This window comes from Pseudomonas sp. P7548, assembly GCF_013386585.1.
Classification (GTDB): Bacteria; Pseudomonadota; Gammaproteobacteria; order Pseudomonadales; family Pseudomonadaceae; genus Aquipseudomonas.
This window is the reverse complement of record NZ_JACARO010000002.1, coordinates 1-57671: the sequence shown is the minus strand read 5'-3', so window position 1 is coordinate 57671 and position 57671 is coordinate 1. Positions and strand designations below refer to the sequence as shown.

Here is a 57671-nt window from a genome sequence, read left to right as displayed (position 1 = left end):
GCCGGCTCGCTGCGGGGGTTCAAAGCGTCATGGTCGGATTGGGGCGTTCTGGATTTCGAAGCGATGTTGCAGCGCGCGCAGCGGGAGTTTCCCGGGCAGCCGATTGATGTGGTCGCGCACAGCTTTGGCGGGTGTGCCGCGGGGCTGGGTGCCTCAGGGGCGGCAATTCGACGGATCGTGACGGTGGGCGCACAGTTCGCCTACTGGCGTGATTACCAGGCGAACGGACGCTGGAAAATGTTCGGCAAATGGCATGTGGTGATGCCACTGGTAACGGCCGTGTGCGGGTACTTTCCCGGCAAGCGCATGGGTTGGCTGGAAGACACGCCAGCCGGCGTGGTACGGGACTGGAGCACGCCAACGGCCACCTATGAAACGCGGCCCAGTGGGCGCGCCCTGGCAGACTTGCCCTTCGCCCGGGTGAAGGCACAGGTACTGGCGATCAGCATCACCGACGACCCGTTCGGAACAGTGGCGGCTGTCGACCGCTTGCTGGGGTATTTCAAGAACAGCGAACGCACTCACTTGCGCATCGCCCCGCAGGATATTGGCGAAAAAGAGGTCGGGCATTTCGCGTTTTTCCGAAGCCAATATCAGGACCGTTTATGGCCAATCGCACTGGCGTGGCTGCAACAGGGCGAGTTGGCGCACGGCACGCCCGGGCACAGGGTGACGGAACGCGCCTAGAAGCCCTTGGGATTTACGCCAACCTGCGCTTCAATACGCCACCCAGATACACACCTCAGGACGTTGAGCCCATGGCTTCGCCGAACAAGCAGCAAAAACGCGCCCACCGGGCAAAGGCCAAGGCCAAGCAGAACCGCACCCAACGCGCCGTCGCGACCAAGCCGGACGCCTTTGCCGGCGATGACAGCCGCATTGACCTTGAGTCAGTGGATTTGACCGAGTTGTTCGTAGAGATGCGCACCGCCGGCGAGACCAGCCAGCAGGCACTGTGTGCCGCATTCCTGTCCCACCCGTTGCTGGCCGTGGTGTTGGAGCAGGAAGGCGAAGAGGAAGCCACCGATTTCATTCTGGCGGCGTTGATCGAGTACCGGCAGTGGGTCACCGACACCGAGGATGAAGCCGCAGCGCTGGCGTGGATTGAGTCGCCGCAGTTCCAGGCGGACTACGTCGCAGCCTCCCAGGCCCTGACACAACCCTAACCCTGTAGGAGCCGGCTTGCCGGCGATAGGGCCCTTGAGGACGCCATCGCCGGCAAGCCGGCTCCTACAGTGAGGTGTCAATTAAGTACCGCAGCACCCACGCGCTGGGCCTTTCGACGGCTCGACACAATCAACCCAGCCAGCACCACCAGCAAGCTCAAGATTCCGGTCGCGATGATCTCGATCCGATGCGCTTCCTGGAACAGCATGATGGTCAGCGTGCCCACGATGAACACCATCACCGCGTAGGTCAGGCCTGGGAACAGCCACATCTTGAAGACAATCTTCTCACCCGCCGCCGTACGCTTCTGGCGCATGCGCAGTTGCGAGACCGCGATCACCAGGTACACCAGCAGCGCAATGGCGCCGGAGCTGGCCAGCAGGAATTCGAACACCGCCGCAGGCGCCACGTAGTTAGCGAATACCGCCAGGAACGCTGCACCGGTCGATAGCAGAACCGCCCAGTAAGGCGTGCCGCTCTTGTTGGTGCGCTTGGCCACGGCCGGGGCGTCACCGCGACGGCCCAGGGAGAACAGCATGCGCGATGCGGTATACAGCGCCGAGTTGAGGCAGCTGGTCACGGCAACCAAGACCACCAAGTCGACAATCAACTTGGCATTTGGGATGCCCATGCGTTCCAGCACGGTCTGGTAGGAGCCAACGGCTGCCAGGGTCGGATCGTTCCATGGCACCAGGGACACCACGATGAAGATCGACAGCAAGTAGAACAAACCGATCCGCCAGATCACTGAGTTGGTGGCCTTGGTGATTTGCTGGCCCGGGTTCTTCGACTCTGCGGCCGCGATGGTCACGATCTCGGTGCCCATGAACGAGAACATGGTGGTCAGGATCGCGGCCAATACCGCGCCCATGCCGTTTGGCATGAAGCCTTGGGTGTCGAACAGGTGCGAAACGCCGCTGACCTGGCTGGTGGGCAAGAAGCCGAAAATCGCGGCCAGACCCAGGATCACGAAGCCGACAATCGCCACCACCTTGATCAACGCGAACCAGAACTCGAACTCGCCGTAGTTCTTCACGCTGAACAGGTTGGTGGCCGTCAGCAACAAGGTAATGACCAGGGTAAACACCCAGATGGCCACGTCAGGGAACCAGGCATGCAGGATGGTTGCGGCGGCGTTGGCTTCCAGGGGAATCACCAACACCCAGAACCACCAGTACAGCCAGCCGATGGTGAAACCGGCCCAGTGACCGATCGCGCGGTCGGCATAAGTAGAGAACGAGCCGGTGTCGGGAGACGCCACGGCCATTTCGGCCAGCATGCGCATCACCAGCACCACCAGCGTGCCCGCTGCGGCATAAGCCAGCAGTACGGCGGGGCCGGCGGCAGCAATCGCGTGGCCAGAGCCGACAAACAAACCGGCACCAATAACGCCGGCAATCGACAGCATGGTGACGTGGCGCGGTTTGAGCCCCTGTTCGAGGTCATTGGAGCTTTGCGTACTACTCATTGACACACCTTTGCGAGGAATTGCGAAAACGGTCCGCCCGGCCTGCAGTCTTTCTCGTGAAAAGAATCCAACAGGGCGTTCTTTATTTTTTACGCAAGATTTGCGCCAAAATGTTACAGAGCCGCAATTGACGCGGGCTGCAGCGCACTTCAACAGCAATCGCAAGTCCTTGAGAACAATGGCATTCCGCTATAGCGTTACCGTGCGACCCACTTTAAAGACGAACGAGCGCACCAAAAACACACACAAAAAGTGCGTGACGCCCCATAAAAGGGCTGATATGCACCGTTTGCCCGGTTAACCCTTCCAACCCCCGTCCAAAGCTGGCACCATCGCGCCCTTTTTTACGCGAAACCTGTGGTTTTCCGGGTTCAAACGGCTGTTTGGTTGTTGATGGCGCGACACGCTGCTGTGCCGATGCGACACCCTGCCGCAGACCACCCGTTTACCGTCCGCAGCGCTGTTGGCTGTCATCCAAACCCTATGCTAGCTTGGCGCCTCGCCAGGAAGGCGGCCCAACAGCGAAGAACGCAACGAACACATTGAGGACCCCACATGGCTGAGGCCACGCCCGCGCTTGAAATCCGCAACTTGCATAAACGCTATGGTGAGCTGGAGGTACTCAAAGGTATCTCGCTGACCGCTCGCGACGGCGACGTGATCTCGATCCTGGGTTCCTCCGGTTCCGGCAAGTCCACCTTCCTGCGCTGCATCAACCTGCTGGAAAACCCGCACCAGGGCCAGATCCTGGTGGCCGGCGAAGAACTCAAGCTCAAGGCCGCCAAGAACGGCGAACTGCACGCCGCCGACGGCAAGCAGATCAACCGCCTGCGCAGCGAAATCGGTTTTGTGTTTCAAAACTTTAACCTGTGGCCGCACATGAGCATCCTCGACAACATCATCGAGGCCCCGCGTCGCGTGCTCGGCCAGAGCAAGGCCGAAGCCATCGAAGTGGCTGAAGCCTTGCTGGCCAAGGTCGGCATCGCCGACAAGCGCCACGCCTACCCCGCGCAATTGTCCGGCGGCCAGCAACAACGGGCGGCCATCGCGCGCACCCTGGCGATGCAGCCCAAGGTCATCCTGTTTGACGAGCCCACTTCCGCCCTTGACCCGGAAATGGTCCAGGAAGTACTTAATGTGATCCGCGCGCTGGCCGAAGAAGGCCGCACCATGCTGCTGGTCACCCACGAGATGGGCTTCGCCCGCCAGGTTTCCAGTGAGGTGGTGTTCCTGCACCAGGGCCTGGTCGAAGAGCAAGGATCGCCACAGCAGGTGTTTGAAAACCCGCTTTCGGCGCGCTGCAAACAATTCATGTCCAGCAACCGCTAACGGAGCAACATGCATGCAGAACTATAAAAAATTCCTTCTGGCCGCGGCCGTCTCGATGGCGTTCAGCGCCACGGCCATGGCAGAAACCTTGAAAATGGGGATCGAAGCGGCCTACCCGCCGTTCAACAATAAGGACGCCAGCGGCAACGTCGTCGGCTTCGACAAAGACATCGGCGACGCCCTGTGCGCCAAGATGAAAGTCGAGAAGTGCGAAGTGTATGTGTCCGACTGGGACGGCATCATCCCGGCCCTGAATGCCAAGAAGTTCGACTTCCTGGTGTCCTCGCTGTCCATCACCGATGAACGCAAGCAGGCCGTCGACTTCACCGACCCGTACTACTCCAACAAGCTGCAGTTCATCGCGCCCAAGGCCACCGCAGACTTCAAGACCGACGCCGCTTACCTGAAGGGCAAGACCATCGGCGCCCAACGCGCGACGCTGGCCGGCACCTACCTGGAAGACAAGCTGCCGGACACCACCGCCAAGCTGTATGACACCCAGGAAAACGCCTACCTCGACCTGACGTCCGGCCGCCTCGACGGCATCCTCGCCGACAAGTACGTGCAGTACGAATGGCTCAAGAGCAAAGACGGTTCGGCCTATGAGTTCAAAGGCGACCCGGTGGTAGAGAGCGACAAGATCGGTATCGCCGTACGCAAGGGCGACCCGCTGCGCGAGCGCCTGAACAAAGCCCTGGCAGAGATCAAGGCAGACGGCACCTACAAGAAGATCAACGACAAGTACTTCCCGTTCAGCATCGAATGACCTGAGCGACTTGCCCGACGCGCTCACCTGAGCGCGTCGGCTTCTAGCAATGCCTTGCGATATGAAAACACCATGAATTTCGACCTCTACGGATTCGGCCCGGCGCTTGCCGCTGGCGCGCTGATGACCGTCAAACTGGCGCTCACGGCCCTGTGCCTGGGGCTGGTGCTGGGCCTTGCCGGCGCCTTGGCCAAGACTTCCCCGTACAAGCCACTGCAATGGCTGGGCGGTGCCTATTCGACGATCGTTCGCGGCATTCCCGAATTGCTGTGGGTGCTGCTGATCTACTTCGGCACCGTCAACCTGATGCGCGCCCTCGGTGAATTCTTCGGCAACCCCGACCTTTCCCTCAGTGCCTTTGCCGCCGGGGTCATCGCCCTGGGCCTGTGCTTTGGCGCCTACGCCACCGAAGTCTTCCGTGGCGCAATCCTCGCCATTCCCAAGGGCCACCGCGAAGCGGGTGTGGCGCTGGGGCTGTCGAAGCTGCGGATTTTCACCCGGTTGATCATGCCGCAGATGTGGCGCATCGCCCTGCCGGGCCTGGGCAACCTGTTCATGATCCTGATGAAGGACACCGCGCTGGTCTCGGTGATCGGCCTTGAAGAAATCATGCGTCATGCGCAGATCGGCGTGACCGTCACCAAGCAACCGTTCACCTTCTTCATGGTGGCGGCCTTCATGTACCTGGGCCTTACCGTGCTGGCCATGACCGGCATGCACTTCCTGGAAAAACGCGCCGCCCGCGGCTTTGCAAGGAGCACCCAATGAGCGGTGACTACAGCTGGCTGTCGCATTTTGACCTGGGCCTGAACTGGGCCGTGATCATCAAATGGCTGCCCAAACTCGCCCAAGGCGCAACCCTGACCCTGGAGTTGGTGGCCATTGCCGTGATCGCCGGCCTGTTGCTGGCGATTCCGTTGGGCATCGCCCGCTCTTCGCGCCGCTGGTACGTGAGCGCCCTGCCCTACGCCTACATTTTCTTCTTCCGTGGCACGCCGCTGCTGGTGCAGTTGTTCCTGGTCTACTACGGCCTGGCGCAGTTCGACACGGTGCGCAAAAGCTTCATGTGGCCCTACCTGCGCGATCCGTTCTGGTGTGCCACCGCCACCATGACCCTGCACACCGCCGCGTATATCGCCGAGATCCTGCGGGGCGCCATCCAGGCCATTCCGCCGGGTGAGATCGAAGCGGCGCGCGCCCTGGGCATGTCCAAGCCCAAGACGCTGTTCTACATCATCCTGCCTCGCGCCTCGCGCATCGGCCTGCCGGCCTACAGCAACGAAGTGATCCTGATGCTCAAGGCCAGTGCCCTGGCCAGTACCGTGACGCTGCTGGAACTGACCGGCATGGCGCGAACCATCATTGCCCGCACGTACTTGCCGGTGGAGATCTTCTTCGCCGCCGGCCTGTTCTACCTGTTGATGGCCTACATCCTGGTGCGTGGCTTCAAACTGCTGGAACGCTGGCTGCGCGTCGATGCTAGCCAAGGACGCTGAGGCACGCTTCCAGGCACTGGACGCGTTCCTGATCGAGCACCAAGGGCTGTGGCGACCACGGCCCTTCACGCACCAGCACTTGCCCTGGGAAACCGAGCACCCCGAACTCGCCAGGTGGCTGCGCCAACGCTCGTTGGACGACGCCGAAACCAGTCACAACCAACCCCATGACCTGCCCGCGCCGGCACCTTTTCCACAGCTGGCCGCCACAGCCCGCCAGCTCAGTGCTGTGGATAAGTTATCGACGCAGCCCTTGGCGCCTGCTCATCGTCGCTTGAACGTCGATGTGCCCGGGCGCAAGTGGCAACAGATCGAAGCCTTCGGCGCCGCCCTGACCTTCACCGACACACCACAGCACTGGCTGGACTGGTGCGCCGGCAAAGGCCACCTCGGCCGTCGCCTGTTGCAACCCGGCCAGCGACTGACCTGCCTGGAATACGACCCAGCGCTGATTGCCGCAGGCCAGGCCCTGAGTGATCACCATCACTTGCCCGTGACCCACACCCTGCAAGACGTCATGGCGAACGTGGCGATAAGCCCCGAGCACACCCCCGTCGCCCTGCATGCCTGCGGCGATTTGCACGTGCGCCTGTTGCAGTTGGCCAGCGCCGCGGGCTGCAAACAACTGGCAGTGGCGCCCTGCTGCTACAACCGCATCGGTGACGAGCGCTATCAAGCGCTGTCCGCTGTGGGACGTGCTTCGGCCTTGCAGCTGTCAGTGGATGACCTGGGCCTGCCGTTGAGCGAAACCGTTACGGCGGGCGCACGGGTGCGCCAGCAACGCGACGTGTCGATGGCCCGGCGCCTGGGGTTCGACCATCTGCAACGCCAGTTGCGCGGGTGTGACGACTACCTGCCCACCCCCTCCCTGCCCGCCAGTTGGCTGGGCAAGCCGTTTGCCGAGTACTGCCAGGCCCTGGCAACCCTCAAAGGGTTATCCACAGGCGAGCAAGATTGGGACGCGCTGGAAGCCCACGGCTGGCAGCGCTTGGCGCAGGTGCGCAACCTGGAACTGGTGCGTGGGCTGTTTCGGCGCCCACTGGAGATGTGGCTGGTGCTGGACCGGGCACTTTTCCTGAAGGAAGCAGGCTACATGGTTGAAATAGGCACCTTCTGCGAACCGGCCCTGACCCCGCGTAACCTGATGGTGCTGGCCGAGCGCGATTAAGGGGCAAACTCTTCGTGTTACGCCCTGTGGATAACTCTGTTGATGAATTCTTTACGGAGGCTGTAGCCATCAGCGCTACAGCCCAAAAGGCCTGCTGGTCATTTTTTGTTCATAAAATAAAATGCACACAAAACAGGCAGTTGCAGCGTGTTGAGAACGGCTCCACAAAATGGCTGTTTCGTGACAGGCCCAACCAACCGATTGTGCATAAGCATCGCGCGTTAAGCGTATAAACCGCGCTTCAGGCGGTTTTTTTAGGCGCCTTCAACAGCCGGCACAGGTCGTTGATATCGTCACACGCCAGGCTGATCGTTGGGCTGTCCAACGGGTCGGTGCCAAAGGCCAGCGCTTCGCTGATCGCTGCGTCGTGATGCACTTCCATCGGGGCACTGCCCAAGCGCTGCTTGAAGGCTTCGAGCATGTCCAGGCTGAAGGCATTGTCCTCATCCAGTTGGTTGATCACGTAATGAACACGCGGCGCCTTAGGGTGCGCCAGGTACGGCGCGAGCAATACCTCCATCTGGTCGAGGGTGCCCAGGGAAGCGGCATCCGCCTGCGCCACGACCACCACCACATCGGCGATGCTCAGCGCTTGATGGAAATACACGTTATTGCCGGCCTGCGTATCGATGATCAACGTTTGCCGCTCGTTCAGGCCAAGGTCCGCCACGTGCCGCGCCAGCCAACCGGTTTCCTGCTTGAGCCAGCGGTGCAGGTTTTCCTGTTGTTGCTCGGTGGTGTCACCAAAGGCAATCATCTGGCAGCCGGCGAAACCGGCTTGTTGAAGTGGGCGCCACTGGCCGTGTTGCAGGCTGGTGCGCCCGATCCCCGGCAACGCTGCGCTCACCCCGAAGTGATGGCGCAAGGCGTTTTGCGGGTCCAGGTCCAGCGCGACCACCGATTCGCCCTGGCGCTGCAAGCCGCTGCTCAACGCCGCCGCCAGGGTGCTGCGACCCACGCCGCCATTGATCGACACCAACGCTACGACTTTCGGGCGCTGCGCCATCACCTGCACCGGCGGGGCGTGTTCATTGGCACTGGGAGGGGGAAAGGGGGTGCCGTCATCGACGGGAATGCTGCCAAAGAAATGCAGGCGCGCATTCAATCCTTGGGGATCTCGGGCGACATCCTTGCCTAGCAGACAGAAAATTCGATCAGTAAGGCTCATGGCCTGAACTCCACACGGCGCATCTTAAAGACGTGAGGGGTCGGCAAGAAAGGCGAGGGCTTACCGCAGGTCTTTTTGTGTGCGTCTCTGTGCAAGCATTCTGTTACAGCCCCATCAAAGTGTCATTATTTTGGTGGTATAGCTGCCTATTTTTTAGACAGGCGGCAATTCGTCAAATTACTGACCGACAGTGATCGGATCGTACGGCGTTTGCAGGTCCCGCTCGGGAATCTCCCAAATCAACAGCTTGGGCGGCGTCTGTTTGAACGCCGGGCTGTCGAAATAGGCTTTGGCCGCCCCGGAAAACTCACCGCCGTCTTTGCTGAAATTACCCACCGGTGCATTCAGGGCTTTTTGCAGGAAGCCGACGAAGTTGGAATTGCGCGAGAACGACGTGCCGATCAGCGCCACATTCGGCAGGCCCGCGTCGCCAAACAGGTCGTCGGCATTGCTGGTGGTACCGCCCGTTTCATGGGCGCTGCTCGCCGCGACCGACTCCCCTGGCGGTTGCAACTTCGGCGGCAGCCAATCCAGGCCGGCCAGGCGCACCAGGTCACCGGGACGCACCGCGAGCGGCGCCTGGGTGATGTCGAACGCCTGCTCCGGCGTGGCCTGGATGCCGCGCTGCTGGATGCGCTGCGCCAGGGCCTTCGCACCGGCGTTGGAGCCGATCTCGCTCCAGTGGGTGTCGGTGCGCAGATACGCCTCGGCGCCCAAGGGTTTCAGGGTGTCGGTCAGGTCCAGCGCGGAAACGCCAGCGGCCTGCAACACACCGGTCCAACTCTGAATCCGGCTGTCGAGCACAGCTGGGCGGTACAGACCACAACGCTCGGCGGCAGCAATGCGGCTCTTGTCTGGCACCACCACCACTTGCAGGTCGATGCCTCTGTTGCCCAGCTGCTTGTGCAGGTCGATCACCGCCTGAGCCTTGGTCTGCGCGTTGGCCTCGGCGTGACGGTTGATGCGCAGTTCATCGCTGATAAACAGCCAGCCCGGGCAGCCCTGCCGCACACGCGGCCCGGTGTCGCCAAACGCCAGCCAACTGCCGCCGCGCTCAAGGTTAGCGGCCTGGATCGCCATCGGCGCCTTGGCCAGCTCCTTGGCAAAGCGGTGGGTCACGTCGCCGTGCAGCAGCATGTCGCTGTCGACCTTGGCCGGCAGGAAACTGATCGGCCCTTTGACCATCAGCCAGGCACAGGACAACAGCCCCGCCGCCAGGAAAGGCACCAGCACCCAGGCCGCCAGCGGGCTGGTACGAACGGCCACTTCACTCGGTGGCGTCGGCGCGGTAGGAGCAGGCATGGTCGGGCGTCCTTAGAACTGAAAGTACAGAAACGGTACGGCGTCGCGGCTGGCAATCAGCGCGAACGACAACACAAACCCGGCCACCGGCCACAACGAGGCCGCCACCACAAACCACGGCTGCGTGCCAAAGCGCTGCTCGCAGCGCACCTGCCAGATCGGCGCGATGATGCACACCAGGCCCAACAACGCGGCCATGCCATGGGCCGGACGCATGGCCACGGCCATCGCATCACCCAGGCCCATGCCGTGCAGGCCGAACTGGCCGGCATACATCGTCAGCGCCGAGTGGAAGTCCGGCGCGCGGAATAGGGTCCAGGCCAGGCACACAAACAGCAGCGTGAGGATGTGCGACAGCACCGGCGGAATGCTCGGCAGGCTCGACCGCGACCACGCACGGTCAACACACAGCGCCACGCCGTGAGCCGAACCCCACAGCAGGTAGTTCCAGCTGTCGCCGCCGTGCCACAACCCGGCAATCGCCATGGTCAGGAACAGGTTGCGATAGGTGCGCCACACGCCGTCACGGTTACCGCCCAGGGCGATGTACAGGTAGTCGCGCAACCAGCTGGACAACGACAGGTGCCAGCGCCGCCAGAAGTCCTGGATGCTGCTGGCCAGGTACGGCCGGTTGAAGTTTTCCGGGAAGTGAAAGCCCAGCATCAGGCCCAGCCCAATGGCCATGGCGCTGTAGCCGGCGAAGTCGAAGAACAGTTGCAGCGAATAGGCCAGGCAACCGATCCAGGCGTCCACCAGGCTGGGGTTTTCCAGGTGAAACGCGATGTCGACCAGGGGCGACAAGGTGTCGGCCACCAGCACTTTCATGCCCATGCCGATCATGAAGCGCCGCGCGCCCAGGGAAAAATTCGGCCAGTTGAAATAACGCTGGTTCAGCTCACGGCGAACCCAGTCGTAACGGATGATCGGGCCCGCAATCGAGTGCCCGAACATCGAAATGTAGGTGGCGTAATTGATGAAGCTACGCTCCACCGGCACCGTATGACGGTGCACGTCCACCAGGTAGGAAATGGCCTGCAGCACGATGAACGACAAGCCGGCCGGCAAGGCCACGCGCTGCCAATCAAGCGGCATGTAGCCGTACCAGGTGATCACCTCGCTCACGGTGCCCGCGACGATGTTGGCGTACTTGTACCAACACAGCACCGCCGTGTTGAACACGATCAACGCGATCAACAGGCGCACCCGGCCTTTGCCGTCCTCACGGGAGCGGTCCACCAGCAAGCCGCCGACCCACGCCACCACGGTCAACACCATGTGCAGGAACAGGAACAACGGGCTCAACCAGCCGTAGAACAACCAGCTGCCGATCAACAGGATGACGTTGCGCCAGCTCGGACGAGCCAGGGCATAGATCAACAGGAAGGCCGGCAGGAACAGCGTGAGGAATTCGAGTGAGGCAAAGACCATGGTGGGTTCGGGCCCGATCAGTTAGCGAGCGTGTCAGGCGCGAACAACAACCTGGTACCGGCAGCGGATGGCAATGCCAGCACGCTGTAGCGCTCGCCGGCCTTGAGGGTGAACGTCAATGGCTGGCCGGTTGGCGTACCCGCGCACTTGAGCTGCACCGACAGTTCCACCGGGTTGATCATGCGACGTTGCACCGAACCTTCGGCGGCTTTCTTGAACAGTTCGGCCTTTTGCGCCACGGCTTCCAGGCTGGCGTCGGCGCACGCGGCGTCGGCGTTGACGAAGGCCAGCGAGGCCTTCAACGCGTTGAAATCGTCCGGTTGCTCGTGGATCACCAACTGGCGAATACCGCCTTTGGCATCGGCCACTGCGATCACCGTGGCGAATTCGCCCGGGGCCACGGTGACCGCCAGATCAGCGGTTTTGCCGCCCTGGCTCAACACACCCTTGATCGGCGCAGTGCCCCCCGATACTGGCAGGTAGTCGGAAACGAGCTTGTCGCCGCCCAGCACCAGGCTGGCCTTGGACCCGTCGGCCACCAGCTTCAACTCGCTGCTGGTGCCGTTGGCAAAGCGCAGGAACGCCGAGTCTTTTTCCGGCCCGGTCGGGTACAGCGGGATGTCAGCGCTGTAGGCGCTGACGCTGGCGAGCAAGGTCGCCAGGCCCAGGGAAATGCGCTTCATCACTTGGCTCCCTTCACAGCGTCAGCCGGCAATGCCGACAGCGCGCCGCCGATGGCCTTGGCCCACTTCTGGTAGCCGTCGATGGTGAAGTGCTGGCCGTCGGTGGTGATCCACTCGCCCGGCTTGGAGAAGGTCAGCGAGTCGATGTAGGTGCACGGCGCGACGTTGGTGGCCAGGAACGACGACATCAGCTTGGTGCGCGCGTCATCCTTCTTGTACATAGTGCCGACCTTGCCCCAGGCCGGGCCGACCCACACGCACTTGGTGCCGGTTTCGCTGATGGCCTTGGTCAGGGAGGTCACGCTTTTCCACGCCCAGACTTTCGGGAACTGCGGGTCCGGGTAGGACGCCATGGTGTCGCCAATGATGATCACGACGAGGTCGGGCTTGTCCTTGGCGATCAGGTCCTTGACCGGCGTGGTGCTCATGGCGTTCTTGCCGAACACCTGTGGCTTGGCGCCCGGCAGGTTCTCGGCGCCGCAATCGACTTTCTTCGGCACGATCCAATCGGCCGCACCGGCACCGCAGGCGCCGATGGTGTGGACCTTGGCGCCTTGCGCCGTCAGGTTGGCTTGCAGCGGGTCCAGCAGGTGATCGGGAAAGCTCAAGTGGCTTTCGCCCAGTACCAGCAGGGTCAGGCCGGCAATCGCGGAAACAGGCATGGATGACTCCTATCAATCAATTCGAATACGGGGAACGGTAAGGGCTGACCGGCAGCGGCATAGGTCCACTCAGGTCTTCAAACAGGTAGCGCAGGTACGCGTTGCCGACGTACTGGCGATAATCCTGGGCGTTGTCGACACCGACTTCGCCACCCAGGTAAAAGCGCGAGCTGAGGCGGTATTCGGCAGCCGCGTTGAGGCTGTAGCCGATGCCGGTCTTGCTGCTGCTGTCGTATTTCTGGGTGGGCGCATTGGCTTGCAAGCGACTGTCCGTCGGGAAGTAATCGGCGCCATCTTGCGCGATATGCTGCACGCCCACCGAACTTTTCAACTCGTAGCTGAAACGGTCGAAGCTCTGTGCCCAGCGAACCGGCACGGCCAGGGAGAAGAAACGTTGCGGGCTGAAGTAGCCGCCCTGCCCGTAGGTGTAGAAACCCTGGTTGTCCTTGAAACCCATGGCCATGCCGCTGACGCCCAGTGTGAGGGTGTCGGTCGGCGTGTTGCGCAGGTACCAGTAGACGCCGCTGCCCAATTCCATACGGGTGTTGTCTTCAACGTTGTTGCCCAGCAACTGGTGCAACGACGCATAGCCGTAGGCGCCCACTTCCTGGTCGTCGTAGCTCAGCTCGGCACGTCCGCCGTTGGCGGTAACGCCGCCCCACTTCTTCTCGTGGACCTGGCCATCAGCGTCAGTAATCCTGGCAGTCGAACCGGCAAACGAGGTCACGCTGTCGGTCACCGGGCGCCGCGAAACGTTGACGCCATAGCGCAGGTTACCGCCTTCGGTGAACGGTCGATTCACACTCACGCCACCCACCACGGTGTTGTAGGTAAAGCCCAACGGGCTCACACCGATATCAGCCTTGACGCCTTGAGCCGGGTCTTCAACGGCAACAGCCAGGCCGACGCCGTTTTCTCGCTTGGCTTTGTCCTCGCCGGCACCCGCGCCAAAACGCGCAGCCGAAATGGCTTTGACCGCACCCGAACTCAAGCTCACCGGCGTAGCACGCAACGCCACGTTCAAGTCACCCACCGGCATGCGCGCTTCGAACGGCGTGTCCACTTCGGTGATTTTGCTCAAGCCACTTTCACCGTTGTTACTGCGCACGCTCAGGCCCTGCACCAGGTAGCCGCTGCGATCCCGCAACAGGCCATCGAGGGCACGGCGCGCCGGGCTTAACGTCGGGTTATCCAGCGCGGCAATACGCGTCGGCGGAACAAACGGGTCGCTCAATTTGTTCGACGCTACAAAACCATTGGCAGGGACCGCAGCCCCCGGCACAGCCACCGGCGCCGGTACCGTACTGGCCGGCGCATCGATGGGCGGCGGCACGGCGCCGCGATCGACGGCCAGGTCAGTGATCTGCCGACGCTGGCCCGGCAAGCCGACGAAGGGGTTGTAGGCCACGCCCTGGGCATCAGCCAGTGCCGAGCGCGCCTGGACGCGTTGGGCGCTCTCGATGGCCAGGGCGCGGCGCAGCAACTCGGCCGCCTCGGCATTACGGCCCAGCCCCTGATAGATCTGCCCGGCAGCGGTCAGCGTTTCGGCACTGGTCGGGTCCAGGCGCAGGGCCTTGTCGGTGGCCGATTCGGCCAGGCTGCGATTACCGCCCTTCAAGGCAATACCCGCAAGGCCCAGTTGCAGGCGAGCGTTGTTGGGGTTCTGCTGCACCAGCGGCTCGTACAGCGCCATGGCTTTCTTGCCATCGCCGCCATCGGCGTACATGCGCGCCAGCACACTGATCGCCGAGGTGTCGTGAGGACGCTGCACCAGCGCCGGCGAGAGCATGTCGTAGGCCGCCACCAGGTCATTTTTTTCGCGCAGCGCATCGGCTTGCTTGACGCGGTACTGGAAGATCAGGTCTTCGTAGCGCTGGCGCCCGGCGTCGGTCAGCGGCTGGCCCTGCAGGTCGCGCAGGATGTCGCCCGCTTCGGTGTAGTGGTTGGCCTTGAGCAGCACACCCGCGTAGAGCAACTTCTGGTCTGGCGTCGGGTTCGAGGTCTTTTCCAGCACGCCTTGCATGATCTGCAAGCCTTCCTCCGGCGCGCCCACTTCGACGTAAGCCGATGCCAGCACCGCCAGGCGCTCGGGCTTCTTGCCGGCCAGGGAAGCGCTGCGCCCGAGCAGCGCCAACGCTTCGGGGCGTTGGCCACGGCGGGCGCTCTCGATCGCGATCTCAGTCTGTTTATGCAGGGCGATGTCACTCGCCAGCTCATTCATGTCCGGCGTGCGCTGGGCGGCAGGAATGCGCGACAGGGTCGCGTCCGCCGCTTTCCACTCATCCAGTTCAACCGAGAGCAAGGTGCTGGTGTACAGCGCATCCGGCTGGTTGGGCTGGCTTTTGAGCAGGCCATCGATCAGGGCACGGGCGTTGCGGATTTGCCCGTCGCGCAGGTACACGCGCGCCAGGGCGAAACGTGTCCAGGGGTTTTCCGGGTCGGCGTCGAGGGCTTGCTGGTAAGCCGCCTGCGCGGCTTTCAAGTCGCCGCGCTGATCGGCCACCTTGCCCATCTGGGTGGCGCGCAGGGCCTTGATCTTCGCACTCGAAGAGAACTTGCCACGGTCGGCCGCGGACAGCGAGTCGATCAGCTTCAAGGCCTCATCGGGCCGGCCGGATTGCGACAACACACCGATCAGGCCACTCAGGGCATCCGGGTCGTTGGGGTTGCGCGCCAGCACTTTGCGGTAGCTGGCTTCGGAGGCATCGAGCTGGTTGTCTTGCGCCTGGAAACCGGCCAGGGCCATGGTGGCGTCGGTCTTGCTGGGGTTCAGGCGTTCGGCCTGGGCGGCGAGGTCACGGGCCTGGCTGCTGCGGCCGGCGCTCTGTGCGTCACGGGCCTGGTTCAGCAGGCTCCAGTAGCGCACGTCATTCAAGGCTTTTTGCCAGGCAGCACCGCCGGGCAGGCGCGTGGCTTGGCCGAGGTAGTTCTCCGCCTCGCTGAAACGCTGCTGCTGTTGGCGCACCACGCCCATGCCGCCGAGGGCATCCACATCATTGGATTTTTCAGCCAGGCGCGCTGCCAGCAACGGTTCGGCGGTTTTCAGGTCGCCTTCGTCGAGGGCCTTGAACGCCTTGACCAGCTTGGGATCACGCTGCCAGCCGCCATCGCCCTTGCCTTGGGCAATGCCTTTGTTCATCAGGGCACGGATCTCAGTATCGTCCGGGTGCTTAGCCAGGAACTGCTGGAACAACGGCACCTGATCACGGTTGGGTGCGCCGAGCCAGACCAGCGCAAAACGCCAGCCTTCATCGGCGGCGCCGCCCACGTCGTTGTCGGTCGACAGGCGCTCCATCGCACGAATACCTTCGACGCGCGAAGACGGGTTACGCGCCAGGTGCCGCGCCAGGAACAACGCGGCGATCGAATCATTCGGGCGTTCACGTGTGACGCGTTGCAGGCCGGCGATACCTTCAGCCGTGCCTTTGGGCGTAAACGCCAAGGCGTTGTAGTACTCACGCGCGATCAAGCCCTGAGGCTGGCGCCCCTGGAAAATCTGGCGGTACAGCGCCACCGCCTGCTCGCGCTCTTCCACCGGTTCACCCAGTTCACGGGCCTGCTCCAGCAGCTTGGCGTTGGCGGGAATGTTGACGGTAATGTCTTGTTCAAGCTGCAAGGCCTGGCGCGGCAGTGGCGAAATTGCACGCAGGCGGGCCAGGTATTTCTGTGCCTCTTCCGGGTGCTGCTGTTGCACCTGGATCAGGCCGATACCGTACAGCGCGTCCGGCTGCTCGGGGCTCAGGCTGAGCAGTTTCTGCCAGCTTTCCAGGGCGCGCTCGGGGTTCTTCTTCGACTGCCAGTAGTTGCCCTGCTCGATCAGCAAGGCTTGTGGGTCGCTGGTTGCAGCCAGGCTGGCGCTAGACGCCAGGGTGGCCAGAATCGCAAGGGCTAGCGTGTGGCGGCGCATGCGCCCTCCCAGAATAATTTGACCGTACCGTCTTGTTCGAAACGGTACTTTTGATCGGCAAAACCTTTGCCGAACAGGCTAAGCATGTAGTCGTAATAAACCGGCTGCGCGGTATCGGGTGCGGAGGGTGCCATGGCCTTGCCCAGCACGTCGTCGAGCTTCTGCTTTTGCAGTTGCGCCAGGGCCGTCTCGCCGCGTGCCTGGAAGAACACCATGGCCGACGCCGAGAACCCCAGCGGCGAGTAGCCATTGTTCTTCTCGACTTCACCGGTAAGCACATGGACCTTCTCCGGCGGCAGGCCATTAGCCGACGCCGCCGTCGCCCGCGACAGCCCGCCCAAGGCCTTGAGCATCGGCGCGGCGAGTGGGTCGCTCTTGGCGCTCATTCCGGCCCACAGGTAGGCGCGGATGGCATCGTAGCTGCCCAAGTCGTCGGAGTACGGATCGACCACAAACACGCCGGCAGTGGCGCTGGTGGCGCGGTAGCCCACCCAGTTGGCGGCAAAGCCATGGGGGTTGCTGTGCGGGTCGGCCAGCATCTTCGCGTTGCTGTCGGCGACTTCATTCCAGCCGCCGTTCGGGCGCTCTTTATTGAAGCGACGCAATTGCGCCAACACTTGATAGCTGGGGTTGAAGCGCCACAAACCACCCGGATAGGCATAGCCCACCGGCCCCGGCAACAGCATCTTGCCCAGGCCCGGTACACGCACGATCAGGGTTTTTTCCACATTGGCCAACACCAACTGCGCATCGGCGCGGTATTGCGGCACGTTCCAGATACGCGCCGCTTCGAGCAGCGAATAGGCGATCCACAGGTCGGCATCGCTGGCGGAGTTGGCGTCGATCACGCCCCACTCGCCGTCCTTGTTCTTACCCCACAGCCAAGCGAACAGGTTGTGGCTGATGTCATTGCCGGCCATGTTGGACTTGGTCCAGGTCCACAGCTTGTCGAACCGCGCCCGGTCGTTGCCCACCAGGGCAAAGAACATGGCGTAGGACTGGCCTTCGGAATTGCTCTCGCTGGGGTTCAGGGACGAGTTCAGCACCCGCCCGTCTTCCTGCACAAAGCGCGTGGCGTAGTTCTGCCACAGCGGCCATTGCGCGTCACACGTCTGGGCCTGGGCAGCCCCCGCACACATCGCGGCGCCCACCACAACCCAAGCGGCTGGACGCATCATGCCAACCGCCGTTTTGCACGGGCACGCAGGGACAGGTAAATCAGGCAGGAGACAATCGCCAGGCCGAGGAAGGTGAACAAAAGCATCCACCCCAGGTTCTGCGACAGTTGCCATTGCACCGACTTGAACAGGCCCAGTTTGCCGACGTAGTACTGCTGGTCAGCCACCAATGAGTCGACCTGCGTGCCTTGCACCACCGCCAGGCTGCCCTGGATGGTGTCTTTGTATTGGTCGCCGCCAATCAGTACGGCGGTCGCAGCTTGCAAGCCTGCGGGCTTGGTGCTGGAGATCAGCACCACGCTGCGCCCGGCCTTGAGCGGCGATTCGAAACCGGCAAACCAGGTGCTGGTGCTCAAGCTGTTGAAGCTGATGGCCGCGTTGGCCGCGTGCTTGTTGGCTTCGGCATCCGGGCTGATCCAGGTACTGACGTAGCGCGGCAGGTCGGACAGCTTGAAGTGCTGTTGCGGGCCGTCGGCGGTCGCCGGCAGGTATTGCTGCCACTGCTTGAACAACGGCTGGTCGGCACCGGTGGCGATGACCAGCAGGTCTTTATCGGCAACGCTTTGCACGTCCTTGGCTTGCACCACTTTGACGGCTGTCGCCGGATAACCGGTGGACTCGCCGAAGCGGCCCAGGATGGTCAGGTACGCGCTCAGCTCGTCGGTGCCAAAGGTGTCAGGCAGCACCACGGCCGATTCGGACAGGTCCGCCAGGCGGGTGAACGGGAAACCTGCGTCATTGAACACACCCAGGTTAGGCATGGCGATGAAGTGCTGGTAGCCGCTGATGTCCAGGCTCGAATCCGGATCGATCGCGCCGCGCATGTTGTCGACGATGATGTCCCGGCATTCGCCTTCCTTGATGTAGTCGTACATAAAGCGCAGTTGCAGCTTGGACATCGGCGACGCGGAGCTGATCGGCAGCAGCACAGTGGCTTCGCGCGGCAGCGTGTTGTCCTTTTGCATCATGCTCAACAGGGTCTTGCCATCCGCCAGGTTGGTGATCGACGGCAGCGGCATGGACTTCATGAACTGGTCATCCAGGCCCACCAGCAGCGACGAATTGGTCGACACCTGCTGCGGCGTGTAGCGGTATTTGAGGTGCAGCGGCACACCTTCTTCACGCCAGTTGAACAGGTCAGGCGGCAGGCGGAAATCCACGTTGATGGCGCCCGGGTTGTAGCCCGAGACACTGAGTTTTTTCAACTCGACCAGTTCACCCAGACGCACCGGGCGATCACTGGGCACCCAGTTCGGTGCGTCATAAGGACGGCGCGGTGCCAGGCTTTCGAGTTTGTCGATCACCACGCTGTTGCCAGCGAGCACCGGGCTGCCCAACGCCACAGCGGTCGCTGCGCGCTTGAGTTCGGCGCCGTCGCGGCCCGACACGATCAGCAATTTGCCCTGAGGGTCATTAGGGTTGGCGATCAGGTTGAGGGTCGGCCCGGTGGCTTGCGCCACTTTCACGCCATTGACATCGACGGCGTTGGGGCTGAGCACCAGCACAATGGCATTGCCCTTGGCCGGAATCGTGCCGTAGGCCGTAGGGAACGTAGCGCCACGGTAGCTGGCCATTGCGCCGAACCACGAAGACAGCGTGGCCGCCGCTTCCAGGGTGGCGTTATCCGGCGCGGTGGCGAACACGAACGGCAGGTTGACCTGGCGGGCATCGCGCTTGTCGAAGAACGGCAGCGGCAACACCGACAGATCATCTTTCAACTGGATCGACGAAACCTGCACTTTCAGTTCGCTGGTGTTGCTGATTTTCGCCCACAGGCTGCTGTGCAGCGGGTCTTCACAGGACATGCTGTAGTGACCGATGAACTGCAACCGCAGGCGGTTGAACTCGGTGATCAGGTGCGGCGGAATCTGTACCACGGCCTGTTGCGCCGTGCCGGCACCCTCTTTGGGCAACGGCAGGCTGGCGGCGACTTCGTCGTTGACCAGCACGTTGATCTGCGAGAGGTCCGCCAGCAACGCCGGCGAATAGCTGTAGTTGAGCAACAGTTGGGCGCCTGTCACCACCTGGTCGGCGCGGATGTCGAAGTTGACGCTGTCGGACGACTCTACACCCTGCAAGTTCATGGTGTCGCGACGGCCCAATTGCTTGAGCGTAAGGCTGTAGCCGTTCTCGGCACCTTGCGCGGCAACGGGGGCAATCGCTGCTTTGTCGGCCGCCTGCAGCAGCGGGCTCAGGCCCAGCAGCGAAGCGATCATCAACGCGCGTGCGGCACGCGAAGGGGCGCGCGCGAAAAGAGGTGTGAAGGTCATGGCTTGTCCATCAGCGTATCAAGCGGTTGTGAGGGCGTGCGGCGCAGGGCCATACGTAATTCATGCAGGGTGGCGCGGCACAACGTGAACAGACCACCGATGCCGATACCGCCGACTTCGCGCAAGGCGGCCAGCGGCGTATCGGGTTGGCCGGCACCCCAGCTGGCGGCCCAGGTGTCGGCACGTGAGAACGTCAGGCGCACCAGTTCGCTTTGCTCGCGCAGGCTCAATGACTCGAACTGCGCACCAATCTGGGTACCTTTGCTGAACGCCACCCGTGCCTGAAACAGGTTGTCCTGACCGTTGCGCGCCAACACCAACTGCACCCGTTCGCCTTGGACAATGGAGTGGCCATCATCGAGGATCAGGCCGAAGCCGTTCTGAGAGAAGTCCTGGGTGATCCCGTGAAGCACGCGACCGTCGGAACAGATCACACTCACTGGCAGCTTCGCACTCACACGCGGCTCGGAACGCACTTGGCGCGTCTCGGAGGCCACGGCCACGGCGGCGCTGGTGATGATCAGGTTGTAGAGGGTCCAGGTCATGTTGATGGCGACGGTGACGGCGGTGTTTTCCGCGCCGTACACCAGTTGATGCACACCAAAGCCCAGGCCCACCAGGTTCACCACCAGCAACACCAGGTAGGGGCGCGCCAGTTTCCAGTCGAAGAACTGCTTGTCGATGATGCCGCCCTTGTCGGTAACGTTGAAGCCACCGGCCTTGGGGTTGACCAGCGCCACCAGCACCGGCGGCAGGATGTACCAGGCCAGTACCGTCTCGTACACCTCGTTCCAGAACGAGTGGCGGAAACGCCCCTGGATCCGTGAGTTGGTCAGGCTGGAATGCACCAAGTGCGGCAACACGTAGGCCACGATCATCAGGGCCGAGGCGTGGAAGATCTCGGCACCGAACACCAGGTAAGCCAGCGGCGCGGTGAGAAACACCAGGCGCGGCAACCCATAGAAGAAGTGCAGCATGGCGTTGGCGTAGCAGATGCGCTGGCCCCACTTCAGGCCTTTGCCCAGCAGCGGGTTGTCGGTACGGAAAATCTGCGCCATGCCCCGCGCCCAGCGAATCCGCTGGTTGATGTGGCGCGACAGGCTTTCGGTGGCCAGGCCCGCGGCTTGCGGGATGGCCAAGTAAGCAGTGTTGTAGCCCAGGCGGTTGAGCTTGAGCGCCGTGTGGGCATCTTCGGTTACGGTCTCGACGGCCACGCCGCCGATTTCCAGCAGGGGCTTACGGCGGATCACCGCGCAGGAGCCGCAGAAGAAGGTGGCGTTCCACAGGTCGTTGCCGTCCTGCACCAGGCCGTAAAACAGCTCGCCTTCGTTGGGTACGGCGCGGAAGGTGTCGAGGTTCTTCTCGAACGGGTCCGGCGAGAAGAAGAAGTGTGGCGTTTGCAGCATCGCCAGCTTCGGGTCTTTCAGGAACCAGCCCAGGCTGACTTGCAGGAAGGAGCGCGTCGGCACGTGGTCGGCGTCGAACAGGGCGACGTATTCGCCGTCGGTGACCTTCAAGGCTTCGTTGAGGTTACCGGCCTTGGCGTGGAAGTTGTTGTCGCGGCGGATGTAGTTGACGCCGATCTTGCGGCAGAAGTCGCGGAAGTCGTCGCGACGGCCGTCGTCCAGCACGTGGACGCGCAGCTTGTCTTTTGGCCAGTCCATCGCCTGGGCGGCGAAGATGGTCAGTTTGACGATGCTCAGGGCTTCGTTATAGGTGGGGATGAACACGTCGACCGTCGGCCATTCTTCCGGCTCGGTCTTGAGCCACACGGGCTGGCGGCGCAGGGGCCAGGCGGTTTGCACGTAGCCGAAGATCAGCACGACCATGGCGTAGAACTCGGCCGCCACCAGGCCGTAGCCGAAGAACATGTCGACCCAGGTTTCAAACCCGAGGGTGGAGGTGAGTCGCCAGAAGATGTAGCGCAGCGACGCCACCAGCGACAGCACCACCAGCGCCAGGATCGCCAGGCGCCCCGGGATCTTGCGCAATACCAGCACCGCCAGGAAGCACACGCCGGCAAACAGGAACTGGCTGTAGAGGTCCAGCGGTGCAGCGATGATGCTCATCAACAGCAGGGCGCCGAGCACGCCACTGGTGACAACCAGTACCGTACGCAGCGCCGCCGGCCAGCGATTGAAGCGCGCAATGGCGCCATTTAGGCGCTGTTCAGCGCGCCCTTCGACGAAGGGCGTGGAGGACGTAGTGTCGGTCATGGAAGGTCCGAGTCGATGCGTTCGAGCAAGGCGCGGCACAGGGCGTGGACGTCCTGGCAGCCGATACTGTTGACGGTAGGGTCGAGGGGGTCACGCCCGTAGGCCTGGGCTTCGCTGAAGGAAGGATCGCGGTGCACGGTACCCAGCAGGGCATCGCCCAGGCGCGTCTTGAACACCTCGACCATGTCCAGGCTGAAGCGGTGCGCGGCGTCCAACTGGTTGATCACGTAGCAGCGTTGTGGCGGTGTTTCGCGCGCCAGGGCCGGTGCGAGCAGGCTGTCTACCTGCGCCAGGGTGCTGAACGACGCCACGTCGGGCTGTACGGCCACCAACACGAGATCCGCCACCGACAGGGCCTGGCTCAGGTACACCGAATTGCCGGCCGGGACGTCGATGATCACCGTGTCCTGGCCGTTCAGCTTGAGGCTGTCCAGACGTTTGTTCAGCCACTCGGCATCCTGGCCGAGCCAGCGGTTCAGGCTCTGCTGTTGGGTGTGGTCGGTGCTGCCGAATGCCACCAGGCGGCAGCCGGCAAAACCACGCTCGGGCAGCGCTTCCCAACCTTCATTGAGCAGGCTGGTGGCGCCGACGCCCGGCATGTCCAGGCCCAGGCACAAGTGATGACGCAGGGCATCTTGCGGGTCCAGGTCCAGGGCGAGTGCCGGGCGACCCTGGCGCTGCAAGCCGCTGGCAATCGCTGCCGCCAGCGTGCTGCGACCAACGCCGCCTTTGATCGAGACCACCACCACGACGGTCGGGCTGGAAAGCTCCGAATACACCTCGCCGTCCCGGCCCTCCACCACTTCGGGCGGGTGCAGGTGGTCGGCTTCGCCGTGGTTCAGTTCTTCGAGCAAACGCAGCAAGGGAGCGGAAGGCGCCTCCATGACCGGGGGCACTTCTATCACCGGGGGCGTTTCAACGACTACCGGGCTTTCCAGGACCTCTACATCGTCCTCGAGGTACTCGTGGACAACGTTGATCTCGCGGTAACCATTCGGGTTGGCACCCAGCTTGTTGAATAGTTTTGAAATGTCATCTGCCCGACTCACTCACTGCCCCTCCCCACCCGGTTTGCGCTTTAAAGGCGATAAAAAGGTCAGCGATGTGCTGACCTTGAATTCTTCTAGTTATGTGGTGTGGGGCGCATTCTGTGATATCACATTGATGGTGTCAGTATTTTGATGCTTTTAGTTCAATTTAATCCGACGAACGGCATGTCGCCATTTTTATGACAGTTTGACGGCGAAAAATGCATTCACTTAGAGAACATGAAGTTGCGCTACTTTTCCGCAAACATTGCTGCCCAGGCGGACAAGAACGGCGCATAACTGACACACCCATCAACAAATATTCGGTTGCCCTACACTGTCTCGAAAATTTGCCTACATGAAACCGCGATTAAACCGACGGTTTATATCGCGCAACAGAATACGGAAACCTCACCCGGATTCAAGGGAAAACCGGCTGAGCGGTCGACCCAAAATCCTCGGCAAAGCCACGGCCCGTGTATCTCTGTGTATGCAGGCTTACCCCCTATACACAACGAAGCAAAACCCGCGCCGCCTGACACAGGCCAGATACCTCCCCGGCTTTCAATAAGCCCACACCCTTATTGAACCCGGAGGATACCCACCATGAACTGGAACACCTTGATCGCCGTCAGCCTGCTGGCTTTTGCCGTAAACGCACATGCCGACATGAAGCCAAAGCCCGATATCCAGCGCGTACTGTCCACCACCGAAGACACCCGCGCAGGCTGCGGCGTGGTGGATGCACGGATGACCTACCTGGACTCGAAAGGCCAGACCCAGGTGCTGGCCTACAAGAAATTCACGGATAACTGCGGGGACGGGAACTGAGGCATGCACCAACCGGGCACAGCGGTGCCCGTTTTTAGCGCGACGGTGAGTCAGCCGCGAATGCGGTGCTCGGTAAACGCATAGTCTTCTTGGCAGTCCCCACTCGGGCTCGCCGACACACTCACGTAATGCACCGTGTCCGGGTCCACCAGCTTATAGGTGTACAGATCCGGCGTGCGCACACCGTCGGTGCGCACCTCATTCTTGCCATTGGCCGCCGACCAACTGCCCTGCTCCGTCTGGATCACCTGCGTCTGCTGCGCATCGCGGAAGAAAGTAATGGTGAAACGCCCGTCGGACCGCAGGTTGTTGGTCCACGAGAGGAACTGGCATTTGTCGGTCTGCGTGCGCAGGCCTTTCCACGTGCCCACCAGGGTGGGGTCGTTGGCAGGCTTATTAGACGAGCAGCCGCTGAGGGCGGCGGTTAGCAGGAGGAGAGACAGGCATAGCGTCCGTTTCACGTGGGGCGTCCTTTTGATTTGGATGGGTTGCGCGCTGGCGCTGAAGGCTCTGAGGCGCGGTAGGCATCCTAACCTTGCCTGTAGGAAAAAGGAGCGCGAGGGAGAAAAGCGTGGGTTTTGTAAAAATAGTCAGAATTCAGGGGTTTACAGAAGCCTGCCAATCGCTATAATCGTCGCCCTAACACGCCGGTATAGCTCAGTTGGTAGAGCAACTGACTTGTAATCAGTAGGTCCCGGGTTCGACTCCTGGTGCCGGCACCATATAAGACGAAGCCCCTGCAGAAATGCAGGGGCTTTGTTGTTTCTGGGGTTTGGGTGAGCGTCCACAAAACGTCCACGCCTTGTTTTCCCTATCGTGCAGCCCACCCTCTCTTTTCTCCCTTCGCTGTTGCCTCACCCAATCCAGGCGTTCAAAGCCGCCGAAGACGCGATAAATTCACGCCCCACTACGCCGGGCGACTTTCTATTTATTGGCACTCGCTCTCACGAAGAACACGTGAATGAACTGACGACCACTCACGGTCACGCATTTTATGGCGCTACACGCTTGGATTATTGGCAGGAGTTGGCAGGGCCGTGCTTGACGATGTGGTGAAGGTATTGGAGTCGCCTGACATCGCCCTGTAATAGGCTGTTGATGCAGTGACTGAGCCGGCGCCATCGCGGGCAAGCCCGGCTCCCACAGAAAAGCGCCCCAGCCTGTGAAGGCTGGGGCGCTCTTTTGGTGTCAGGCAAACCGCCCACCTCGCCTGCGCAGGTAAACCATCTGCGCCGTCACCCCAACCACCAGCGCCAACGCAATCCCCCCCTGCGCCCCTATCAACACCGGCGACTGCAGATCCGTCACAAACGGATGCCCATCCGGCACTCTGCGCAACGTCTCCGAAACGGTCGGCACCATGAGGAAAAACGCGGTCAGGCTCAGGAAGATCGTTTCCAGATACGCCCGCGCCTTACCCAACCAGCTGACATATCCCACGCCATACCCCGCCAGCAGCAGCGCAATCGTGATGACGCCAATCGCGTTGCTGACCGGTTGCTTCGCGACCAAAAACACCGTGAAACCACCGATCAGCATGGATGCCAGGTAGAGCACACCCGGTGTCGAACGGGGGACGATGCGGCCGTGGCGGATGAACATGTAGGCGGCCAGTGGAATGGCCGGCAGGCTGCCGAGGGTGTGTAGCCAGCCGAGGGCGGAGATTCCGAACATGGTGGGGTTCTCGTTTAATTGGACGATAGGCATAAACGGCTGATGTGTGGCGGTTGCGTTCTGCTTGGCCCAGCGCGCTATGATCTTGGGCTCAGCTTAGTGAAAGCGTGGTGGAACCGACATGACGAATCCCCTCGAAAATTTGATCATTCATCCGGAAATGCAGTTGGAGGGGCTGGCCAAGGGGGATTTGCTGTCCCAGGTGCTGGCGCAGATTCGTCTGACGGGCGATCGGGTGTATTCCACTGCGCTGGTGGAGGCGCAGTGCCTTGAGCTGGATGAGAAGAGCGCGCACATCGGTGTGCTTCAGCAAGGTCGGTTGCTTCTAGAGGGCGCTGGTCAGCCCACCACGATGCTTGAGCAGGGCGACATCATTCTGCTGCCCCATGACCCCACGGGCATCACGATCACGGCGGTCGACGGGCCGGCGACGCTGGTGATCTGTCGGTTCTGGTTCGACGCGAGCAGTTTCCAGGCGATGCTGTTCGCCCTGCCCCGGCTGATCCTTCTTCGTCACGCCGACGCCGCGCCGTGGTCGGAAGGGATTTTGCATTTCATGTTGCTCGAAGCCCATGACACGCAGCCGGGCGGTGCGTTGATGATTTCGCGCCTGATCGATCTGGTGGTGATCCGCATTTTGCGCACCTGGGTGCATCAGGGCGCCGCGTCGGGATGGCTGGGTGGGTTGTCGGATGCGCGTATCGCCCGGGCGCTGAGGGCCATTCATGCGACACCGGGGCAGCAGTGGCGCATTGATGCGCTGGCTGAACTGGCAGGTATGTCGCGCTCCAATTTCTGTGAGCGCTTCAGTTCATTGATCGGGCGTTCGCCGTTGCGCTATCAGAATGAGTGGCGGCTGACCCTGGCGAAGACCCTGTTGTCGCAGCACGACAGTCGAATCGGCGAGGTGGGTTTCGCGGTGGGCTATGAGTCGGAAGCGGCTTTCAGTCGGGCCTACAAAGCCTTCTTTGGCCGCTCGCCACGGGAGGACAACGCCCGGCCGAACCAGGCCGGGCGTGTGGATCAGTGACCGGCGCTTTGCCCGCCGTCCACGTGGAGGATCTCGCCGGTAACAAACGCTGCGTTCTCCAGGTAGAGGATGGCCTGGGCGATATCACTCACTTCACCCATATGCCCCACCGGATGCAATTGCCCCAGCGCGGCGTGGGTTTCCTCGCCATGCATAGGCGTCTTGATGATGCCCGGGCTTACGGCATTCACGCGGATGCCGCGCTTGGCGTATTCAATCGCCAGTGATTTGGTTGCCGAGTTCAACCCGCCTTTGGTGAGGTTGGCGAGTACCGAAGGCACGCCGTCGATGGCGTGGTCGGCAAGGCTGGTGGTGACGTTGACCACATGGCCGGTGCGGTTCTTTTCCATCTCAGCGATGGCGAGCTGGGTGATATAGAAGAAGCCGTTGAGGTTCACCGCGAGGACGTTGGCGTAGTCCTCCGGGGTGTAGGCGGTAAACGGTTTGGCGATGAAGATGCCGGCGTTGTTGATCAGGCTGTCGATACGCCCGAAGGTGGCCAGGGCTTCGCGGACCACGCGCTGGGCGGTGGCGGGGTCAGCGATATCGCCGGCCACGGTAAGAATGTTCGGGTCGGTGGACGGCTGGATCGAACGCGAGGTGGCGACCACGCGGTAATCGAGGGCGCGGTAGGCCTGGACCACTGCGGCGCCGATGCCTTGGGAGGCGCCGGTAATGATGACGACTTTGCTCATGATGCTTCTCCAGAAGAGGCTTGGGATTTGCGGTATTCGGTGGTGGTGATGCCGGCGTAGCCCCAGTTATCGGTGTCGACTTCTTCGATGACGATGTGGGTCAGGTCCGGGCGTTTGTGCAGGACGCGTTCGAGGGTTTCGGTGAACTCGGCGATGACCTGGGCTTTTTGCTCCGGGGTGACGCCATCACGGGTAATGCGCAGGCTGACAAAGGGCATGGCAGAGGCTCCAGTGGCCGGGCATCGGGATGATGGGCCGGCAGTGGGGCCAATTTAGGCTTGCGCCATTGAGGGATAAAGGTGGCGCGGAGTACTTCATTAGTGATGCGGTGTAACAAGTGTTCACGCCAGTTCCACAAGATTTCACACCCGCCCGCGATACTGGCTAAGTAGCATCGCCTGGTGTTCCCCTCCAACCCTTAACGCGCATCCTGACGATGCAAGGAGCTCCAATGTCGTGCGTTCCTCCTTCCTGCGGCGGCGGCAGCAAGCCACCGGCCACCAGCGGGACCGGCAGCACCAACAACGCCGATTCGGCGATTGCCAAGATGGAAGCCACGTTCAACATGGCGATCGAGAAGTCGGCAAAGATCACCGAAATCAGCACGGCCAAAAAAGCCGAGCTGGACGCCACCAAACAGCGTCCGCAAAACTGATGTGACGGGCGGGCAGCGCCTGGGCGCTGCTTGCTTCGCATGCAGGTTCCCGCCTTTTTTGCGCCCTCGCCTGGCTGGTTTTCTGTGCAAAACCGCCAGGCATAAAAAAACCCCGAACCAGTCGGGGTTTTTATCGCCTTGGATCAGGCGTAACGCGCGATCAATCAGAACACGTTGATCGGGTAGTCAGCGAACAGACGCAGTTCGTTACCACCTACGTTGTAGTTGCTGGCGTTGTTGGAGACGCGCAACCACGACGCACGAGCACGCAGGCTCAGGTCTTTGGCCGGGCCGCTCTGAACGACGTATTTGAACTGGTTGAAGATTTCACGCTCGGTGCCGCTGCCGCGGTTGGAACCGTCGTCAATGTTGGTGCCGCGCACGTAGGCGATGTTGTAGGTCAGGCCAGGCACGCCGAAGGCGCTGAAGTCCAGGCCGTAGCCCGCTTGCCAGGAGCGCTCGTCCTTGCCGTTGAAGTCAGACCAGTAGGAGTTGGCCAGCAGGATGGTGTTGCCACCGTCGCCGATGCCGCTGTCCTTGGTGTTGTTGCGGTAGCCGCCGTACAGGTAACCGGTGTCACCGGTGCTGCGCTGGTGGGCCACGGTGAAGCTGTGCGGGCCGACAGCCCAGGTAGCGCCCAGGCTCCAGATCTTGTTGTCGCGGGCGTCAGCGTCACCTTGGGTCAGCTGGGCGAAGCTCTTGTCCAGCTTGGTTTTGTAGCCGTTGAAGTCAAAGGTCAACGATTGCTTCTCTGGCAGGGCCAGCACGTAGTTGACGTTGACGTATTGCTTCTTCAGCACGTCTTCCATGTCGGAAGCGTACAGGGCAGCCGACAGGCTTTCGGTGAATTTGTAGCTACCACCGATGTAGTCGATGCTTTTCAGGCGGCCGCTGTCGGTGCCTTCAGCCGCTTTCTGGGCTTCCTTGGTGAAGTGACCGGCGTCCAGCTGCAGGCCAGCGATCTCTTTGGAAACGATCGAAGTACCGGTGTAGGTTTCGGACAGCAGGCGGGAGTTGTCGTATTCCAGCACCGGCACGGCCGGGAACTGATCACCGTACTTGAGCACAGTGTTGGAGACGCGGAACTTCACGGCAGCGCCGCCTTTGGACAGGTCACGGGCGGCTTCGCCGCTGTCGCCCTGCTTGAAGAAGTTGATGCCGCCCGCGCCGCTGCGACCTTTGCCACCGTCCAGACGGATAGCGTATTGGCCGATGGCGTCCACACCCACACCAACGGTGCCTTGGGTGAAGCCGGACTCGAACTTGCCGATGAAACCCTGGCCCCATTCGGCTTTGTCTTGCTTGCCGTTCTTGTAGTCACGGCTGATGTAGGCATTGCGTGCTGCGATGTTCAGGTGGCCGTCTTCAACAAAACCCTTGGATTGCTCCTGGTCGTTGGCCATTGCCTGAGTAGCGCTCAAAATCCCCAGAGCGATCAGACCCATCCGTTGCTTCAACATTTTCTTGTATTCCTTATTACTGGTTGAGTACGCGCTGTGACACCAGGCTCCGTGTTGCTTTTCTGGTGTCGACTTTTTCCAGAAAAAAGAAGGCCCGCGGACGACTGAACTGCCGCGGGCCTTTTTTTATTGGATGAGTCATGGCGGTTAGCCACAGGCGTTGGGCGCAATCCTATGCGCGCGTTGAACTATGTGTCAATTTCGTGAATCGTCTGTATTTAGGCGAAATAATTCTAAGCAACGTCCTACGGCACTTCGCTGAAAGTCTGAAAATCCCTTCAATACCCCTAAAAAACACATGAAGTAACATATTTTCCAGGCGATACGTTTGGCAATGGATAACGTGCGCAAATGCAAAGCATTACCATTCGCGCGCATTTTTCCCTCCCAAACTTTCTGGATACATGCCTTCATGCCTGCCTATCGCCTGACGCCCATCACCCTGGGGCTTTCTGTTTTGCTGTCTGCCGGTTTTGCCTGTGCGACCACGGTCTTGCCTGAAACTTCAGTCAGCGCAGAAGCTGACGAAGACGACCCACGCGTCAGGGAAACCAGCACCGCTACCCGCACCGCCACTTCGGTACGGTATGTGCCCCAGGCCATCGATTCGGTGAAACCCGAAAGCCTGCGTTCCTACGGCACCAATGACCTGGGCCAGGCGTTGAGCGGCATTCCCAACGTGAGCAGCGGCGCCGACACCCGTTTCGACAGCCTGCGCATCCGCGGTTTTGACGCCAGCAATGACTTCTACCTCGACGGTATTCGAGACGACAGCCAATACGTGCGCGACCTGCACAACATCGAGCGCATCGAAGTGCTCAAGGGGCCTGCCGCGGTGCTTTACGGGCGAGGCGGCCAGGGAGGGATCGTCAACCGTGTGAGCAAGCTGCCCCAGGCCGGGCACAAATCGAGTATCGAAGCCCAGGGCGGCAGCGATGATTTGCGCAGCCTGTACGCCGACCTCAGCACCGACCCCACCGAAAACATCAGCCTGCGCCTGAACATGGGCAACCAGGACAACAACAGCTTCCGCGATGCCGTCAGTGGTAACCGCCAGTTGTTCGCGCCGTCCATGAGTTGGCAGCTCACGCCCGACCTGAACTGGCTGGTGCAATACGAATACAGCCGCTACAACCGTACGCCCGACCGTGGCATTCCCGGGGTCAACGGCCGGCCGGCGGATGTAAGCCGCAGCACCACCTACTTCGACAACCACGACTACATCGACGACAAATCCCAGTCCCTGCGCTCCAAGCTCGCCTACGAGCTGAACAGCAACTGGCAACTGCGCCATACCCTGGGCGTGTTCAAACTCAACAGCGACTTCGACAACACCTACCAGACCGGCTACACCGCCGCGACCAACCAGGTTACCCGCCAACACTGGCAGCAGGACCTGAACACCCGCAACGTGTTCAACAACCTTGAACTGGAAGGCGGCTTCGACACCTACGGCCTGGAGCATCGCTTGCTCACCGGCCTTGAGCTGGGCAGCCAGCGCCGCGACCCGAAACTGTATACCGCCGCTACCAGCGGCCCCGGTCGGCAGGCCGTGCCGAGCCTGGACCTCAACAACCCCAACCGCAACCTGCGCCATACCGGGCGCATGAGTGTTTCCAGCAACAACCACACCGAAGTCGAAAGCCGTGCGCTGTATGTGCAGGACCAGCTGCGCCTCAATGACCAATGGCAATTGCTGGGTGGCCTGCGTTACGACCACTTCGAAGTGGACACCACCAACAGGATTCTCAACACCCGGCAAGCCGTCGAAAGCCACAGCACCAGCCCGCGCGTCGGGGTGGTGTGGACGCCGATGGAGCATCACTCGTTCTATGCCTCGTGGAGCAAGACCTTCTCGCCAGCAGGCGGCGGCTTGATCGGCATCACGCCGAACGCCGCCGGCAGCGTCAACGACCTGAGCCCCGAACTGACCAAGCAAAAGGAAATCGGGGTCAAGAGCGACTGGCTCGACGATCGCCTGAGCACCACCCTGGCGGTGTACGAACTGGAACTCTACAACCGTCGCACCAGTGACCCGCTGGACCGCACCATCACCCTGCTCAGCGGCCTGCAGCGCTCACGCGGCGTGGAGCTGACGGCCACCGGAAAGATCGTCGGCAACTGGTACGTGCGCGGCGGCATCGGCCTGCAGGACGCCAAGGTCGAGAAGGACAACAACGGCTTTGAAGGCAAGCGCGTCAGCGATGTGGCCAAGCGCAATGGCAGCCTGTTCCTCACCTGGAAACCGGAGATGGGCTGGTACGCCGAAACCGGCCTGACCCTGGTGGGCGACCGTTATGCCGACAACCTCAACACCGTGGTGTTGCCGGGTTATGGCCGTTGGGATGCGTTGGTCGGCTTGCGCCAGAAGGAATGGGACGTGCGTGCGGCGCTCAACAATATTGCCGACAAAAACTACTACGCCTCGGCGACCAGCGTGGCGCAGATCCAGCCGGGTGAACCGCGCAGCCTGGTGGTGACAGGCACCTACAGCTTCTAAGCCGATAACAAAACGAAATGTGGGAGCAAGCCCGCTCCCACATTTTCAGATATCAGTGTTCTTCAGTCGTGCATCAATTCGCACAGCGCCGTCATTTCATCTTCGCTGAACAACCCCGCCGGGTAACGTTCACTCATCACACTGCGCAGGTCGGGCTGCTGCCTGACCTGACGCGAACCATTTGCCTTCAACCAGAGCGCCAGCGCGTGGATAGCGTCACCGTTGACCCGCAGGGGGTGGAAGGTGCGCGTGTACATCAGGTTGATATCGGCATTCATTTCAGCGCTCTCTCCTACTGCGTGAGCGGCTAACTTACTCAAGGTTTGTGACAGAACTGCGCAGTCATCACCTTGGGTCACTGTCGCAACACCGATACAAGAGCTATGCCAATGTCCCGTGTTTATGGGCATCCGGACACAAAAAAGCCCGCGACCTTGCTAGGCCGCGGGCTTGCTGTGGGCGCTGAAACCGAGTAGCACCCGATCGTCGGCCAGACGTTGTTACAACTGCACTCAGTTTTTGTGCGGGGCTGGCTGCTGTTGGGTCAGGCAATGGATATTGCCGCCCCCCAGTAACAGTTCACGACCCGGCACCATCACCACCTCATGCTGGGGGAACAGGTTCTGCAGGATTTCCTTGGCTTGGCTGTCCAGCGGGTCGTCGAAGCTCGGGGCGATGATGCCGCCGTTGACGATCAGGAAGTTGACGTAGGAACCGGCCAGACGCACGGTCGGGTTGCGTTCCTGGCTGCCGTCCACCGGGTCCACGCCCGCACATTCCTCTTCGGTCGCATACAGCGGCCCCGGAATCGGCATCTTGTGCACTGTGAACGAGCGGCCCTTGGCGTCAGTGCTGCTTTGCAGCACGTCCATGGCGGCGTGGCAGCGGGCGTAGTTCGGGTCTTGCGGGTCATCGGTCCAGGCCAGCAACACTTCGCCCGGGCGCACGTAGCAGCAGAAGTTATCCACATGGCCGTCGGTTTCGTCGTTGAACAAGCCATCCGGCAACCAGATGACCTTATCCACCGCCAGGTTGTCGCTGAGCACCGCCTCGATTTCCCCACGGTTCAGGTGCGGGTTGCGGTTGTGGTTCAACAGGCACTCTTCGGTGGTGATCACCGTGCCTTCGCCGTCGACGTGAATCGAGCCACCTTCCAGCACGAAGCCTTCGGTACGGTAACGCGGTGCGCGCTCGATCTCGAGAATCTTGCCGCCCACCTGGGAATCGCGGTTCCACGGCGCATACAGACCGCCCTCAAAACCACCCCAGGCGTTGAAATCCCAGTTCACGCCGCGCACTTCGCCACTGTTGTTGATGACGAACGTCGGGCCGGTGTCGCGCACCCAGGCGTCATCGTTGGACATTTCCACCACGCGGATATTGGGCACATCCAGGCGAGCGCGAGCGTTTTCGTACTGACCGGCAGAAACCGCCACGGTCACCGGCTCAAAACGCGCAATGGCCTTGGCCACCGCCACATGAGCTGCCTGCGCCGGCTTGCCGCCCAGGCGCCAATTGTCCGGGCGCTCCGGCCAGATCATCCAGGTCTGGGTCTGTGGCGCCCACTCGGCAGGCATATGAAAGCCATCGGCGCGGGGCGTGCTGTGCAGGGTGGTCATGGCGATCAGGACTCCGAATGGGGGTAAATGCCGACTTTATAACGGATATAAATCGGCTTTAGAAGCGACAAAATATAATAACTACGAAATATGACATTCATTAGCCGATAACAATCGACTATCTACAGCTGTTCATCCAGCACCTTCGAGAGCATGCCGACAAAGAAATCCACGCTGCGTTTGGTCGTGACCATCGGCGGCTTGATCTTGAGGATGTTCAGGTAGTCGCCCGTCGGTTGCATGAAAACCCCCAGCTCGCGCAAGCGGTCGCACAGCAGCGCGGTTTCTTCCGTGGCCGGTTCCAGGGTTTGTCGATTACGCACCAGCTCCAAGCCCAAGTAGAAGCCGGAACCGTGAACCGCCCCCACCAAGGGGTGACGGTCGATCAGTGCTTCCAAGCGCGCCTTGAAATGCCCACCGACCTCTTGGGCGTTTTCCCACAGCTTTTCTTCTTCCATGACATCCAGTACCGCCATGCCGATCCGGCAACTGACCGGGCTGCCCCCCGACGACGAGAAGAAATACCCCTCGGCCTCCAACGCCTCGGCGATTTCACGACGGGTGATCACCGCGCCCAATGGCTGGCCGTTGCCCATGCCTTTGGCCATGGTGATGATGTCGGGGACCACACCCTGCTCTTCGAAGCCCCAGAAAAAATGCCCCATGCGGCCGTAACCCACCTGCACCTCATCAGCAATGCACACGCCGCCCTGAGCGCGCACCAGCCCATACACTTGCTGCAAGTAACCGGGTGGCAAGGAGATGCCACCGGCATTGCCATACACCGGCTCGCAGATGAAACCGGCCAGCTGGCGTTTGCTCGCGGCGATTTTCGCCAGGTTGTGTTCCACGCTTCGCACGTAATCCGGGGCGCTGTCCTGCCCACGGAACTCACCACGATAGGTATTCGGCGCCGTCACCGGGTGCACCCAGTCCGGGCGACTGCTCAGGGCCTGGGGGTTGTCGGCAATGGAGGTGGACACCGCATCTGCCGCCACCGACCACCCGTGATACGCCTCCAGCACACTGAGCATGTCGCGGCCGCCGCTGTAGGCCCAGGCCAGGCGGATCGCCAGGTCGTTGGCCTCGGTACCGCTGTTGACCAGGAACACCCGGTCCATGCCAGCCGGCGCCAGCGCCAGCAACCGTTCGGAAAACTCGGCAATCGCCGCATAGTGAAAACGCGAGTTGGTATTGAGCAGCGACCATTGCCGCGCCGCCACCGCCGCCATGCGCGGGTGGCCGTGCCCCAGCACCGCCACGTTGTTGAGCATGTCCAGATAGGAGCGGCCCTGCATGTCGATCAAGTGGTTGCGCCAGCCGCGCTCGATACGCGGCGGGTCGACGTAATAATGTTTCTGCGAACGGGCGAAGCTGGCGTCGCGCCGTGCCAACAGGGCCTCGGGGTCGAGTTCGGGCTCGGCATCACAGGCCAACCCCAGCAGCTCGGCAGGCGAGGGGCAAATCGCCTGCCACGCCTGGGCGCGAGACGGTGTGCAGAACAAGGGAGGTTCAAGGTCGCCACGGCACAACTGTACGACCAGCGGAGCCTGGACCTCGCCCAGTACCTGCCCCTTCACCAGCGTCGAACCCTGAGCCAGCGTCGTTTTTCCTCCCCACAGGCGCAGGCTCGTCTCAGCGCCGCGCAAGTACAGTAAACCGTCGGCCCCCGGGTGCAAGGTCCCGGCAAACGGCGCTTCCAACACCGTGCCATGGGGCAGGTGCAGTTCCACGTGCAGCGCCAGTGTCTGCGGCTCTTCGGCGCTGTCAGGGCGGGTACGCGACAAACGGTATTGCCCGTAACGGCTGGCGGCCAGCCCGTGCACCCTCGCGGCTTCATCCAATAAATGCCGGTCGATGCCCGGTTGCTCCCAGTTACCGGCCTCGAAGTGCGGGCTGAGCACGCCCAGGTCGATCAACGCGAACTCACGCCCGACCAGGCCAGGCAGCAACGGCGCGAAATCCTGGTTGGCCAGTGGTGGCAACGTCTCACCGACACAGCGCAGGATCGCGGCTTCCATCAACTCAAACGGCACCGACGTGGCAACTTGAAAGATTTCCCACTCGTGCTCGGCATTTTTCAGCAGATAAGTGTTGTCCGGGTCCAGCCGTTGCTGCTGCTCGCTGCTCAACACCAGCACCGCCGCACGGGCGACGATCAACGGCCACAGCGCTTGCAGCTCTTCACGCTGCAACGGGGTGACCGCGTGGCAGGCCTGGATCGCCGGCAAAATGGCAAACGGATCGCCCTCGGCATGGTGCAGCAGCGCCGCGCAGGTCACCGACAGGTCGGCAATACGCCAGGTGTGCACCAGGTCGCCAAAGTCAATCACGCCCTGGACCTGCCAACGCCGCTGGGCGTCGCGTTGCCACACCACATTGTCGTCGGTGATATCCATGTGCACGGCTTGCCAAGGCAAATGTTGCGCCAGCGGCTTAATAGCGGCGTCCACCTGGTCGGCCACCTGCTCCAGCGCGGCACGATGGGGCAGGTCCTCCAGGGTCGCCAGCAGGTGGGTGATCAGTTCCTGAGCGTGGCGCGGGTCCCATTGCAGGGTGCGTTCCAGGCCGGGGTGCGTGAAATCGGCCAACGCCAGGCTCATCCGCCCGCACAGGTCGCCAAAGCCTGCGATCACATCGCGGCCCAGGTGCGGGCGGTGGGTCAGGGGTTCGCCGTCGATATAGTCCAGCAACCGCAAGCGTACGGTTTGACCGTCGACGCTCTCGGTCAGCAACGCTTCACCTGTTCGGGCCGCAATCACCTTGGGGACGCGCACTTGGCCCTGCAGGTATTCAAGGGCTGCGTGCTGGGCCTCAAGCTCCACGGCGGCATAGTCGCCCCGGCAGATTTTCAGGACAAAGCGGCCGCGGGCGCTGTCGACCTTGTAATTGAGGTCTTGCTGGCTGCCCAGTGACTGCAACGTGCCGGCGAGGTCGTAATGCTGCAACAACAGCCGGGCTGCCTGATCAGGGCTCACTTGCGGGCAAGGCAAACTGGCGCGATGGATCAAGGTGGCAAGCAACATTGTGACGACCTCTGTTTTTTTAGGCGTCTATATCGCCACTGTTATAGGGGGTTAGGCAACCCCCTCACGTATATCGCGCTTGCACCGGCCCGATTCACAACTCAAGCTATGCTTCATTCGCCAAGTGTCCGTCTAAGGAAAAGGCCCTCGACATGCGCATTCTTATCACCGGCGGCGCCGGCTTCATCGGCTCCGCCCTGATCCGTCACCTGATCCAACACACCGAGCACGAAGTGCTCAACCTGGACAAGCTCACCTACGCCGGCAACCTCGAGTCGCTGACCAGCATCGCGTCCAATAGCCGCTACGAATTCGTGCAGGCCGACATCATCGACCAGCCAACCGTCAGCGCCGTACTGGCCCGCTTCGAGCCCCAAGCGATCATGCACCTGGCTGCCGAGTCTCATGTCGACCGTTCCATTGACGGTCCGTCGGACTTCATCCAGACCAATATCGTCGGCACCTACAGCCTGCTGGAAGCCACCCGCGCCTATTGGCAGAAGCTCGATGAGCCGGCCAAGCGTGCGTTCCGCTTCCACCATATTTCCACCGACGAGGTGTACGGCGACCTGCATGGCGTGGACGACCTGTTCACCGAAACCACCCCTTACGCACCAAGCTCGCCTTACTCAGCCAGCAAAGCGGCCTCCGACCACCTGGTACGCGCCTGGCAGCGCACCTACGGCTTGCCGGTGCTGTTGACCAATTGCTCGAACAACTACGGGCCGTTCCATTTCCCCGAAAAACTGATCCCGCTGGTGATCCTCAACGCCCTCGCGGGCAAGCCTTTGCCGGTGTATGGCGACGGTCTGCAAGTGCGCGACTGGCTGTTCGTCGAAGACCATGCAAGGGCGTTGCTCAAGGTTGTCACGGAAGGCGTAGTGGGCGAGACCTACAACATCGGCGGCCATAACGAGCAAAAGAACATCGACGTAGTACGCGGCATCTGCGGCTTGCTGGAAGAGCTGGCGCCCCAGCGCCCGGCCGGCGTCGAAAAATTCACCGACCTGATCACGTTCGTCAAGGACCGTCCGGGCCACGACCAGCGCTATGCGATCGACGCCAGCAAAATCGAACGTGAACTGGGCTGGGTTCCGCAGGAAACCTTCGAAACAGGCCTGCGCAAGACCGTGCAGTGGTACCTCGATAATCTGGAATGGTGCCGCAGGGTCCAGGACGGTAGCTATCAGGGCGAACGTTTGGGCAACACCGACTTGAAGGATCTGATTGCATGATAAAGGGAATCGTATTGGCCGGCGGTTCCGGCACCCGTTTGCACCCCATTACCTTGGGCGTGTCCAAGCAACTGTTGCCGGTGTACGACAAACCGATGATCTATTACCCGATCTCGGTGCTGATGTTGGCTGGCATCAAGGACATCCTGGTGATTTCCACGCCACTGGACTTGCCCCAGTACCGTAACCTGCTGGGTGATGGCAGCCAGTTCGGCGTGCGCTTCACCTATGCCGAGCAGCCGACACCGGACGGCTTGGCCCAGGCCTTCCTGATCGGTGAAGAATTCATCGGCGAAGACCCAGTGTGCCTGATCCTCGGCGACAACATCTTCCATGGCCAATACTTCGGCGACCAGTTGCGTACTGCTGCAGAACGCCCATCCGGCGCCACCGTGTTCGGCTACTGGGTCAAGGACCCGGAGCGCTTCGGCGTGATCGACTTCGACAAGGAAGGCCGTGCCCTGTCCATCGAGGAGAAACCGGCCAAGCCCAAGTCGCCGTACGCCGTCACCGGCCTGTACTTCTACGACAACGACGTGATCAAGATCGCCAAGGCGGTCAAGCCTTCGCCCCGTGGCGAGTTGGAGATCACCGACGTCAACAACGCCTACCTCAAGCGTGGCGATCTGCACGTAGAACGCTTCGGCCGCGGCTTTGCCTGGCTGGACACCGGCACCCACGACAGCCTGCTCGAAGCGTCGACCTATGTGCAGACCATCGAGCATCGCCAAGGCCTGAAGGTCGCCTGCCTCGAAGAAATCGCCTACGAAAACGGCTGGATCGACCGTGACCATCTGCTGGAGCGCGCCAAGTACTTCGGCAAGACCGGCTATGGTCAATACCTGTACTCGTTGGCCGGAGAAAACCAGTGAATGTTGTTGAAACCTCTTTGCCCGGCGTACTGATCCTCGAACCCAAGGTGTTCGGTGACGAGCGCGGTTTTTTCTACGAAAGCTTCAACGCCCGGGCCTTTGAAGCGGCCACCGGGCTCAAACGCGACTTTGTGCAGGACAACCATTCACGTTCGCAGAAGGGCGTGTTGCGAGGCCTGCATTACCAACTGGAACACACCCAGGGCAAGCTGGTGCGCGTCATCGCCGGTGAAGTGCTCGACGTTGCCGTGGACATTCGCCGCAGCTCGCCGAACTTCGGCCAGTGGGTGGGGGTGCGCCTGTCGGCACAGAACAATCGCCAGCTGTGGGTGCCGGAAGGCTTCGCCCACGGGTTTGTGGTGCTGAGCGACCACGCCGAGTTCCTGTACAAGACCACCGACTACTACCAGCCAAGCGCTGAGCGCAGCATTCTCTGGAACGACCCGACGCTGGCCATCGACTGGGAACTGTCCGAAACGCCGCAGTTGTCGGCCAAGGACCAGGCCGGCAAGCCCCTGATGGAAGCCGACCTGTTCCCATGAAAATCCTCATTACCGGCCAGCACGGCCAAGTCTCCCGCGAACTGCAACAGCGGCTCCAGGGCCTGGGCGAACTCATCGTGCTGGGGCGCGACCAGTTGGACCTGGCAGACGCCGAGCAGATTCGCCAGCACGTACGTGCCCAGCGCCCCGACCTGATTATCAACGCTGCGGCCCACACCGCTGTGGACCTGGCCGAGAGCGAACCCGACGCCGCCTTTGCCATCAACGCCATCGCGCCCGGCGTGCTGGCCGAAGAAGCCAAGGCCCTGGGCATTCCGTTGATCCACTACTCCACCGACTACGTGTTCGACGGCAGCAAGCCCGCGCCCTACACCGAAGCCGACACGCCCAACCCCCTGGGCGTCTACGGCCAGAGCAAGCTGGCGGGCGAGCAGGCGATTGCGGCGGTGGGCGGCGAATACCTGATCCTGCGCACCAGCTGGGTGTACGCCAACCACGGCAAGAACTTCCTGCTGACCATGCAACGCCTGCTGCCAGAGAAGCCGCAGATGCGCATCGTGGCCGACCAGATCGGTGCGCCGACCTGGGCCGGGAGCATCGCCAACAGCACCCGCGCGTTGATCGAGCGCTGGCAGGCAGGCCAACCCGGCGCCTGGGGCATCTACCACCTGACGGCCCAGGGCGAGACCTCCTGGTTTGGCTTTGCTCAGGCCATCGGTGAGCACCTGAAAGCCCAAGGCAAAGCCTGCGCCGAGCTGGAGGCCATCCCTTCCAGCGCCTACCCGACACCGGCCAGGCGCCCGCTGAACTCACGTCTCGATTGCAGCCGCCTGCAACAGCAATGGCAGGTCAGCCAGCCGCTATGGCAAGACGCATTGCGCGAGTGTCTTGCACAGCAGCACTAGGCATAATGCGCCTGTACCCACAGGCGCACGACTCATGACTCCATCCCTTCCGCGAAGACCCCGTTGGCGCAGCCTCGCGCTGTTGGCGCTGTGCCTGGCGCCGCTGCTGTGGCCGCTGGAGCACTTGGCCGAGCGCTATTACCGCAACGAACTGGCCGGCCAGAACCGCCAGACCCTCGACCTGTACGTCGCCAACTTGCTCGGCACCCTGCACCGCTATGAAGTGCTGCCGCAGATCCTCGGCGACCTGCCCGCCCTGCGCACCGCGCTGGACGCGCCCCAGGTGAGCACCAACCTGGTCAACGCCAACCTCCTGCTCAAGGACGTCGCCGCCCAGGCCGGCGTGGAGGTGATGTACCTGATGGACACCACCGGCAAGACCCTGGCCGCCTCCAACTGGGACAAGCAGGACAGTTTTGTCGGGCGCAATTTTTCCTTCCGGCCATACTTCAGCGAAGCCATGGCCGGGCGCCTGGGGCGGTTCTTCGGCCTGGGCACCACTTCAGCCAAGCGCGGTTACTTCTTCGCCGCCGCCGTGCGCGACGGCGACACGATCATCGGCGTGCTGGTGGTCAAGGTTGACCTGGACCACACCGAAAGCCTGTGGGGCAACACCCCGGAACAACTGCTGGTGACCGACCACAACGGCGTGGTGATCCTCACCTCGCGCCCACAATGGCGGTTCCGCGCCACCCGGCCGCTGACCACCGAAGAACGCCAGGCCATCATCGCGATCCAGCCCTACCCGACCCGCGACCCACAACCACTGGCCCTGAGCAACACCGCCTGGTTGCGTCAGTCCACGGCCATCGCCGAAACCGGCTGGAACGTCGAAATTCTCGCCCCTCGTTCGCTGATCAGCCGCCCGGTGCGCACGGTGGTTGCCGTCGGCGGCGCCACCTTGTTGGTGTTGATGTTGCTGCTGGGCCTGATGATGCAGCGCCGCCGGCACTACCTGGAGCGCATCGCCTTTGAAGCCAAGGCGCGTCGCGAGCTGGAAATGCGCGTGGTGGAGCGCACCAGCGACCTGGAGGGCCTCAACCGGCGCCTCAAACAGGAAGTGCTGGAGCGTGAACACGCGCAGCAGGAACTGGTGCGCGCTCAGGATGACCTGGTGCAGGCGGGCAAACTGTCGGCGCTGGGCACCATGTCGGCCAGTATCAGTCATGAGCTCAACCAGCCCCTGGCAGCGATCCGCAGCTATGCAGAAAACGCCGAGATCCTGCTCGACCACGAACGCACCAGCGACGCCCGGGGCAACCTCAAGCTGATCAGCGAGCTGACCGGGCGCATGGCTTCGATCATCGCCCACCTGCGTGCCTTCGCCCGCCGTGACCGCCATGCGCCCGAGAGCGTGGCGCTGCAACCGGCGCTGGACGATGCGCTGGCACTGCTGGCCAAACGGCGGCGGTCAATGGAAGTCGAGCTGATCCGCGACCTGCCCGAGGCAACCCTGTGGGTACAAGCCGGTGAAACCCGACTGCGCCAGGTATTGGGCAACCTGCTGGCCAATGCCCTCGACGCCCTCACCGAAAAAGGCCCGCCGCGTAAACTCTGGTTGAGTGCCCAAACCACCGAACAGGGCGTCAACCTGTACATCCGCGACAACGGTCCGGGTTTTTGCATGGAAGCATTGGGCCGCGCCAGCGAGCCGTTCTACACCACCAAGACCCGCACCCAGGGCCTGGGCTTGGGGCTGGCTATCTGCGACACCCTGATGCGCGCCTTCGGCGGCGAATTGTTGTTCGCCAACCACAAGGAAGGCGGCGCGCTGTTAACCTTGAAATTGCGTGCCGGTTCGCCGGGCGTCAGTCTGCAACCGTCCGAGGACCGCAGTGTATGAGTATCGATAACGGGATCCAGGTGGTGTTGATCGACGACGATCCACACCTGCGTCAGGCCCTGTGCCAGACCCTGGACCTGGCCGGGCTGAAAGTCCTGACCCTGGGCGAAGCCAGCGGCCTCACCGCGCGCCTGTCCCGCGATTGGCCGGGCGTGGTGGTCAGCGACATCCGCATGCCCGGCATGGACGGCCTGGAGCTATTGGCCGAACTGCACGGCCAGGACCCGGAGCTGCCCGTGCTGCTGATTACCGGCCACGGTGATGTGCCGCTGGCGGTACAGGCCATGCGCGCCGGCGCGTATGACTTCCTGGAAAAACCGTTTGCCAGCGATGCCTTGCTCGACAGCGTGCGCCGCGCCCTGGCCCTGCGCCGCCTGGTGCTGGACAACCGCAGCCTGCGCCTGGCCCTCAGCGATCGCCAGCAACTGAGCACGCGCCTGGTGGGGCATTCCCCGCAGATGCTGCGCTTGCGCGAGCAGATTGGCGCGCTGGCGGCGACCAAGGCCGATGTGCTGATCCTTGGCGAAACCGGTGCTGGTAAAGAGGTGGTGGCGCGTGCGCTGCACGATCTATCGAGCCGACGCAGCGGGCCGTTTGTGGCGATCAACGCCGGTGCCCTGGCCGAGTCCGTGGTGGAAAGCGAACTGTTCGGCCATGAGCCTGGTGCCTTTACCGGCGCGCAAAAGCGCCGTATCGGCAAGTTCGAGTTTGCCAACGGCGGTACGCTGTTCCTGGATGAAATCGAAAGCATGAGCCTGGATGTGCAGGTCAAGCTGCTGCGCCTGTTGCAGGAACGCGTAGTGGAGCGCCTGGGCGGCAATCAGCTGATCCCGCTGGACATCCGTATCATCGCCGCCACCAAGGAAGACCTGCGTCAGTCCGCCGACCAGGGCCGCTTTCGTGCCGACTTGTATTACCGTCTCAACGTTGCGCCGCTGCGCATTCCGCCGCTGCGCGAGCGGGGCGAAGATGCGTTGATGCTGTTCCAGCACTTTGCCGACGAAGCCAGCAGCCGCCACGGCCTGCCGCTGCACGAGCTGCAGCCGGGCCAGCGCGCACTGCTGCTGCGCCACAGCTGGCCGGGCAATGTGCGGGAACTGCAAAACGCCGCCGAACGATTTGCCTTGGGCCTGGAGCTGGCCTTGGACGCGACACCGGACAACCCGTCTGCCGGCGTGTTGACCTCCACCAAAGGTGGCCTGAGCGAGCAAGTCGAGCAGTTCGAAAAAAGCCTGATCGCCGCCGAACTGACTCGCCCCCACAGCTCCCTGCGCAGCCTCGCCGAAGCCCTGGGCGTGCCGCGCAAGACTTTGCACGACAAACTGCGCAAACACGGCCTGAACTTCGCCGACAGCGCCAACCATGGCGCCGACGACGAATGACCCACCCCACTCGCCACGAGGCCCCCATGAGCCGCGACAGCCGTTACCTGGAATCCATCCTTCACCACGACATCCCCCTCACCCGGGAAATGGGCCTCAAGGTGCTCGACTGGCAACACGGCCAATTGCAGCTGCACCTGCCCTTGCAAGCCAACATCAATCACAAGAGCACCATGTTTGGCGGCAGCCTCTATTGCGGTGCCGTGCTGGCGGGCTGGGGTTGGTTGCACCTGCAATTGCGTGAGGAAGGGATTGAAGACGGGCACATCGTGATTCAGGAGGGGCAGATCAGCTACCCGCTGCCGGTGACCCGGGACGCGACGGTGGTGTGCCAGGCACCGGAGGAGAAGGTGTGGAAGCGCTTTGTAGCGACCTACAAGCGCTATGGTCGTGCGCGGCTGACGCTGGAGACGTGGATTGTGAATGAAGGCAGTGAGGAGCATGCCGTAGCGTTTACTGGCCAGTACGTCCTGCACCGTTAACCGCCACAACACAAAATAACTGTGGGAACTGGCTTGTGTGGGAGCGGGCTTGCTCGCGAATGCGGTGTGTCAGTCACCAGATATCTGGCTGACACTCCGCTTTCGCGAGCAAGCCCGCTCCTACATTTTTGATCTGCTGTGGCTTTAAGAACGGGCCAGGGTCAGCAACCGCTCACGCCATGCCGCCTTGGCCGGCAATGCCAAAAAGAACGGGTTCAACAACGACGCCCGCGCCGGATAGCTGAACGGCTCGCCACTCAACTCCAGCACTTCGCCGCCCGCCCCTTCCAGCACGCCCTGGGCTGCTGCGGTGTCCCATTGCGACGTCGGCGCCAACCGTGGGTAGCAATCGGCGCTGCCTTCGGCCAGCAGGCAGAATTTCAGCGAGCTGCCGATATTCGCCAGTTTCAGTTCCCCCAGGCCTTCGCTCAAACCATCCAGCAAACGCTCCTGCTCGGGGCTGGTGTGCCGACGGCTGGCAACCACGGTAAAGGCCTCGCCGGCGGCTGGCGTCTGGCGTACCTGAATCTGCTTGGGCGCCTCATTTACATCGGAACGCCATGCCCCAAGACCGGCGCCGCCAAAGTAGCAACGGCCGCTGGTGGGCATCGACACCACGCCAAATACCACGCGGCCTTGCTCGATCAGGGCGACGTTGACGGTGAACTCTTCGCTGCCGGAAATGAATTCCTTGGTGCCATCCAGCGGGTCCACCAACCACCAACGCTGCCAACCGGCGCGCACGCTCTGGTCGATATCGGCGTCTTCTTCAGACAATACGGGAATACTCGGGTCCAGCGCGGTGAGCCCGGCGAGGATCAGATGGTGAGCGGCCAGGTCTGCCGCCGTCACCGGCGAGTCATCAGACTTGGACGTGACAGCCACGTCGGCCCGCCAATATGGAAGGATCGCTTCACCCGCCTGACGCGCCAGCTCGATCACGGGGGCAATAAACGGGTGGCCTAAAAACAGTTCGCTCATGCGATAAACGCTCCACGCTGGGTCAACAGGTCTCGTACCAGGTACAGCGCGGCCAAGGCGCGGCCTTCGCTGAATTGCTCGTTTTGCGCCAGTTGCGACAACTCCCGCAGGTTGACGCGGTCAACCCGCATCGGCTCGGGCTCGTCACCCTCAAGGCGCTCTTCATAGAGGTCGGTGGCCAGCACCACCTGGATTTTCTGGCTCATGTAGCCTGGCGACAGCGAGAGCTCGGTGAGGTGTTCCAATTGGCGCGCGCCATAGCCCGCCTCTTCCTTGAGTTCACGATTTGCCGCCGCCAGCACATCCTCGCCGGGCTCGATCAGGCCCTTGGGCAGGGACAACTCATATTCATCCGTGCCGCCGCAGTATTCTTCCACCAGCAAGGCGTGATCGGCGTCGATCATTGCCACGATCATCACTGCGCCATAACCGGCACCGCGGCCCACCAGGCGTTCGTAGGTTCGTTCAACGCCATTGGAAAAGCGCAATTGCACTTCCTCCACGCGGAACAAACGGCTACTGGCGACTATTTCGCGGGCGAGGACGGTGGGTTTCTGGCGCATAAGCGGCTCCTTGGCGTGATCGGGTTACTATACCGTGGCTTTTCCGATTGTCTGTGTCGGATATCTTTACTTACATGAGAACCGCCCATGCCCTCTCTGCCCTGGCACGCCATCGACACCGTCCTGCTGGACATGGACGGCACTTTGCTCGACCTGCATTTCGACAACCACTTCTGGATGGAGCACCTGCCACAACGGTACGCCGAGTTGCACGGTGTGAGCCGCGCCATGGCCGAGCTGGAGTTGCAACCTCTGTTCGAGCATAACGCTGGACAGTTGCAATGGTATTGCCTGGATTTCTGGACCACCGAACTGAAGATCCCGGTGCGCGACCTCAAGCTGGAAACCGCCCACCTGATCGCCCTGCGCCCGGACGCCGACACCTTCCTGGCGGCGATCAAGCAGGCTGGCAAGCGGGTGATCCTGATCACCAACGCTCATCGCGATTCGCTGTCATTGAAGTTGGAACGCATCGAATTGGCGCCGTATTTCGAAAGGTTGATCAGCTCCCACGATTACGGTTTCGCCAAGGAAAACCCGCAGTTCTGGGATGCTCTGCAAGCCGACATCGGCTTCGACCCGGCGCGCAGCCTGTTTATCGATGACACCTTGCCGATCCTGCGCAGCGCCCGGGACTTTGGTGTGGGGCATCTGCTGGCGGTAAGAGAACCGGACAGCAAAAAAGGGCCAAAGGACACTGCAGAGTTTGCAGCCGTCGAAGACTATCGAGACCTCATTGCCGGACTCTAAACCTATGTGACCCAATAACCATGCGGGAGCCGGGCTTGCCCGCGATAGCAGAGTGTCAGGCAAGACCTCTCTACCTGATCCACCGCTATCGCGGGCAAGCCCGGCTCCCACATAAGCCAGCACCCACCTCTCGTAGGCGTGTTACTCAGGAATACGCAACGTCTGCCCTGGGTAAATCTTGTCCGGGTGGGACAGCAACGGCTTGTTAGCCTCGAAGATCTTGTTGTACTGGTTGGCGTTGCCATACACCGCCAGGGAAATTGCGCTCAGTGTGTCGCCCTTTTTCACTACGACGAAACGGGCGGCGGCAACCGCCGGGCCGGAGACGGTAATCTGATCCTCGACACTGGCCACCCCGGCAATATTGCCTGCCGCCAGGATGATTTTTTCTTTCTCTTCCTGGCTGGCCACTTCACCGCTGATCGTCACCTTGTCACCGTCGACGGTGGCATGCACGTTCGGGTTGCCCAGCCCCACGTCCTCAATGTGCTTTTTAAGATCTTCGCTGGCGTTGGCGTTGCCTGGCGTCAACAGCTTGACCAGCTTTTCGCCGGCCTCTTTCACAAAGCTGAAAATACTCATGTTTGCTCTCCTTGGGGTTTAGGTTCCAGATGCCAAAGACTAGACCAGTCCTACAGAACCTGGTTCCAGCCCGACCAATGACCAGACGACTCCTACACGCGTTAGAATCCCCTCGCTATTGGAGCAAGCCCACGGAGCGAAGATGGACATCAAACAGCTGAAATTCCTCATCGCCCTCGACGAAACCCGTCACTTCGGCCAGGCGGCAGCGCGTTGCCATATCACCCAGCCGACCCTGTCGATGCGCCTGCGCAACCTGGAAGAGGAACTGGACCTTCCCCTGGTCAACCGGGGACAGCGCTTTGAAGGGTTTACCGCGCCGGGCGAACGGGTGCTGGCGTGGGCCCGCACCGTGCTCGCGGCCTATGATGGCTTGCAGGCAGAAGCCGCTGCCTGTCGCGGCAACCTGGTGGGCACATTGCGGTTGGGGGTGGTGCCGCTGTCGAGCTTCGACCCTTTGGCCCTGATGCAGCAGTTGCACAAAGAACACCCCAGCCTGCGTTTTGAGCTGTCGGCGCTGAGCTCCGAGCAGATCCTTGAGCAGCTGGCCAGCAATCGGCTGGACCTGGGCGTGTCCTACCTGGAACGCCTGGACAACGAGCGCTTCGACTCCTTGGCCTTGGGCGAAACCCGTATGGGCCTGCTGTATGACCAGCGGTTTTTCAGCTTCGGTGACACGCCGTTGAGCTGGGAAGCGCTGATCGAGCTGCCGCTGGGCATGCTCACCAGCGGCATGCACTTTCGCCAGTCCATCGACCACAACTTCCACAGCCGGGGGCTCAACCCACAACCGCTGCTGCAAACCGACGCCGTCCATCAGTTGTTACAAGCTGTGCACGGCGGGCTGTGCTGCGCGGTGATGCCGCTGGAAGGGGGGCTCGATGCGCTCACCGAACACCTGCGCCTGCAACCGATCGAAGACGCCCATACCCTGGCGCGCCTGGGGCTGATCATGCGTCGCAGTGCCCCACGCTCGGCGCTGGCCGAAGCCTGTTTCGCGCTGTTTCAGAAATCGCAAAACGAGTCTTGATCGACGTCATCTATCGGTAGATCAGTACTGGCAATTAGACGCGACGCTTTGTCGCGCCTAGTCTAAACACTGATCAATCCGTCGGTGGTACTGCCCCATGAACGCCAAGCGCCCAGTCTGCGCGGCGCCTGCCTCTGAGACGCCCGCGCCTGCCGCCAGCCAGAGCTACCAGTATTGCAATCTTGAACACACTGAAGTCGCCAGCACCGCGTTGGCTGAAGAAGTGGCGTTGGCGATTGCCTATAACGACATCAGCCAAGCGGTGATGCTGGTGACGCCGACGGACCTGGAAGACTTCATCGTCGGCTTCAGCATGGGCAGTGGCATTATCGCCGACGTTAGCGACATTTATGACCTGAAACTCAGTGGTTCGGGCTCGGCCCAATACGCCCAGGTCCAGATTTCCAGCCGTGCCTTCTGGAACCTCAAGCAGCAGCGCCGACAGTTGGCAGGCACCAGCGGCTGTGGCTTGTGCGGCGTGGAAGCCGTGGAACAGGCCCTGCCGGACCTCCAGGTGTTGCCGGGTGCCCCCTTGCCACCGGCCGCGTGGCTCGATGGGCTGCGCCAGCGCATCAGCGCCTTTCAGCCCCTGGGCCAGTACAGCGGCGCCGTGCATGCGGCGGTGTTCATGAACGGCCAGGGCGAATTGCTGCTGGGCCGTGAAGACATCGGCCGGCATAACGCCCTGGACAAATTGATCGGCGCGTTGATCCGCCAAAAGATTTCGACCGAAGGTGGCCTGGCAATTGTCACCAGCCGTTGCAGCCTGGAATTGATCCAGAAAGTCCTGCGCGCGGGCATCCAGACCCTGGTCAGCCTGTCGTCACCCACCGGCCTGGCCTTGCAATGGGCGCGCCGGCACAACCTCAACCTCATCCACCTGCCGCAGAAAAGCGCGCCGCGGGTCTATAGCCCAGCGATGGAGTACCAACCATGAGCATGCACCATCAAGCCGACCAAACCCCAACCCCGCGCTACAAGCCCTACAAAGGCCCGGCCGGTGGCTGGGGCGCACTGATCAGCGTGGCGCAGGCCTGGTTGACCAGCGACAACGCGCTGAAAAACCTGCGCATGATGCTCAAGACCAACCAGAACGGCGGTTTCGACTGCCCGGGCTGCGCATGGGGCGACTCGCCGGAAAGCGGCATGGTGAAGTTCTGCGAGAACGGCGCCAAGGCCGTGAACTGGGAAGCCACCAAGCGTCGCGTCGACGCGGCGTTCTTCGCCAAGCACAGCGTCACTGCGCTGCTGGAGCAAAGCGACTACTGGCTGGAGTACCAAGGCCGCCTGACCGAACCGATGCGCTACGACGCCGAAACCGACCGCTACCAGCCCATCAGTTGGGAAGCCGCGTTCGACCTGGTAGGCAAGCACCTCAACGCCCTGCCCAGCCCGGACATGGCCGAGTTCTACACCTCGGGCCGCGCCAGCAACGAAGCGGCGTATTTGTACCAGCTGTTCGTGCGCGCCTACGGCACCAACAACTTCCCGGATTGCTCGAACATGTGCCACGAAGCCAGTGGCGTAGCCCTGGCGCAAAGCGTGGGCGTCGGCAAAGGCACCGTGACCTTCGATGATTTTGAACATGCCGATGCGATCTTCGTATGGGGCCAGAACCCGGGCACCAACCACCCGCGCATGCTCGAACCGCTGCGCGAAGCGGTGAAGCGTGGCGCCCAGGTGGTGTGCATCAACCCGCTGAAAGAGCGCGGCCTGGAACGTTTCCAGCACCCACAGCACCCGCTGGAAATGCTCACCAACGGTGACAAGCCGACCAACACCGCCTACTTCCGCCCGGCACTCGGCGGCGACATGGCCATCCTGCGTGGCATGGCCAAGTTCCTGCTGCTGTGGGAACGCCAGGCCCAGGCCGAAGGCAAGGAAGCCGTGTTCGACCACGACTTCCTCAACGAGCACACCGCCAACGTGCTGGAGTACCTGGGCAAGATCGACGACACCTCCTGGGATGAAATCGTCGAGCAGTCCGGCCTGACGCTGGTGGAGATCGAGCAAGCGGCGCGCATGTACGCCAAAGGCAAGAACGTGATCATGTGCTGGGCCATGGGCATCACCCAGCATCGCCATTCGGTGCCGACCATCCAGGAAATCGCCAACCTGATGCTGCTGCGCGGCAATATCGGCCGCCCTGGCGCCGGCCTGTGCCCGGTGCGTGGCCACAGTAACGTGCAGGGTGACCGCACCATGGGTATCAACGAGCGCCCACCGGTGGCGTTCCTCGATTCCCTGGAGCGTCGCTTCCAGTTCCAGGTGCCGCGTGAGAACGGGCACAACGTGGTCGAAGCGATCCACGCCATGCTCGAAGGTCGTTCCAAAGTGTTCATCGGCCTGGGCGGCAACTTTGCCCAAGCCACCCCAGACAGCCCGCGCACCTTCCAGGCCCTGCGCAATTGCGACCTGACCGTGCAGATCAGCACCAAACTCAACCGCAGCCACCTGATGCACGGCAAAGACGCGCTGATCCTGCCGTGCCTGGGCCGTACTGACATCGACATCCAGGCCGACGGCCCGCAAGCGGTGACGGTGGAAGACTCGTTCAGCATGGTTCACGGCTCCAACGGCCAGTTGCAGCCGCTGTCGAAATTCATGAAGTCCGAGCCTGCCATCCTGGCCGGTATCGCCGCCGCCACCCTGGGCAGCAAACCGGTGGATTGGAATTGGCTGGTGGCCGACTACGGGCGCATTCGCGACCTGATTGCCGACACTATCCCGGGCTTCAAGGACTTCAACGAGAAGATCAAAAACCCAGGTGGGTTCTACCTGGGCAACGCGGCCGGCGCCCGCCGCTGGAACACCCCGTCGGGGCGCGCCAACTTCCGCCCGAACATCCTGCCCAAGGATTTGATCCACGAGCGCACCCACGCGACGGGCAAGGTGCCGGACCTGATCATGCAATCAATGCGCTCTCACGATCAGTACAACACCACCATCTATGGCCTGGACGATCGCTACCGTGGCGTGAAAGGCCAGCGTGACGTGCTGTTCGTCAATGAAGCCGACATCATCCGCCTGGGCTTCAAGCCAGGGCAGAAGGCCGACATCGTGTCGTTGTGGGAAGACGGCCGCGAGCGCCGCGTGAAAGGCTTTACCTTGCTGGCGTTCGATATTCCTGCGGGGCAGGCGGCGGCTTACTACCCGGAAGTGAACCCACTGGTGCCCCTGGAAAGCACCGGCGATGGCAGCCATACGCCAACGTCGAAATTCGTGGCGATTCGCCTGGAAGCAGCAAGCGACAACGGCTTGATTATGGCCCGCTCGGCCTGATCACCCTTACAACTGTAGGAGCCGGCTTGCCGGCGATGCGGCCCTTAAGCCTTGCGTTGATTGCACCGACGCCATTGCCGGCAAGCCGGCTCCTGCAGTGAGTGCTCCCATGCAGGCAACGGGAACGATGCCGGGTCAAATTCCGGGCATAAAAAAGGCCGCTTTTGCATAAAAGCGGCCGTTCCGAAGTAGCTAAAGACCTGCAAAAATCACTTAAGTTCCCCATAAAAAACAGCAACTTAGTAAATTGTATACAACTGCTGCCACCGGTCGGATTTCGATTGTCAGCGTCTCGATACAACCTCAGGATCGCGCCGTCATCCTCTTGAGGTCTCCCTATGAAGTTCTCCTCGATTCTCTTGTTGTCCCTTGGCCTGGTCAGTGGCGCAGCCATGGCCGGTGGCACCACCGAAGCCGGTGTGGGCGGCGCATTGGGCGGGGTTTTGGGTTCGGTTGTCGGCCAGCAGATCGGCGGCAACACCGGTTCGGCCATCGGCGCAGCCTTGGGCGGCGCAGGCGGCAGTGCGGTCGGCGCTGACAAGCGCAGCCGTGGCGAAGCGGCCATTGGTGGCGCGTTGGGCGCAGCCGGTGGCAACGTGGTCGGCCGCAGCATGGGCGGCAGTACCGGCAGCCTGATCGGCGCAGCCGCGGGCGGCGGTGCAGGTGGCGCGCTGGGCAACTACATGGGCAACAAGAGCGATGACGACGACCGCCGCTATCGTGGGCGCGATAACCGCCGCTATGACCGTGATGACCACCATGGCCGCGGGCATGCCTATGGCCACCGCAAGAACAAGCACCACTACCGTCACCGGTAAGAGCTAAAGAACACGATCAATCCCTTGTAGGAGCTGGCTTGCCGGCGATAGCAGAGTGTCAGCTGATACTTAGTTGGCTGACCCACCGCCATCGCTGGCAAGCCAGCTCCTACAGTGGGTATTTGTTATGTTCAAAGAACCACCAAGCGCTGCAACGCTTCGCGCAACATTCCCGGAATCGTCACCGGCTGGTTCGTCCCCCGATCCACGAAGACGTGCACAAAGCGCCCCGCCGCACAGGCCTCTTCTTCGCCCTGCTTGAACACCGCCAATTCGTACTGCACTGAGCTGTTACCCAGCTTGCCCACCCGCAGGCCGATTTCGATGCGCTCGGGAAAGGCGATCGACGCGAAGTAATCGCACGCCGAACTCACCACAAACCCCACCACTTCACCGTCATGAATATCCAACCCACCCTGTTCGATCAGGTAGGTGTTCACCGCCGTGTCGAAGAAGCTGTAGTAGGTCACGTTATTCACATGGCCATACACATCGTTGTCGTGCCAACGCGTGATGATCGGCTGGAAGTGAGGGTAATCGGCACGTTGTGGCACGGAGTCTGGCATGGGCATATCTCGTGAAGGGGGGGTTCAAAGGTCGTTCAAATGGGCTTGGGCCCACTCGCGCACCTCGGCGTAGGGGTAGTCCTCAAGTGCGGCAAAACCCGGAATGCCCCGCGCTTTCAGCTTGGTGAAAAGCGGCACGCTGATACCGCCAAGGAAACGTGTCAGCCGTTCCGCGCCCGGCAATTGCCCCGTGTGCTCATGATGCCTGTGGATAAAATCACCGCACAGCCCCAGGAAGTTTTTATCCACAAGCGGCGGCAAGCCGGGTGGTGGCGGCAGATGTGCAACGTCGCCATGGCATACAGAGCAATGCCCACAACGCTGGGGCGCATTTTCATCGCCAAAATACTGAGCCAGGCGTTGCCCCAGGCAATGTTCGGTGGCGAACAGATCGAGCATCGCGTGAATTCGCGCTACCTCGCCCACCTCGTGCTGCTTGAAACCTGTGTATAACTCGGCGCTCAACACCTCTGGATCAAAATCGGTATCCAGCAAGCTGTAGACCTCGGTCATCTGCTTGCTTTCCAGCTCGATCAGGCCCTGCTCCTGGAAGTAATCCAAGGCCTTCACCACCCGGCCGCGCTCGGCATTGTGCTGTTGGTGCAGCGCGTCGAAATCCACCGTCGCCCAGGTTTTCGCCCGCTTGCACACCTGGATAATCGCTGCGACAAACTGCTGCCGCTCGCCCGAAAAACGCGCCAGCAAGGCGTCAGGTTCAATCAAGTACTTAAAACGGTATTCGGCATAAAACGCATAGCGCGGCGCAATCACCCCTTTAAGCTCCAGTTGCACCAATAGCGTCTTCAACGGGAGCTCACGGATGTTGCTGTGGTCCGACAGCGACCTCAGCAAGAACTCCCACTGTCCATCGCCCCGCGCAGCCTGCAACTCCTCCAGTACACGTTGAATACCCTCCAGTTCGGGCGTGTCGCCGTACACGAAGTTTTCCAGCACGTTGAGGCTGTCACGATTGGCCAGCACCAGGCAGTCGGAGGGTTGCCCATCCCGCCCGGCCCGGCCGATTTCCTGGCTGTAGTTCTCGATGGACTTGGGCAGATCGAAGTGCACCACATTGCGGATGTCGCTCTTGTCGATGCCCATGCCGAACGCAATGGTGGCAACGATGCAATTGGAACGTCCGCCCATGAAGCGCTGCTGGATACCCTCGCGTTTATCGTGGGGCAAACCGGCGTGATACGCCTCGGCCTGGATGCCGTTGCGGTTCAGGTGCTCGGCAATCTGCTCGGCGGTTTTTTGCAAGGTGACATAGACGATGCTTGGCTGATCAGCGCGTTCACTCATCCACTGCACCAGCCGACGACGCTTATCCGCGCCGCTGACCGGCTCCACCAACAGGTTGAGGTTGGGCCGATAGAAGCCCGTGGTCACCACATCGCCCGGCGCAATGGCGAACTTGGCCTGCATGTCGGCAATCACCTTAGGCGTGGCGGTAGCCGTCAGCAGCAGGGCTTGTGGGATATTGAACTGGCGCTGGTAGTCCGGCAGCTTCAAATAGTCCGGCCGGAAGTTGTGGCCCCACTCGGAAATACAGTGCGCCTCATCCACCACCAACAACGAGATCTGCACGCTTTGCAGGAAGTTGCGGAAGCGTTCGTTCTTCAAGCGTTCTACGGAGATCATCAGGATTTTCAGCTCGCCTGAACGCGCACGGGCCATCACGTCATTGGCCTCATCGCGGCTCTGGGCCGAATCGATACTGCCCGCCGAAATGCCGTGGCGCTGCAAGAAACCGAGCTGGTCCTGCATCAACGCCAACAGGGGTGAAACCACCAATGTCAGATGCGGCAGCAACACCGCCGACAGCTGGTAACACAAGGATTTGCCTGACCCGGTTGGGAAAATCGCAGCTGCCGAACGGCCGGCCAGTACCGCGCTGACGGTTTCTTCCTGGCCCAAACGAAACTGTGGATAACCAAAGACCTGCTGGAGGGTGTCGTGCATAGGCTGTCACTCCGTTGACCGCTGAAGGAGTCAAAAACATAGATCAGCGATCGAAAAAAGGTCATGGATAAACGCTACAAACTGATACAGAGAAAACCTGCAAGCCCGCGCAAAAACGAAGACAGTAGCACGCCAGATCACCTACCCCCGACATGGAGTCGTGAATGTCTCGATGCACACTGTTTTCACCGCAGCACCTCGTCATGTTCATGCTGTCGTTGTTACTGCTGGGCTGTGCAAACGCCCCCGCCCGAACGCCTGCCGAGGAGGACGCACAGCGTTTCGAAACGCCCGAATACCTCGCACAAAAAGCCCTGGTGATCGTTAAAGCCTCCTCTCTCTACGCGCGAGGCGGCACCGGCCAGGGCATCAACGTTGCGCTGATCGACTCAGGCCTCAACCAGGCGCTACCCGAGTTTGACGGGCGTGTAGGCGAACCGGGCTACGACTTCGTGAGACAGCAGCCAGGCACCCTCGACATCAAGGGCCACGGCACCCAGATGGCCGGTATTCTCGCCGCAAACAAGAATGACCAGGGCATCCACGGCATCGCCTTCAACGCCAAGTTGATACCCATGCGTTTCGGTGATGACCGGGAGCCGTTCTACTTCGACAATGAAATCGCCCAGGCCTGGAAGCTCGCCTCTACCCGAGGCGCACGCATTTTCAGTAACTCTTGGGCAAATCCCATTGAAGCCAACACCAACGAGGTTCCCGTCTATGAGCGCCTGATGGGTGACTCATTGGGCGTGGCAAGAAAGCTGGTGGCCGAAGGCGCAGTGTTCGTTTTCTCAACGGGCAACGAGGTCAAGCGTGAACCGCTCGCCGAACCAGGCCTTCCAGCGCTGGTGCCCGAACTGGAGAAAGGCTGGATTGCCGTCATGGCCCTTAAGAACGACGGCACGGCCATCAATCTCAAATCCAATTATTGTGGCCTCGCCGCACGCTGGTGCATCGCGGTGCCAGGGGGCGACGGTGGCGCAGGGTTGTTGACCACCTACAAGGATGGCAGCTACGGACCAACCGCCGGCACCTCGCCAGCCGCTGCGTTGGTCAGCGGTGCCTTGGCGGCATTGCAAAGCCGCTTTCCGGAAATGACGCCGCAACAAGTGCGTGAGCGCCTGCTCAGTACGGCGAATCGAACGGGTATCTATGCCAACAGCGAAGCCTATGGGCGAGGGTTGATGGACCTCGATGCAGCCTCACGTCAGTAGCCATTGCCCAAACAAACAACGCGCCACCGGGGCGCGTTGTCGGTAACGTGTGTCGCTATTGATCAGCGGTTCTGCACCCGCTCAATCGCGGTGTCGTACACCGGGTTGGCCTTTTGTTCCTTGGCCAACTGGTAGTGACGCAACGCATCGGCAAACTGCCCCGCCGCTTCATAGATCCGCGCAATGTTGTAATAAGCGCCAGCGCGCACCGTCGCAGCACTTGCACCGGTTGCCAGGGCGATGGCCTTGCGGTTGGCCCAGATCGATTCGGCCGTGTTGCCGGCTTTTTGATACGCCAGGCCCAGGTTGCCATAGGCCTTGCCGAAGCCATTGTCCAACTCGATCGCCTGACGGAACAGGTCGATGGCCTGGTCGAGGTTACCCGCCTGGTAGGCCGCTTCACCCTGGACGTTCAGACGTTTCGCATCGGTCTGTGCGGAAGAGCTGACCGCAACTGCGGTAACGGCCACGCTGTCATCCAGCAGCGGCTTGACTTCGTTCAGCACATTCGCGGCATTCACGGTCACGCCGCTGAAGGTATTGATGTCCTGGAAGTCGCCGCTGCCGGTCATGCGGAATACCGTCCACAGGTTGCCGCTGCGGTTTTTCGGCACGTAGTAAGTACGCACCAGGGATTGGCCCATGTACACGAACACCTTGGCCTCACTGTTGGACAGTTGACGCGAGCCTGGATTACCCCCGTTGGTGTAGTCATGTACGGCATACACGTAGCTTTCGCCGTAGTGCTTTTTCTGCAGGGTGATGGTTTCCGGGCCATAGCTGTCGGTGTCATCCACATCCAGCTCGGCATCGTTGCCGTTCTTGTTCTCGAAGTAGATGTTGTTGCCTGGGAAGATCATGTGGGAGTCGAGGTCTTCCGGGGTCTTGCCCCAGGTCAACACCACGCGCAGGCCGTCGAGGTTTTCCATCACCGGGCTGATGGCGTAGGTCATGCCCTTGCATGGGCATTTCACCACCAGGTTGGAATAGCCGGGCTTCTTGATAATCAGCAGGTTGGTGGAATCATCAGCGGCTTCACTGGTCAACGTGACCTGACCCTGGGCGTTGGTGCGACCCACCACGTTTTGTGCGCCATTGCGCTGCAGCAACACTTCGGCATCAGCGATTTTCTGGTCTTTCACCACCGCACTCAGCACTTCAATCGGCAATTGCTCGGCCTGGATGGAAAAAGCGACCGCACACAATGACATCGCCGACGCGACACGACGCAAACCCATGCTTAACTCCCTTTAAGTAGTGGACGGAATCGTCCTGCAAGATTTTGCGGAGAAACATACGCTGAATTCAGGCTGATGGAGGAATTTTTGTACAAAATGTGACGTAGTTTTTATCGCATCCAACACCCACTTCTGGCTCCTCCGGCTCTGAGTAAAAACGATCAATTTCACCCAGAGAATCCCCATCAAACCAAAAATCGGAAGCCTCCGTAAGAAACCATCCAGTACCGCACCAGATGTTTCCCAAACTGCTTAAATCTCCCTGCGCCTACTCTACAAAATTCACCTTCGCCTAACCGAAACTAGCGGCCTTTCAATAACTCCGACAAAAATCTGTGAACATCGAAAGGGCGCATATATCGGCCATTACGGCGTCATCTTCACAGTGATGCGCTTGATCATCTTGCCTGGCAATCGACATGCATTGGCAAGCCTTTGCCTCTTGGCAGCGGGGTGGCTAATGCGATGACCGAATACAGGTACTGGATCGGTCTGACACTCATCTTGACCATTTCCGCTTTAGTCGAAAAAACATTCAAGCGTCCCCGGCTCAGAAAAAGATGGGGGCTGGTCCTTGTGATAACCGGTCCGACACTCTTATTCTGCGCCCCCACCTGGATAAAGGAATTACAGGTGGAGAGCCTGCCTATCATCGCTTTTGTAACGGGTATTGCGATGTTAGCCAGCCACAACAAATACCGCTTCCACCGCCCCCTTCCCCCTCACCCACTCCTGCG

General features: G+C 61.5%; 49 protein-coding genes, 1 tRNA gene and 1 pseudogene (1 of these 51 running past the window's edge). 26 read left to right on the top strand and 25 right to left on the bottom strand.

Annotation, left to right across the window (positions count from 1 at the left end; translation table 11 throughout):
* Positions 1–687, top strand: partial view of an alpha/beta fold hydrolase gene (locus HX803_RS00855; RefSeq protein WP_178918534.1) — the 3' portion only. It extends 234 nt beyond the left edge of the window; 687 of the gene's 921 nt are visible here — the last part of the coding sequence; the start codon falls outside the window, past its left edge; the stop codon is at positions 685–687.
* A gap of 71 nt (positions 688–758) precedes the next feature.
* On the top strand, positions 759–1166 hold the full coding sequence (locus HX803_RS00850; protein ID WP_178918533.1) for a hypothetical protein: 408 nt from the start codon (positions 759–761) through the stop codon (positions 1164–1166).
* Positions 1167–1243: 77 nt separating this feature from the next.
* Here HX803_RS00850 and gabP read toward each other — a convergent pair whose 3' ends face one another.
* Positions 1244–2635, bottom strand: a complete 1392-nt coding sequence (gene gabP, locus HX803_RS00845; protein WP_178918532.1) for a GABA permease — start codon at positions 2633–2635, stop codon at positions 1244–1246.
* Between the two features lie 555 nt (positions 2636–3190).
* Between gabP and HX803_RS00840 the strand changes: the two genes are divergently transcribed.
* The 5 genes from HX803_RS00840 to HX803_RS00820 all read left to right on the top strand — a co-directional run bounded on the left by HX803_RS00840 (position 3191) and on the right by HX803_RS00820 (position 7394).
* Positions 3191–3964, top strand: coding sequence for an ABC transporter ATP-binding protein (locus tag HX803_RS00840; protein WP_178918531.1), 774 nt, complete (start codon positions 3191–3193; stop codon positions 3962–3964).
* A 13-nt stretch (positions 3965–3977) separates the two neighbouring features.
* The gene (locus HX803_RS00835) at positions 3978–4730 is read left to right on the top strand and encodes an ABC transporter substrate-binding protein (RefSeq protein ID WP_060754625.1); all 753 of its coding nucleotides are present in this window, start codon (positions 3978–3980) and stop codon (positions 4728–4730) included.
* A gap of 72 nt (positions 4731–4802) precedes the next feature.
* Positions 4803–5498: an ABC transporter permease gene (locus HX803_RS00830; RefSeq protein ID WP_178918530.1), complete on the top strand. Its 696-nt coding sequence runs from the start codon at positions 4803–4805 to the stop codon at positions 5496–5498.
* Between the two features lie 38 nt (positions 5499–5536).
* Complete coding sequence (locus HX803_RS00825) at positions 5537–6226, top strand: ABC transporter permease (protein WP_178918703.1); 690 nt, start codon at positions 5537–5539, stop codon at positions 6224–6226.
* Positions 6207–7394, top strand: a complete 1188-nt coding sequence (locus HX803_RS00820; RefSeq protein WP_178918529.1) for a methyltransferase — start codon at positions 6207–6209, stop codon at positions 7392–7394. Before HX803_RS00825 ends, HX803_RS00820 begins: the two co-directional genes overlap by 20 nt.
* A 241-nt stretch (positions 7395–7635) precedes the next feature.
* Here HX803_RS00820 and bcsQ (HX803_RS00815) read toward each other — a convergent pair whose 3' ends face one another.
* From bcsQ (HX803_RS00815) to bcsQ (HX803_RS00770), 10 genes are all read right to left on the bottom strand, one after another.
* Positions 7636–8562: a cellulose biosynthesis protein BcsQ gene (bcsQ, locus tag HX803_RS00815; RefSeq protein ID WP_178918528.1), complete on the bottom strand. Its 927-nt coding sequence runs from the start codon at positions 8560–8562 to the stop codon at positions 7636–7638.
* A 177-nt stretch (positions 8563–8739) separates the two neighbouring features.
* On the bottom strand, positions 8740–9864 hold the full coding sequence (locus tag HX803_RS00810) for a cell division protein FtsQ (protein WP_178918527.1): 1125 nt from the start codon (positions 9862–9864) through the stop codon (positions 8740–8742).
* A gap of 12 nt (positions 9865–9876) precedes the next feature.
* Positions 9877–11292 carry an MBOAT family protein gene (locus HX803_RS00805; protein WP_178918526.1) on the bottom strand — a complete coding sequence of 472 codons (1416 nt, stop codon included), beginning with the start codon at positions 11290–11292 and terminating at the stop codon, positions 9877–9879.
* 17 nt (positions 11293–11309) lie between these two features.
* Complete coding sequence (locus tag HX803_RS00800) at positions 11310–11975, bottom strand: alginate O-acetyltransferase AlgF (protein ID WP_178918525.1); 666 nt, start codon at positions 11973–11975, stop codon at positions 11310–11312.
* Entirely contained in the window at positions 11975–12637 is a 663-nt protein-coding gene (locus tag HX803_RS00795; protein ID WP_176997313.1) for an SGNH/GDSL hydrolase family protein, read from the bottom strand. The genes HX803_RS00800 and HX803_RS00795 overlap by 1 nt, the downstream gene beginning before the upstream one ends.
* 16 nt (positions 12638–12653) lie before the next feature.
* Entirely contained in the window at positions 12654–16544 is a 3891-nt protein-coding gene (locus tag HX803_RS00790) for a cellulose biosynthesis protein BcsC (protein WP_178918524.1), read from the bottom strand.
* Positions 16526–17722, bottom strand: coding sequence for a cellulose synthase complex periplasmic endoglucanase BcsZ (gene bcsZ, locus HX803_RS00785; protein WP_178918523.1), 1197 nt, complete (start codon positions 17720–17722; stop codon positions 16526–16528). The genes HX803_RS00790 and bcsZ overlap by 19 nt, the downstream gene beginning before the upstream one ends.
* Positions 17719–19992, bottom strand: coding sequence for a cellulose biosynthesis cyclic di-GMP-binding regulatory protein BcsB (gene bcsB / locus HX803_RS00780; protein WP_178918522.1), 2274 nt, complete (start codon positions 19990–19992; stop codon positions 17719–17721). Before bcsB ends, bcsZ begins: the two co-directional genes overlap by 4 nt.
* The gene (gene bcsA / locus HX803_RS00775; RefSeq protein WP_178918521.1) at positions 19989–22208 is read right to left on the bottom strand and encodes a UDP-forming cellulose synthase catalytic subunit; all 2220 of its coding nucleotides are present in this window, start codon (positions 22206–22208) and stop codon (positions 19989–19991) included. Before bcsA ends, bcsB begins: the two co-directional genes overlap by 4 nt.
* Positions 22205–23257: a cellulose biosynthesis protein BcsQ gene (gene bcsQ / locus HX803_RS00770; protein WP_372339881.1), complete on the bottom strand. Its 1053-nt coding sequence runs from the start codon at positions 23255–23257 to the stop codon at positions 22205–22207. Before bcsQ (HX803_RS00770) ends, bcsA begins: the two co-directional genes overlap by 4 nt.
* Before the next feature lie 585 nt (positions 23258–23842).
* Between bcsQ (HX803_RS00770) and HX803_RS00765 the strand changes: the two genes are divergently transcribed.
* The gene (locus tag HX803_RS00765; RefSeq protein ID WP_178918520.1) at positions 23843–24067 is read left to right on the top strand and encodes a DUF2790 domain-containing protein; all 225 of its coding nucleotides are present in this window, start codon (positions 23843–23845) and stop codon (positions 24065–24067) included.
* A gap of 50 nt (positions 24068–24117) precedes the next feature.
* Here the strand turns inward: HX803_RS00765 and HX803_RS00760 are convergent, their stop codons facing one another.
* The gene (locus tag HX803_RS00760; protein ID WP_178918519.1) at positions 24118–24528 is read right to left on the bottom strand and encodes a hypothetical protein; all 411 of its coding nucleotides are present in this window, start codon (positions 24526–24528) and stop codon (positions 24118–24120) included.
* A gap of 185 nt (positions 24529–24713) precedes the next feature.
* On the opposite strand from HX803_RS00760, the gene HX803_RS00755 reads away from it, so the two are divergent.
* Positions 24714–24789, top strand: a tRNA-Thr gene (locus HX803_RS00755).
* A gap of 466 nt (positions 24790–25255) precedes the next feature.
* On the opposite strand, the gene HX803_RS00750 is transcribed toward HX803_RS00755, so the two are convergent.
* Positions 25256–25741, bottom strand: a complete 486-nt coding sequence (locus HX803_RS00750; protein ID WP_178918518.1) for a hypothetical protein — start codon at positions 25739–25741, stop codon at positions 25256–25258.
* Between the two features lie 121 nt (positions 25742–25862).
* Here HX803_RS00750 and HX803_RS00745 point away from each other — a divergent pair, with 121 nt between their 5' ends.
* Entirely contained in the window at positions 25863–26771 is a 909-nt protein-coding gene (locus HX803_RS00745) for an AraC family transcriptional regulator (protein ID WP_178918517.1), read from the top strand.
* Here HX803_RS00745 and HX803_RS00740 read toward each other — a convergent pair.
* Positions 26765–27466, bottom strand: coding sequence for an SDR family NAD(P)-dependent oxidoreductase (locus tag HX803_RS00740; RefSeq protein ID WP_178918516.1), 702 nt, complete (start codon positions 27464–27466; stop codon positions 26765–26767). The two genes, HX803_RS00745 and HX803_RS00740, sit on opposite strands and share 7 nt — an antisense overlap.
* Positions 27463–27684, bottom strand: a complete 222-nt coding sequence (locus HX803_RS00735) for a 4-oxalocrotonate tautomerase family protein (RefSeq protein WP_176997326.1) — start codon at positions 27682–27684, stop codon at positions 27463–27465. The genes HX803_RS00740 and HX803_RS00735 overlap by 4 nt, the downstream gene beginning before the upstream one ends.
* A gap of 233 nt (positions 27685–27917) precedes the next feature.
* Here HX803_RS00735 and HX803_RS00730 point away from each other — a divergent pair, with 233 nt between their 5' ends.
* Complete coding sequence (locus tag HX803_RS00730) at positions 27918–28121, top strand: hypothetical protein (protein ID WP_176997040.1); 204 nt, start codon at positions 27918–27920, stop codon at positions 28119–28121.
* A 164-nt stretch (positions 28122–28285) separates the two neighbouring features.
* Here HX803_RS00730 and HX803_RS00725 read toward each other — a convergent pair whose 3' ends face one another.
* Positions 28286–29581: an OprD family porin gene (locus tag HX803_RS00725; protein ID WP_178918515.1), complete on the bottom strand. Its 1296-nt coding sequence runs from the start codon at positions 29579–29581 to the stop codon at positions 28286–28288.
* A 412-nt stretch (positions 29582–29993) separates the two neighbouring features.
* On the opposite strand from HX803_RS00725, the gene HX803_RS00720 reads away from it, so the two are divergent.
* Positions 29994–32081 carry a TonB-dependent siderophore receptor gene (locus HX803_RS00720; RefSeq protein WP_178918514.1) on the top strand — a complete coding sequence of 696 codons (2088 nt, stop codon included), beginning with the start codon at positions 29994–29996 and terminating at the stop codon, positions 32079–32081.
* A gap of 62 nt (positions 32082–32143) precedes the next feature.
* Here the strand turns inward: HX803_RS00720 and HX803_RS00715 are convergent, their stop codons facing one another.
* From HX803_RS00715 to HX803_RS00705, 3 genes are all read right to left on the bottom strand, one after another.
* The gene (locus HX803_RS00715) at positions 32144–32359 is read right to left on the bottom strand and encodes a hypothetical protein (protein ID WP_178918513.1); all 216 of its coding nucleotides are present in this window, start codon (positions 32357–32359) and stop codon (positions 32144–32146) included.
* A 234-nt stretch (positions 32360–32593) separates the two neighbouring features.
* Entirely contained in the window at positions 32594–33700 is a 1107-nt protein-coding gene (gene aguA, locus HX803_RS00710) for an agmatine deiminase (protein ID WP_178918512.1), read from the bottom strand.
* 122 nt (positions 33701–33822) lie between these two features.
* Positions 33823–36726 (bottom strand): aminotransferase, encoded by a 2904-nt coding sequence (locus tag HX803_RS00705; protein WP_178918511.1) that lies wholly within the window; start codon positions 36724–36726, stop codon positions 33823–33825.
* Positions 36727–36878: 152 nt separating this feature from the next.
* Here HX803_RS00705 and rfbB point away from each other — a divergent pair, with 152 nt between their 5' ends.
* The 7 genes from rfbB to HX803_RS00670 are packed head-to-tail and all read left to right on the top strand — an operon-like array spanning position 36879 to position 43948.
* Complete coding sequence (gene rfbB / locus HX803_RS00700) at positions 36879–37961, top strand: dTDP-glucose 4,6-dehydratase (RefSeq protein WP_178918510.1); 1083 nt, start codon at positions 36879–36881, stop codon at positions 37959–37961.
* Complete coding sequence (gene rfbA, locus HX803_RS00695) at positions 37958–38833, top strand: glucose-1-phosphate thymidylyltransferase RfbA (protein ID WP_178918509.1); 876 nt, start codon at positions 37958–37960, stop codon at positions 38831–38833. Before rfbB ends, rfbA begins: the two co-directional genes overlap by 4 nt.
* Positions 38830–39375, top strand: a complete 546-nt coding sequence (gene rfbC, locus HX803_RS00690) for a dTDP-4-dehydrorhamnose 3,5-epimerase (protein WP_178918508.1) — start codon at positions 38830–38832, stop codon at positions 39373–39375. The genes rfbA and rfbC overlap by 4 nt, the downstream gene beginning before the upstream one ends.
* Entirely contained in the window at positions 39372–40241 is an 870-nt protein-coding gene (gene rfbD, locus HX803_RS00685) for a dTDP-4-dehydrorhamnose reductase (RefSeq protein ID WP_178918507.1), read from the top strand. Before rfbC ends, rfbD begins: the two co-directional genes overlap by 4 nt.
* Positions 40242–40275: 34 nt before the next feature.
* Entirely contained in the window at positions 40276–42084 is a 1809-nt protein-coding gene (locus tag HX803_RS00680) for an ATP-binding protein (RefSeq protein ID WP_176997336.1), read from the top strand.
* Positions 42081–43466: a sigma-54 dependent transcriptional regulator gene (locus HX803_RS00675; protein ID WP_178918506.1), complete on the top strand. Its 1386-nt coding sequence runs from the start codon at positions 42081–42083 to the stop codon at positions 43464–43466. Before HX803_RS00680 ends, HX803_RS00675 begins: the two co-directional genes overlap by 4 nt.
* 26 nt (positions 43467–43492) lie before the next feature.
* A complete protein-coding gene (locus tag HX803_RS00670; RefSeq protein WP_178918505.1) occupies positions 43493–43948 on the top strand; it encodes a YiiD C-terminal domain-containing protein in 456 nt (151 codons plus the stop codon).
* A gap of 144 nt (positions 43949–44092) precedes the next feature.
* On the opposite strand, the gene cysQ is transcribed toward HX803_RS00670, so the two are convergent.
* Together cysQ and nudE are read right to left on the bottom strand one after the other, a co-directional pair.
* A complete protein-coding gene (gene cysQ, locus HX803_RS00665) occupies positions 44093–44929 on the bottom strand; it encodes a 3'(2'),5'-bisphosphate nucleotidase CysQ (RefSeq protein WP_178918504.1) in 837 nt (278 codons plus the stop codon).
* Entirely contained in the window at positions 44926–45492 is a 567-nt protein-coding gene (nudE, locus tag HX803_RS00660) for an ADP compounds hydrolase NudE (RefSeq protein WP_176997340.1), read from the bottom strand. Before nudE ends, cysQ begins: the two co-directional genes overlap by 4 nt.
* Positions 45493–45579: 87 nt before the next feature.
* Between nudE and yrfG the strand changes: the two genes are divergently transcribed.
* On the top strand, positions 45580–46242 hold the full coding sequence (gene yrfG / locus HX803_RS00655) for a GMP/IMP nucleotidase (RefSeq protein ID WP_178918503.1): 663 nt from the start codon (positions 45580–45582) through the stop codon (positions 46240–46242).
* 141 nt (positions 46243–46383) lie between these two features.
* Here yrfG and lysM read toward each other — a convergent pair whose 3' ends face one another.
* Positions 46384–46824 (bottom strand): peptidoglycan-binding protein LysM, encoded by a 441-nt coding sequence (lysM, locus tag HX803_RS00650; RefSeq protein ID WP_176997342.1) that lies wholly within the window; start codon positions 46822–46824, stop codon positions 46384–46386.
* 142 nt (positions 46825–46966) lie between these two features.
* On the opposite strand from lysM, the gene HX803_RS00645 reads away from it, so the two are divergent.
* The 4 genes from HX803_RS00645 (at position 46967) to HX803_RS00630 (ending at position 51954) form a co-directional block, all read left to right on the top strand.
* Positions 46967–47854 (top strand): LysR family transcriptional regulator, encoded by an 888-nt coding sequence (locus HX803_RS00645; RefSeq protein ID WP_178918502.1) that lies wholly within the window; start codon positions 46967–46969, stop codon positions 47852–47854.
* 97 nt (positions 47855–47951) lie between these two features.
* On the top strand, positions 47952–48791 hold the full coding sequence (gene fdhD, locus HX803_RS00640) for a formate dehydrogenase accessory sulfurtransferase FdhD (protein ID WP_178918501.1): 840 nt from the start codon (positions 47952–47954) through the stop codon (positions 48789–48791).
* Positions 48788–51136 (top strand): FdhF/YdeP family oxidoreductase, encoded by a 2349-nt coding sequence (locus HX803_RS00635; RefSeq protein WP_178918500.1) that lies wholly within the window; start codon positions 48788–48790, stop codon positions 51134–51136. Before fdhD ends, HX803_RS00635 begins: the two co-directional genes overlap by 4 nt.
* 338 nt (positions 51137–51474) lie before the next feature.
* Positions 51475–51954, top strand: a complete 480-nt coding sequence (locus HX803_RS00630; protein WP_178918499.1) for a YMGG-like glycine zipper-containing protein — start codon at positions 51475–51477, stop codon at positions 51952–51954.
* Between the two features lie 131 nt (positions 51955–52085).
* On the opposite strand, the gene HX803_RS00625 is transcribed toward HX803_RS00630, so the two are convergent.
* Together HX803_RS00625 and HX803_RS00620 are read right to left on the bottom strand one after the other, a co-directional pair.
* On the bottom strand, positions 52086–52520 hold the full coding sequence (locus tag HX803_RS00625) for a thioesterase family protein (RefSeq protein WP_178918498.1): 435 nt from the start codon (positions 52518–52520) through the stop codon (positions 52086–52088).
* A 24-nt stretch (positions 52521–52544) separates the two neighbouring features.
* Positions 52545–54482, bottom strand: coding sequence for an ATP-dependent DNA helicase RecQ (locus HX803_RS00620; RefSeq protein WP_178918497.1), 1938 nt, complete (start codon positions 54480–54482; stop codon positions 52545–52547).
* A 164-nt stretch (positions 54483–54646) separates the two neighbouring features.
* Between HX803_RS00620 and HX803_RS00615 the strand changes: the two genes are divergently transcribed.
* The gene (locus HX803_RS00615) at positions 54647–55696 is read left to right on the top strand and encodes a S8 family peptidase (RefSeq protein WP_178918496.1); all 1050 of its coding nucleotides are present in this window, start codon (positions 54647–54649) and stop codon (positions 55694–55696) included.
* 62 nt (positions 55697–55758) lie between these two features.
* Here the strand turns inward: HX803_RS00615 and HX803_RS00610 are convergent, their stop codons facing one another.
* Positions 55759–56934 (bottom strand): tetratricopeptide repeat protein, encoded by a 1176-nt coding sequence (locus HX803_RS00610; RefSeq protein WP_178918495.1) that lies wholly within the window; start codon positions 56932–56934, stop codon positions 55759–55761.
* Positions 56935–57399: 465 nt separating this feature from the next.
* On the opposite strand from HX803_RS00610, the pseudogene HX803_RS32570 reads away from it, so the two are divergent.
* Positions 57400–57671 (top strand): annotated as a pseudogene (locus HX803_RS32570) (hypothetical protein); the annotation flags it as partial.

Coding starts and splice junctions, on each gene's coding strand:
- HX803_RS00840 (WP_178918531.1), top strand. CDS start 3,191: ATGGCTGAGGCCACGCCCGCGCTTGAAATCCGCAACTTGCATAAACGC.
- HX803_RS00625 (WP_178918498.1), bottom strand. CDS start 52,520: ATGCCAGACTCCGTGCCACAACGTGCCGATTACCCTCACTTCCAGCCG.
- HX803_RS00830 (WP_178918530.1), top strand. CDS start 4,803: ATGAATTTCGACCTCTACGGATTCGGCCCGGCGCTTGCCGCTGGCGCG.
- bcsZ (WP_178918523.1), bottom strand. CDS start 17,722: ATGATGCGTCCAGCCGCTTGGGTTGTGGTGGGCGCCGCGATGTGTGCG.
- HX803_RS00800 (WP_178918525.1), bottom strand. CDS start 11,975: ATGAAGCGCATTTCCCTGGGCCTGGCGACCTTGCTCGCCAGCGTCAGC.
- bcsA (WP_178918521.1), bottom strand. CDS start 22,208: ATGACCGACACTACGTCCTCCACGCCCTTCGTCGAAGGGCGCGCTGAA.
- HX803_RS00765 (WP_178918520.1), top strand. CDS start 23,843: ATGAACTGGAACACCTTGATCGCCGTCAGCCTGCTGGCTTTTGCCGTA.
- HX803_RS00635 (WP_178918500.1), top strand. CDS start 48,788: ATGAGCATGCACCATCAAGCCGACCAAACCCCAACCCCGCGCTACAAG.
- HX803_RS00630 (WP_178918499.1), top strand. CDS start 51,475: ATGAAGTTCTCCTCGATTCTCTTGTTGTCCCTTGGCCTGGTCAGTGGC.
- HX803_RS00745 (WP_178918517.1), top strand. CDS start 25,863: ATGACGAATCCCCTCGAAAATTTGATCATTCATCCGGAAATGCAGTTG.
- gabP (WP_178918532.1), bottom strand. CDS start 2,635: ATGAGTAGTACGCAAAGCTCCAATGACCTCGAACAGGGGCTCAAACCG.
- HX803_RS00730 (WP_176997040.1), top strand. CDS start 27,918: ATGTCGTGCGTTCCTCCTTCCTGCGGCGGCGGCAGCAAGCCACCGGCC.
- lysM (WP_176997342.1), bottom strand. CDS start 46,824: ATGAGTATTTTCAGCTTTGTGAAAGAGGCCGGCGAAAAGCTGGTCAAG.
- nudE (WP_176997340.1), bottom strand. CDS start 45,492: ATGCGCCAGAAACCCACCGTCCTCGCCCGCGAAATAGTCGCCAGTAGC.
- HX803_RS00790 (WP_178918524.1), bottom strand. CDS start 16,544: ATGCGCCGCCACACGCTAGCCCTTGCGATTCTGGCCACCCTGGCGTCT.
- fdhD (WP_178918501.1), top strand. CDS start 47,952: ATGAACGCCAAGCGCCCAGTCTGCGCGGCGCCTGCCTCTGAGACGCCC.
- bcsQ (WP_178918528.1), bottom strand. CDS start 8,562: ATGAGCCTTACTGATCGAATTTTCTGTCTGCTAGGCAAGGATGTCGCC.
- HX803_RS00680 (WP_176997336.1), top strand. CDS start 40,276: ATGACTCCATCCCTTCCGCGAAGACCCCGTTGGCGCAGCCTCGCGCTG.
- HX803_RS00725 (WP_178918515.1), bottom strand. CDS start 29,581: ATGTTGAAGCAACGGATGGGTCTGATCGCTCTGGGGATTTTGAGCGCT.
- HX803_RS00835 (WP_060754625.1), top strand. CDS start 3,978: ATGCAGAACTATAAAAAATTCCTTCTGGCCGCGGCCGTCTCGATGGCG.
- yrfG (WP_178918503.1), top strand. CDS start 45,580: ATGCCCTCTCTGCCCTGGCACGCCATCGACACCGTCCTGCTGGACATG.
- rfbB (WP_178918510.1), top strand. CDS start 36,879: ATGCGCATTCTTATCACCGGCGGCGCCGGCTTCATCGGCTCCGCCCTG.
- bcsB (WP_178918522.1), bottom strand. CDS start 19,992: ATGACCTTCACACCTCTTTTCGCGCGCGCCCCTTCGCGTGCCGCACGC.
- HX803_RS00735 (WP_176997326.1), bottom strand. CDS start 27,684: ATGCCCTTTGTCAGCCTGCGCATTACCCGTGATGGCGTCACCCCGGAG.
- HX803_RS00820 (WP_178918529.1), top strand. CDS start 6,207: ATGCTAGCCAAGGACGCTGAGGCACGCTTCCAGGCACTGGACGCGTTC.
- rfbD (WP_178918507.1), top strand. CDS start 39,372: ATGAAAATCCTCATTACCGGCCAGCACGGCCAAGTCTCCCGCGAACTG.
- HX803_RS00850 (WP_178918533.1), top strand. CDS start 759: ATGGCTTCGCCGAACAAGCAGCAAAAACGCGCCCACCGGGCAAAGGCC.
- HX803_RS00615 (WP_178918496.1), top strand. CDS start 54,647: ATGTCTCGATGCACACTGTTTTCACCGCAGCACCTCGTCATGTTCATG.
- HX803_RS00810 (WP_178918527.1), bottom strand. CDS start 9,864: ATGCCTGCTCCTACCGCGCCGACGCCACCGAGTGAAGTGGCCGTTCGT.
- HX803_RS00670 (WP_178918505.1), top strand. CDS start 43,493: ATGAGCCGCGACAGCCGTTACCTGGAATCCATCCTTCACCACGACATC.
- HX803_RS00610 (WP_178918495.1), bottom strand. CDS start 56,934: ATGGGTTTGCGTCGTGTCGCGTCGGCGATGTCATTGTGTGCGGTCGCT.
- HX803_RS00740 (WP_178918516.1), bottom strand. CDS start 27,466: ATGAGCAAAGTCGTCATCATTACCGGCGCCTCCCAAGGCATCGGCGCC.
- rfbA (WP_178918509.1), top strand. CDS start 37,958: ATGATAAAGGGAATCGTATTGGCCGGCGGTTCCGGCACCCGTTTGCAC.
- HX803_RS00705 (WP_178918511.1), bottom strand. CDS start 36,726: ATGTTGCTTGCCACCTTGATCCATCGCGCCAGTTTGCCTTGCCCGCAA.
- HX803_RS00620 (WP_178918497.1), bottom strand. CDS start 54,482: ATGCACGACACCCTCCAGCAGGTCTTTGGTTATCCACAGTTTCGTTTG.
- cysQ (WP_178918504.1), bottom strand. CDS start 44,929: ATGAGCGAACTGTTTTTAGGCCACCCGTTTATTGCCCCCGTGATCGAG.
- aguA (WP_178918512.1), bottom strand. CDS start 33,700: ATGACCACCCTGCACAGCACGCCCCGCGCCGATGGCTTTCATATGCCT.
- HX803_RS00675 (WP_178918506.1), top strand. CDS start 42,081: ATGAGTATCGATAACGGGATCCAGGTGGTGTTGATCGACGACGATCCA.
- HX803_RS00750 (WP_178918518.1), bottom strand. CDS start 25,741: ATGTTCGGAATCTCCGCCCTCGGCTGGCTACACACCCTCGGCAGCCTG.
- HX803_RS00720 (WP_178918514.1), top strand. CDS start 29,994: ATGCCTGCCTATCGCCTGACGCCCATCACCCTGGGGCTTTCTGTTTTG.
- HX803_RS00715 (WP_178918513.1), bottom strand. CDS start 32,359: ATGAATGCCGATATCAACCTGATGTACACGCGCACCTTCCACCCCCTG.
- HX803_RS00645 (WP_178918502.1), top strand. CDS start 46,967: ATGGACATCAAACAGCTGAAATTCCTCATCGCCCTCGACGAAACCCGT.
- HX803_RS00805 (WP_178918526.1), bottom strand. CDS start 11,292: ATGGTCTTTGCCTCACTCGAATTCCTCACGCTGTTCCTGCCGGCCTTC.
- HX803_RS00795 (WP_176997313.1), bottom strand. CDS start 12,637: ATGCCTGTTTCCGCGATTGCCGGCCTGACCCTGCTGGTACTGGGCGAA.